This is a genomic window from Mangrovicoccus ximenensis (assembly GCF_003056725.1).
Taxonomy (GTDB): domain Bacteria; phylum Pseudomonadota; class Alphaproteobacteria; order Rhodobacterales; family Rhodobacteraceae; genus Mangrovicoccus; species Mangrovicoccus ximenensis.
Map to the genome: position 1 here is coordinate 1 of NZ_QBKZ01000016.1, position 55,160 is coordinate 55,160.

Genomic DNA, 55,160 nt, shown 5'->3' on the forward strand with positions numbered 1-55,160 from the left:
GGATGGCAGAGAGCACCTGCGGCGTGCTCGGCCCGGCAGAGCGGTCGCGCATGGACACCGTCAGGCGGAGCTGCCGCGCGTCGGAGTTCGCGCGCTGCGGGTGACGGCGCAAGGGGCTGTCCGCGGACAGCCCCGGGCCGGGGATCAGATCAGGCCTTCGGCCTTCGCCTCCTCGGCGACCTGGTCGAGCGCGCTGCGCAGCCGGGCGAAGATCTGGGCGATGTCGTCCTCGGTGACGATCAGCGGCGGGCAGAGCGCCACGGTGTCATAGACGTTGCGGCAGATCAGGCCGGCGTTCTGGGCGGCCTTGGCGACGCGGGCGCAGAGCGCGCCGGATTTGCCGAAGGGCTGCTTGGTGGCCTTGTCGGCCAGCTCCAGCCCGCCGATCAGCCCGGTGCCGCGCACTTCGCCGACCAGCGGATGATCCGCGAATTCGCGCAGGCCGGCCTGGAAGATCGGCTCCAGACGGGCTGCATTGCCGATCAGGTCGCGCTCCTCGATGATCTTGAGGTTCTCGAGTCCGACGGCGCAGGCGACGGGATGGCCCGAGGCGGTGTAGCCGTGGCCGAAGGTGCCAAGCTGCGCGGTGTGGTCGGCAATGGCGTCGTAGACCTTGTCGTTCACCATGATCGCGGCAAGCGGCATGTAGGAGGAGGTCAGCTGCTTCGAGGTCACCAGGATGTCGGGCATGAAGCCGTATTTCTGGCAGCCGAAGGGCGTGCCGAGACGGCCGAAGCCGTTGATGACCTCGTCCGACACCAGCAGGATGTCGTATTTCGCGCAGATCTCCGCGACGCCCGGCCAGTAGCCTTCCGGCGGCGTGATCACACCGCCGGCGCCCATGCAGGGCTCGCCGATGAAGGCGGCAATGGTCTCTGGGCCTTCCGCCAGGATCGTGTCTTCCAGTTCCTTCAGCAGCCGCTGGGTGAACTCGGCCTCGGTCTCGCCTTCGGCGCCGAACTTCCAGAAATGCGGGCAGGTCAGGTGGGTGACCGGGATCGCCGGCAGGTCGAAATCCTTGTGGTTCGCCGGCAGGCCGGTCAGCGAGCCGGAGGCGACGGTGATGCCGTGATAGGCCTTGTTGCGGGCAAGGAATTTCTTCTTGGCAGGCCGCCCCAGCGCGTTGTTCATGAACCACACCATCTTGATGACGGTGTCATTGGCCTCGGAGCCGGAATTGGTGAAGAAGGCGCGGTTCAGCCCCTCGGGAGTCATCTCGGCGAGCTTCTCGGCGAGGCGGATCGCCGGCTCGTTCGCCTTGTGGGCGAAGGAGTGGTAGTAGGGCAGGGCGTCCATCTGGGCGACGGCGGCGTCGCGCAGCCGCGGCTCGGAGAAGCCCACGGCCACCGACCAGAGCCCGGCGAGACCCTCGATGTATTCCTTGCCCTCGCTGTCATAGACCCGGACGCCGTCGCCCTTGGCGATGATCAGCGGACCCTGCTCTTCGTGCAGGCGGGCATTGGTATAGGGGTGGATCGAATGGGCGATGTCGGACGCGTGGAGCGAGTTCGGGATCTGGTTCATCGGAGACTCCAAGGGAAGCGGCGCCGGGGCGCGGTCGGCGCCCGGCGGAAACTGTCGACAGCAGGTCAACCAGATCGCCGGGGCAATGCATAGGGCCAGCGGGCGGCGGCGATCAGGCCAGATCCGCCCGCCGCGGATCAGCGGCCGAGCAGGCCTTCCATGACGCTTTCCAGCGAGGTGGTCAGGTCCTCGGAGAGATAGCCGCCCTCCTGGATCAGCACGGTCGGGTAGCCGGCGGCGGCGATCTTCCTGCCGGCCTCGCGGAAGCCGTCCCAGCTGACCTTCATGCCCGCGAGCGGGTCGTTTTCATGCGCGTCGAGCCCGAGCGACACCACCAGCGCGCCGGGGGCGAACTCCGCGATCCGCTCCAGCGCGCGGTCGATCGCGGCCAGCCAGGCCTCGTCGGTCGTGGTCCGCGGCAGCGGGATGTTGAGGTTGAAGCCCTCGCCGTCGCCCTCGCCGGTCTCATGCGCATAGCCGACGAAGAACGGATAGTAGGTCGCCGGATCGGCATGGACCGAGACGGTCTGCACGTCTGCGCGGCCGTAGAACACGCCCTGCGTGCCGTTGCCGTGATGGACATCAATGTCGAGCGTGGCGACCTTGGCGTGCTGCGTGCGCATCCGCTCCACCGCGATGGCGGCGACATTCATCAGGCAGTGCCCGGCCACGGTATCGGCGGTCGAGTGGTGCCCCGGCGGACGGGTCAGCGCATAGGCCATCTTCTCGCCTGCCAGCACCGCATCGGCCGCCGCAACGGCACAATCGGCCGCCCGGCGCGTCGCCGTCCAGGAATGCGGTCCGATCGGCGCCGAGGTGTCGCCGAGGTGCCAGCCTGCCCGGCCGACGATGCTGTCCTTGGGATAGGTGCTGGTTGCTTTCTGCGCGAAGACATTCGGCACCACTTCCGGCCCGCAATTCGGCAGCTTCTGCCATTCCTCCCAGGCATGTTCGAGGAAATCCAGCAATTCGGGCGTGTGGACCGCTTCCAGCGCGGCGCGCGGGGCCTCTGCGGGGCTTTCGGTCGCCAGCCCCAGCTTGCCGAGCGCGGCCAGCAGGAGCTTTGCGCGATCCGCCTGTTCGGCATTGTGCAGGAGCTTGCCATGGGTCAGGCGGAACTGGGGATCATGCGCATCGGTTTCGGGCGCGTAGAAGCACTTCATGGTCTGGTCACTCTTCAAGCGTTCGGAATTGCTGGGTGACGAGGCGCCGGGCCTCGCCGATATGGTATTCGATCGCGTCTTTCGCGGCGGTCTCGTCGCGGGCGCGCAGGGCCTCGAGGATCGGCAGATGGGTGTCGGCGATCCAGCGAGGGTCGCCGTAGAGCCGCCCGATCACCATGACGCAAAGCTCGGTCTCCTTCGCCAGCTGGTCGAAGATCGCGGAGAAGCGCGGATTGCCGGAGGCGGCGATCATCCGGCGGTGGAATTCCATGTCCGCCTCCATCTGGGTCAGCATGTCGACCTCGGGCGTGGAGACGCCGCGCAGCGTTTCGATCTGCGCCGCCAGCCCGTCGATCGCCGCTTCGGGCGCCTCGCGGACCACGCGCAAGGCGGCGGCGGTCTCGATCACGATCCTGAGCTCGTAGAGATCGTCCAGCTCCTGCGCGGAAATCTTGCGCACGAAGAAGCCGCGGTTCGGCTGGTAGGCCACCAGCCCCGAGCTTTCCAGGAGCCGCGCCGCCTCGCGCACGGGGGCGCGGCTGGTGCCCAGATCCCGGGCGATCACCGATTCCGACAGCCGCGATCCGGGCTTCAGCTTGCCGCGGATGATCGCTTCGCCCAGCAGGTTCGCCACCCGGTCGACCAGTCCGTCGCGTCCGAGCGGCGCAAATTGCGAGGGAGAATCGGGTTTGTCCATCGGTGTGGTCACTTTCGAGGCAATATGGGGCGAGGCTAACTGTCTTCATGTCGACTGTCGACAATTTCTTGACACAGATCAAGGACGGCGCTCTTTTCAACCCCAGACAAAGGAGACGCCCGATGCCCGACGGCCAGACCGACCCCACCGCCGCCCTGCGCCGAGACCTTGCCGCCGCCTACCGGCTGATCGCGCTCATGGGGATGGATGACGGGATCTACACCCATATCTCCGCCCGCCTGCCCGACGGTCCGGGCGGCCAGAAGCGGTTCCTGCTCAACCCCTATGGCCTGCGCTTCGACGAGGTGACGGCCGGAAATCTGGTGACGGTCGACGAAACCGGCTCGGTGATCGACGATCCCTACGGCGCCGGGGTGAATGCCGCGGGCTTCACCATTCATTCCGCCGTCCACATGGCGCGCCATGACGCGGTCTGCGTGCTGCACACCCATACGGTGGCGGGCGTCGCGGTCAGCTCGGTCAAGGAGGGGCTGCTGTCCCTCAACCAGTGGTCCGCGCAGTTCCACGGCCGGATCGCGTTCCATGACTACGAAGGCATCGCGCTGGATCTGGCCGAGCGGGAACGCATCGTCGCCGATCTGGGCGACCGCGACGTGATGCTGCTGAGGAATCACGGCACGCTGCTTCTCGGCCGGTCCGTGGCCGAAGCGGTGAAATACGCGGTCAACCTGGAGCGCTCCTGCAAGGCGCAGGTCGCGGCGCTGTCGATGGGGCTGACCCCGGTGGTGCTGCCCGATGACGTGGCCGAGCACACTGCCCGCCAATACGCGCGGATGTATGACAAGATGGAACTGGAAGGCGCGCCCGATCCGGAATGGACGGCGATCCTCCGCAAGGTCGAAACGGCCTGCCCCGGCTACGCCGGCTGACCCCGACCCCGGACAAACCGGGGCGGCAACCTCAAGCAACAGGGAAACCCATGAAACATCTCAAGGCAACGACCTTCCTCATCGCCGCCGCCTTCGCGGGCCAGGCCCTCGCCCAGGAAGCCGGCGGGCGTCTCGACATCGTGGTCCAGCCCGAACCGCCGGGGCTGATGCTGGGGCTGGTGCAGAACGGCCCGACCCAGCTGGTTGCGGGCGACATCTACGAAGGCCTGCTGCGCTACACCACCGATCTGGAGCCCGAGCCGGGCCTCGCCAAGTCCTGGGGGATCTCCGAGGACGGGCTGACCTACACCTTCCACCTGAACGAAGGCGTGAAATGGCATGACGGCGAGGATTTCACCGCCGAGGACGTGGTGTTTTCCGCGGATGTCTTCCTGCGCGAGACCCATGCCCGCCTGCGCGCCTCGCTGGCCTATGTCGACACGATCACCGCGCCCGACGACCTGACGGTGGTGTTCCAGCTGAAGGAGCCCTTCGGCCCGTTCATCTCGGTCTTCGAGGTCGGCACCATGCCGATGATCCCGAAGCATATCTACGAGGGCACCGACTACGCCACCAACGAGATGAACGCGACGCCGATCGGCACCGGTCCGTTCAAGTTCGACAAATGGGAGAAGGGCAGCTTCATCCATCTGGTCAAGAACGAGGACTACTATGTCGAGGGCCTGCCCCATCTCGACGAGGTCTATTACCGGGTGATCCCGGATGCCGCCTCGCGCGCGGTCGCCTTCGAAACGGGCGAGGTCGACGTGCTGCCGGGCGGCTCGGTGGAGAACTGGGATGTCGCGCGGCTGACCGGGATGGACGGGGTCTGCTCGACCGGCTCGGGCTGGGAATTCTTCGCGCCGCTCGCCTGGATGTGGCTCAACAACCGCGAGGGACCGACCTCGGACGTGCGTTTCCGCCAGGCGATCATGTACGCGATGGACCGCGAATTCGTCCGCGACGTGGTTTGGAACGGCTTCGGCAAGGTGCCGACCGGCCCGGTCGCCTCGGCCACCAACTTCTACTCGGACGACGTCACGCCCTATCCGCACGACCCCGACAAGGCGAAGGCGCTGCTCGACGAGATGGGCTATTCGGGCGAAACCGTCCGCCTGCTGCCGCTGCCCTATGGCGAGACCTGGCAACGCTGGGCCGAAGCCGTGCGCCAGAACCTTTCCGAGGTCGGCATCAATGTCGAGATCGACTCCACCGACGTGGCCGGCTGGAACGAGAAGACGTCCCAGTGGGACTACGACATGGCCTTCACCTATCTCTACCAGTACGGCGATCCGGCGCTCGGCGTGTCGCGCAACTACACCGCCGACCGCATCCAGAAGGGCAGCCCCTGGAACAACGTGGAAGGCTACGAGAATTCCGAGCTCGACGCGAAATGGGCCGCGGCCGCGACCATGACCGACGCCGCCGAGCGCCAGGCAGCCTATGACGAGATCCAGAGGGAAATCGTCGATGACGTGCCGGTCGCGTGGCTGCTGGAGCTGGAATTCCCGACCATCTACCGCTGCAACGTCCACGACCTCGTGACGACCGGCATCGGCCTGAATGACGGCATCCGCAACGCCTGGATCGAACAGTAACGTCGCCGCCGGTCCCTGCGGGGGCCGGCCTTCCGACCGGAGGACTCCCTCATGGCCGTGCTCGTGCCCGTGCTGGGGCGGCTTGCCAAGGCGCTGCTGACGCTCCTTGCCATTGCCGTCCTGAACTTCTTCCTCATCCATGCCGCACCGGGCGATCCGGCGGTCGTGCTGGCCGGCGAGGCCGGGGCCGCCGACGAACAGATGATCGCCCAGCTGCGCGAGCGCTTCGGCCTCGACCAGCCCTTCCATGTCCAGCTCGGCAGCTATGTCTGGAACATCGTCCAGCTCGATTTCGGCTATTCCTTCCGCCAGGGCGCCCCGGTGCTCGACCTGATCCTCGACCGGCTGCCCGCGACGCTGATCCTGACGCTGACCGCCTTCGTCATCTCGCTGACGCTGGGCATCATCCTCGGCGTCGCCGCCTCGGCGCGGGTCGGCAAGGCCTCGGACAGCCTGCTGACCACGCTGGCGCTGCTGTTCTACGCGACGCCGCTCTACTGGGCCGCGCTGATGGCGGTGCTGGTCTTCTCGGTCGAGCTCGGCTGGCTGCCCGGCTTCGGCTATGAAACCGTCGGCGCCAACTACACCGGTCTCGCGCGGGTCTGGGACGTGATCAAGCACCTGATCCTGCCCGCCTCGACGCTCGGCCTTTTCTTCATGGCGGTCTACATGCGGATGACGCGGGCCTCGATGCTGGAAGTCAGCCAGATGGATTTCGTCAAGACCGCGCGCGCGAAGGGCCTCAGCGGTCCGGTGATCCGCCGCCGCCACATCCTGCGCAACGCGATCCTGCCCGTCGTCACGCTGGCCGGGCTTCAGGCCGGGCAGCTGGTCGGAGGCGCCGTGCTGACCGAGACGGTCTTTGCCTGGCCCGGCATCGGGCGGCTGATGTTCGAGAGCCTCGCCGCGCGCGACTACAACACCATCCTCGGCGTCTTCCTCGTCTCGGCCGCCATGGTCATCGTCTTCAACATCCTGACCGACCTCGTCTACCGGCTGGTCGATCCCCGCATCGGAGCCCGCGCATGATCCGCCGTTTCGCCTCCAACAAGGGCGCGGTGATCGGCGTCCTGATCCTCCTGCTCGTCATCGGCCTCGCGCTGACCGCCGACCTCCTGTTCCCGCGCGGCCCCTGGGCGATGGTGCAGCGGCCCTTCCTCGTGCCCTTCACGATGGACGGCTTCCCGTTGGGCACCGACACGCTGGGCCGTGACGTGGCCGCCGGCCTCGTCCATGGCGCGCGGGTCTCGCTTCTGGTCGGGCTCGTCTCCACGGTCGTGGCGCTGGCGATCGGCGTGCCGCTCGGCGCCATCGCGGGCTTCTACGGCGGCTGGGCGGACGAGGGCGCGATGCGCTTCACCGAGTTCTTCCAGACCATCCCGAACTTTGCCCTCGCCATCGTGCTGGTGGCGATCCTCGAACCGACGCTGACCTCGATCACGCTGGCCATCGCCATCGTCTCCTGGCCGCCGGTCGCCCGGCTGGTCCGGGCCGAGGTGATGGCGGTGAAGAGCCGCGAATATGTCGATGCCGCGCGGCTTGCGGGCCTGTCGAAGGCGCGCATCCTGACCACCGAGGTGCTGCCGAACACCGTCTCGCCGATCATCGTCATGGCCTCGCTGATGGTCGCCACCGCGATCCTGCTGGAAAGCTCGCTGAGCTTCCTCGGCCTCGGCGATCCGAACGCGATGAGCTGGGGCTACATGATCGGCGCGGCGCGCACCGTGATCCGCTCGGCCTGGTGGCTGAGCTTCTTCCCGGGCGTCGCGATCCTCGTCACCGTGCTGGCGCTGAACCTGATCGGCGAGGGGCTGAACGACGCGCTGAACCCGCATCTGAGCCGGAAGGGAACCGCATGAGGACCGTGCTTTCGATCGAGGACCTGTCCATCGCCCTGCCGAAGGGCGCCGACCGTCCCCATGCCGTCGGCGGCATCTCGATGACCATCCGGGAAGGAGAGATCCTCTGCGTCGTCGGCGAAAGCGGCTCCGGCAAGTCGATGACCGCCAATGCCCTGATGGGCCTCTTGCCGCCGGGCGTCGCCGTCGATGGCGGCCGCGCGGTCTTCGACGGCCAGGACGTGCTCGCGCTGCCGGAAACCGAGCGGCAGAGCCTGCGCGGGTCGCGCATCGCGATGATCTTCCAGGAGCCGATGACTGCGCTCAACCCGCTGATGCGGATCGGCGAGCAGATCGCCGAGGTCTTCGCCGCCCATGGCATGTACACCCAGACCGAGCGGGACAAGCGCGCGCTGGCGCTGATCACCGAGGTCGGGCTGCCCGATCCGGCGAAGATCGTGCGGGCCTATCCGTTCCAGCTCTCGGGCGGGCAGCGGCAGCGGGCGATGATCGCCATGGCGCTTGCGCTGGAGCCGGAGCTCCTGATCGCCGACGAGCCGACCACCGCGCTCGACGTCACCACCCAGGCGCAGATCCTCGAGCTGATCCTCGACCTGCGGAAACGCCGGGGCATGGGGGTGATGTTCATCACCCATGATTTCGGCGTGGTGGCCGAGATCGCCGACAAGGTGATCGTCATGGAGAAGGGCATCGCGGTCGAGCAGGGCAGCGCCGCCGCCGTCCTGCAGACGCCGCAGCATCCCTATACGCAGCGCCTGCTCGACGCCATCCCGACCGGCCGCCTGCCCGAGGCGCGCCGGCTGGAGGAGGCGCCTGTGCTGGAGGTGAAGGGGCTCAGGAAGGTCTACCGCACCGGCGGCGGCTTCTTCCGCGAGGCGCGCGAGGTGCGCGCCGTCGATGACGTGTCGCTGAGCATCGCCCGCGGCGAGGTGCTGGGGCTGGTCGGCGAGAGCGGCTCGGGCAAGTCGACGCTGGGCCGCGCGGTCGTCCGCCTGGTCACGCCCGATGCCGGGCAGGTGCTGGTCGGCGGCACGGATCTGGCGGCACTCAGCGAAGAGGAGCTGAGGAAGAGCCGCAACAAGGTGCAGATGGTCTTCCAGGACCCCTATGCCTCGCTGAACCCGCGCCACCGCATCCTGCGCGCGCTGACCGCCGGACCCATCGCCATGGGCAAGCCGAAGGCTGCGGCCGAGGCGAAGGCGCGCGAGCTGCTGGAGATCGTCGGCCTCGGCGCCGAAGCCGCCGGGCGCTATCCGCACGAATTCTCCGGCGGCCAGCGCCAGCGGATCGGCATCGCCCGCGCGCTCGCGATGGAACCCGAGCTGATCGTCGCGGACGAAGCCGTCTCGGCGCTCGATGTCTCGATCCAGGCGCAGGTGCTCGACCTGCTGCGCGACCTCAGGTCGCGTCTCGGCCTCTCGATCCTCTTCATCACCCATGATCTGCGGGTCGCGGCGCAGCTCTGCGACCGGATCGCGGTGATGCAGAAGGGGCGGCTGGTCGAGATCGGTGCGGTCCACGACATTTTCCTTTCGCCGCAAGAGGCTTATACGCGGGACTTGCTGGCTGCCGTGCCGGGCGCGGACTGGGCCGGAGAGAACAGGGCAAGGGAACTCGCATGATCGGCGTGGTAAACAGTATCGGTTTCGACATCCTCGACTTTCACGGGGAGGCTTTCGCGAAATACGCGCCGGAGCTGGTTTTGCTGCGTCCCGAAGAGGTCGCCGACCCGGCGGCAGTCGAGTTCGTGCTGACCTTCCGCCCGCCGGATGACTGCTTCGCGCCCTATCCCAACCTCAAGGCGGCGATTTCCTCGGCTGCGGGGGTGGACGGCATCCTCGCCTGTCCCTCGCTGCCCCAAGGCCTGCCGGTGATGCGGGTCGAGGATCCGGACCAGGCGCGGCAGATGGCCGGGTTCGCGGTGTTCCACGTGCTCTGGCACCACCGCCGGATGGACCTGCATCTGGAGGACCAGGCGGCGGAGCGCTGGAACCGCCCGGCCCATGGCCGCAGCCCGGAAAACCGCCGGATCGGCATCATGGGCTACGGCAACATGGGCCGCGCCATCGCGGCGGCGCTCGCGGGGCTCGGCTATCCGGTGGGCGTGCTGGCGCGGCGGCCGATCGCCGCCGGCCGCGACCCTGCCGCCGGGCTGTCCGGCGCAGCCCGCGGTGCAGCCGAGGAAGACCGCCAATACCGATCGCGAGGAGCTGGTCGCGGCGATGGAACAGGCGGGCTGGGTCCAGGCGAAGGCGGCGCGGATCCTCGGCATGACGCCGCGCCAGATCGCCTATGCGCTGAAGAAGCACGGCATCGAAGTCCAGAAATTCTGACGTCTTTCCGCGGGGACTCTCCGCCCCGCAGTCAGGTCGAGCGCCCCGGCATCCGCCCGGGGCGCTCTTCCTTTGCAACCGCCCTGCATCCCCCCTCGCCACCACGCGGTTGCAGCTTGCAACCGCCTCTGTCCCGGCTGTCGCAATGCCGACGCATTGTTCCCTATGCGACACCGTGATCCCGGAGAAAGTGGCGCCTTTCCAAGACGTTGTCCCTTGGCACGCTTCCTGCTGCATCTGCCTCAGGTTCAAATTGAGAGGATGCGCGAAGATGAATGCCAACGTGATCTCGCTCGACGGGCTGAAAGTGGCCAGCCGGGACGACCTGACCAAAGCCATCGAGTCCAAGGGCTGCGAAAGCTCCTCTTGCGGATCCTCGGACGCCCCCGAAGACATGGATCCGGGGACCTGGGAAAAGGTGAAGGACCATCCCTGCTATTCGGAAGAAGCGCATCACTATTTCGCCCGCATGCATGTCGCCGTCGCACCGGCCTGCAACATCCAGTGCAACTATTGCAACCGCAAGTATGACTGCGCCAATGAAAGCCGCCCGGGCGTCGTCTCGGAACGCCTGACGCCGGAACAGGCCGCGCGCAAGGTGATCGCGGTGGCCAACGAGATCCCGCAGCTGTCCGTCCTCGGCATCGCCGGACCGGGCGACTCCGCCTATGACTGGCGCAAGACCAAGGAGACCTTCCAGCGCGTCCAGGCGCAGCTGCCGGACATCAAGCTCTGCCTCTCGACCAACGGCCTCGCCCTGCCCGACCATGTCGACGAGCTCTTGGACATGAACATCGACCACGTGACCTTGACGATCAACATGATCGACCCGGAGATCGGCACCAAGATCTATCCCTGGATTTTCTGGCAGAAGAAGCGCCGCACCGGGCTGGAGGCCGCGCAGATCCTGCATGAACGCCAGATGCAGAGCCTCGACCTGCTGCACGAGCGCGGCATCCTGGTGAAGGTCAATTCGGTGATGATCCCCGGGATCAATGACGAGCACCTGATGGAGGTGAACGCCGAGGTGAAGCGCCGCGGCGCCTTCCTGCACAACATCATGCCGCTGATTTCGGCGCCCGAACACGGCACCGTCTTCGGCCTGAACGGCCAGCGCGGCCCGTCCGCCAAGGAACTGAAGAAGCTGCAGGATGCCTGCGCGGGCGGCGCCAACCTGATGAAGCACTGCCGCCAGTGCCGCGCCGACGCGGTGGGGCTCCTCGGCGAGGACCGCGGCCAGGAATTCACCATGGATCTGGTGCCCGAGGAAGTGACCTATGATGCCTCGAAGCGCGACGCCTATCGCGACTGGGTGGCCGAAGAGCGCGGCGAGCGCCGGGCCGCGGCCGAGGAAGCCAGGGCGGAAACGCAGGCCGCAGTGAACCCCGATGCCGAGCCCATGCTGATCGCCGTGGCGACCAAGGGCGGCGGCCGCATCAACCAGCATTTCGGCCATGCCACCGAATTCCAGGTCTTCGAGGTCGACAATGACGGCGTGCGCTTCGTCACCCACCGCCGCTGCGACAACTACTGCGTCGGCGGCTATGGCGAAGAGGACAAGCTGGAGCTGGTGATCAAGACGCTCGAGGGCATCGACACGATCCTCGTCGCCAAGATCGGCGGCTGCCCGAAGGACGACCTGGCCGCGGCAGGCATCGAAGCGATCGAGGATTACGCCTACGACTACATCGAGACCGCCGTTTCCGCCGTCTACCGCGCCAAGAACGGCCTGCCGGCCGCCGAAGCCGAAATCGCCTGACCCCAACGCCAGCACGAAGGAGCAAGCCCATGGCCCTGAAGATCGTCGTCGAGAACTGCACCGTCTGCGGCGCATGCGAATTCGAATGCCCCAACGCGGCCATCCGGTTCGAAAGCGACACCTACATCATCGACCCCGCGCTCTGCACCGAGTGCGAGGGCCACGCGGAGAACCCGCAATGCGCCGAAGTCTGCCCGGTGCCCGACACCTGCGTGGCGGCCTGAGCAATGACGGACGGACCTCCCCCTGTCGATTGGCAGGGGGATCCCCTCGATTGCAGCGCCTGCCGCTTCGGCCACCTGCCCGACCAGGGCAAGTGCGGCCTCGGCTGGGCCTGCGTGCACGACCGCTATGCCAAGCGGATCGAGAGGTTCTTCCTCATCAATCCCGGGCTGGCGGATGACTGCCTCGGCATGCCGTATTTCGAGACGCGGATGAACGCGGCGCGGGTGGCCTCGGTGTTCCGGCTGGCGCGGCTGCTGAGCGATCCCGATCCGGGCGTGCGGGCGATGGCGGTGCTGCGCCTGCCGGTCAGCCATGCCCAGCGGCGGATCAGGGACGAGGACCGCCGGGTGCGGATCGCGGTGGCCCACCGCCTGCCGGTGGAGGAACTGCTGCCGATGCTCGGCGATCCGGACAGCTATGTCCGCTCGATCGCGATGCGGCGCGCCGAGCCGGGGATGCTGCCGGTGGCGATCCATGACGCCGATCCGGAAATCCGGCGCATCGTCGCCCGGCGGATCGGCGCGGGCTGGCTCGACCGGTTCCGCAATGACCCAGACCCGCTGGTGCGCCGCGAGGCGGCCGGACGGCGGCCGGGCCCCTTCGTGGAGGACGGCGACCTCCGCGTCCGCCATGCCGTGGCCGAGCGCGGCGGCATGGAAGACGTCACCCGCCTTCTCGGCGATCCCGAGGAGGTGATCCGCGAAACCGCCGCTTTGCGGCTGCAACAGCTGAAGGAGGGCGCCGATGTCGACGGATGACCGCGAGATCGAGGTCTATCGGGACCCGAAATACATGCCCGGGGACAAGGTCGTCTCGAAGAAGAACATCAAGAATGACGGCACGATGTTCGGCAAGGAAATCAACGAGACCGTCGTGAGGAAGGGCGATGTGGGCTATGTCCGCGACATCGGCGTCTTCCTGCAGCAGTTCTACATCTACGCGGTCGATTTCATGGACCGCGGATCCATCGTCGGCATGCGCGAACGCGAGCTCGTGCCGTTCACCATCGAGGAGCCCGCCGAATGAAGGTCATGGTCAGGAACACCCCCAAGGGGCTGGAAGTCTACGTCCCGAAAAAGGACCTGGAGGAGCTGGTCGTCGAACGCGAGCATGACGCGATCTGGGGCGGCTGGGTGAAGCTGGCCAATGGCTGGCGGCTGCAGATGCCGGCCTATGACGCCCCGCCCTCCCTGCCCGCAACCATCGAGGCGAGGAAGCTCGCCGAAGCCGAGGACTGATCCGATGAGCGACATGGACATCCTGCAGGCCGCGCTGGCCGAGGTCGAGGCCGGGACCCGCATCCCCTATCTGGGCGCCGGGGTCTCGGCCCTGTCGAACGGCAGCGCGCCGAAATCTCCCGCCGAGCTCTGCGCCGTGATCGAGGCCCAGGTCCGCGTGCCGAAGCGCGCCCGGGGCAACCTGTGGTCGGCCGCGCAATATGTCGAGAGCCGCAAGTTCCGCGCGACGCTGGCCGATATCGTCACCCGTGCCTTCGACGGCGACGAAGGCGGCAATCCGGTGCATGGCTGGCTGGCCCGCGTGCGCCCGCCGATGGTGGTCGACACCTGGTACGATGACGGGCTCTTGAAGGCGCATGAGGGCGGCAGCTGGGGCTGGGTCCAGGGCTGGTCGCGCAACGGCGAGTGGATCGAGATCTGGACCAAGGCCTTCGCCCCCGACGGCACCGAGCTGGAGGCGCCGGACCCCTCCTGGGACACCCTGGTCTACAAGCCGCACGGGATGGCGCGGAAGGGATCGAGCTTCCTGCTGTCGGACAGCGACTATGTCGAGGTGCTGACCGAGATCGACATCCAGACGCCGATCCCCCAAGAGGTCCGCGCCCGCCGCACCGGCCGCGGCTTCCTGTTCCTCGGCTGCCGCTTCGATGACCAGATGCTGCGGATTTTCGCCCGCCAGATCGCCAAGCGCTCGGGCGGCAATCACGTCGCCGTGATAGAGGGCGAGATTTCGCGGATGGAACGGAAATTCCTTGATGAACTCGGCATCCTGAGGGTGAACCTGCCGGTCTCGGCCGTGCTCGGGGCGCTGGCCCCGGAACCGGCCTGAGCGGCCCCGGAGGGATGGAGTCCGCGTTCGCCCCCGAAGCTCCCGAGAGGGAGGCGGACGTGACGGGCTGGGCAGAGCGGCATCCCCTCTGCCCGGCCCATGTCGATTGCGCGGCCGCGGTGGCGCTGAAGGTGCTCGACGGGAAATGCCGGATGCCGCCGCGCGAGGCCGCGGTCATGATGGCGCTCTATGACGCGGTCCGGCATCTGCCGGGCGACAAGCTCGGGCAAGACAGCCACGCGATGATCGCCCGCGCCCGCGCCACCGCGACGGAAGACGTGCGCATGGATGTCTACGAGGCGCGGGTCCTGGCAGAGACACGAATTTCGCGCCCGGTGATGAAGGCCTTCAAGGCCATGCTGCGCGAGGCGGGGATCCTGCCGCCGAAGCCCGGCAGCGGCGGAGTGACGCCTGCCATTCCGGACAATCCAAGGTAGTGTCGGCGGGAAGGCGCGCCCTGCGCCATGTCCGAAAGGCGACCGCATGACCGTCCCGGCCGGGAAACGCAACTACAGGCAGGACATCGAGGAGCTGATCTCGCTGGCCGCCGAGCATGAGTGGGACGCGCTGGCAGGGCTCTGCCGCCGCCATCTCGAGGCGCTGGCCGAAGATGGCGGGACGGCCACGCATCCGGGCTACCTGCGCTGGCTGCGCGAAAGCGCCGAACAGACCGGCATCGGCCATCGCGCCCTGGCGCCCCTGGCCGCGCGCATCGGCGATGCCGGCACCGAACGGCAGGCCTTCCGCGAGGCGCATGGCGACCGGCTCAGCCGCGGCACCTATGTCAGCCTCGGCTGCGAATGCCAGCCTTGGGTGATCCTGAACCGCTGGGGCTTCCGCGACTCGCTGCGCGATCTCAACCCGCTCTGCCTCGGCCTGCACCGGATGCCGGGCCTTCTGGACATCCTGGAAAGCGATTTCGGCCTCTATGCCCGGCCCGGCAGCATTTCCACCCGGCCGCATCACGCCAGCGAGGAACCGCTGATCGTCGATGACGGGCTCGGCGTCACCTGGAACCACCATCGCGGCGAGAGCTGGACCGGCGGCGGCTTCGCGCGGTTCCGGACGCTTCTGGACAGGCAGGCCGAGGCGTTCCGCGCCTCGAGCCGCCGTCCCGGCGCCGTCCATGTCATGAGCCGCTGGGTCGCCTTCCATCCCGAGCGCAGCGGCGCCGAGTTGAACCGGTTGCTGAAGGTCCTCGCCGGTGCCGGGGCGGAGCGGCCGAGGCTGGTGCTTCTGGATTTCGAGACGGACAAGCTCTCCCCCGGCATCCACCGGCTTTCGGACGAGGTGCAGGTCGTCAGCCGCCCCTATCCCGACGGCTATCTCTGGCCGGGCATCCATGCCTGCAATTCGCCCGAAGGCGTGGCCTGGGAATATTCCGTGGTCTCGGATCTGGCGGAGCTTCTGGCCTGAGCACCCGCCGGGCGCCTGTCCCGGCGGGGCAATCGGCAGATCAGTATTTCGACGGCACGTAGAGCTCGGGCGGCAGCACGGAGCGTTCGTATTCCGGGTTGTACTTGCGCTCGGGCAGCGCGATTTCCTCATGCGGCACCGGCTCGTAGGGGATCATCGACAGCAGGTGGTCGATGCAGTTGAGCCGCGCGCGCTTCTTGTCGTTGCCCGGCACGATGTACCATGGCGCCTCGGGGATGTTGGTGCGCGCCAGCATCTCTTCCTTGGCCAGCGTGTAGTTCTCCCAGCGCACCCGCGACTGCAGGTCCATCGGCGACAGCTTCCACTGCTTCAGCGGATCGTGGATCCGCATCAGGAAGCGCATCTGCTGCTCCTCGTCGGTGATCGAGAACCAGTACTTCACCACGCGGATGCCGGAGCGCACCAGCATGCGCTCGAATTCCGGAACGTCCTCGAAGAACTGCTCGACCTGGTCCTCGGAGGCGAAGCCCATCACCCGCTCGACGCCCGCGCGGTTGTACCAGCTGCGGTCGAAGAGCACGATCTCGCCCGCGGCCGGCAGATGCGGCACGTAGCGCTGGAAGTACCACTGGCTCTTCTCGCGCTCGCTGGGCGCCGGCAGCGCCACGACGCGGCAGACCCGCGGATTCAGCCGCTGGGTGATGCGCTTGATCACGCCGCCCTTGCCGGCGCTGTCGCGGCCCTCGAACAGCACCACGACCTTTTCGCCGGTATGCTGCACCCAGTCATGCATCTTGATCAGTTCGGACTGCAGGAACAGCAGCTTGCGGAAATAGTCCTTGCGCTCGAGGCTCGGCGGATGGGCCTTCTGGTAGATCTTTCGGATCTCCATCGACAGAGCCGGTTCGGACATCTCCAGCTCGTAATCCTCGTCTAGGGTGTCGGCGAGCTCCGCTTCCAGCCAGTCCATCTGCCGCGGATCCTTCTGTCCGTCCATCATCCATCCATCTCCGATTGTCCCGCGCGCCGGAGCGTGCGGGGGATTTCCGCGGCCGCTATAGCGCAGGCTGCATGACAGATTTGTGACACCCGGACGGCAGAAAGGCAAAGACCGGAAATTTATCTGCCGCTCCCGCCGCTTCGCGCTGGCCTTCGGTGCCGCCGCCGCGGCAAGAGGGCGGCGACCATGGCGACAGGAGACAGGCGATGGACATCCGGCAGGCAAGCGCGGCGGACGCAGGCGCGATCGCGGAGATCTACAATGACGCGGTGCTGAACACGACGGCAATCTGGAACGACCATGTGACCGATGCCGCCGGCCGCGCCGCCTGGATGGCCGAACGGCAGGGCGCGGGCTATCCGGTGCTGGTCGCCGACGAGGACGGCACGGTGCTGGGCTATGCCACCTACGGACCGTTCCGCCCGCATGACGGCTACCGCCACACGGCCGAACTGTCGATCTATGTGCGCAGCGACCTGCGCGGCCGCGGCACCGGCAGCCGCCTGCTGGAACGCCTCGCCGCCCTCGCGGAGGAGAGCGGCATCCATGTGCTGGTCGGCGGGATCGAGGCCGGAAACGCCGCCTCTCTGGCGCTGCACCGCCGCCACGGCTTCGAGGAAACCGGGCGGCTGCCGCAGGTGGGCACGAAATTCGGCCGCTGGCTCGATCTGGTCTTCATGACCCGCGTTCTGGCGGGCCCGGAGGCGCAGGGCTGACGCCCTGCCCGCTCAGCCCTTCCAGTCGAAGAAGCCGGGACCGGCCTGGGCCAGCAGCCGTTCGGCCAGCGCGCGGCCCAGCCCCGCGGGAAACCAGCAGGCTTCGCCCCGGGCGGCGAGGATGCCGGGCGTTGCCGTGTCCCCCAGCACCTCGGCGACCGCGCCGGGCAGGACTGCGGCGACATGCGGTTCATGCTCCGGCTGGCTCTGCAGCCCGGCATGTTGCTGCGCGATGCGCTCCATCGCGCACGCCGGAACGCCCGGGCGGCAGATACGGGTTGCATGGGCGGCCAGCGCAGTGGCCAGCGCCCTGTGCTGCGGCGCTGCACCGGATTGGTGCAACATGTCGAAGAGCGCGCGGATGGAAGGGTCGGCAAGAAGCCTCGTTGCATGCAGGGCACGATCCAGCCGGCATGGGCAGCAGCCACCGGGACGGCGGCATCGATCAGGGCGGGCGTTTCCCCGGAAGGCGGCTTGGCCACGGCGGGCCTCCTGGATGGCCCGAAAAAGGTTCCGGCCATCGGCATCTGCAATGCGCCGCAGAAAGAGTCCGCATGCCGGCATCTTTTGTCCGCCTGCGCGGAATGCGGGCTTCTCTTCCGCCCCGGCCATCTCTAGCCGGGAAAAGACATGCGCCTGGACGACTGCCCCGACCTTGCCCTGCGCATCGTGATCCTCGCCGCCCCGGTGGAGGGCCGCAACTTCACCATCGGCGATGGTCGTGGCCGCCACCCGGGGCCGCGCAGCATGGGGATGGAGTTGGCCAGCAGCCTGACGCGCGGCGGGCTCCTGCGGGCGTTGGGGCGGGCTGTGCCTGGCGCGCGATCCGGCCGCGATCAGCGTGGCGGAGGCGATCCGCCACAAGGAGAGAGATTTCGCCCCGGCCGAATGCCCGCGCAGCGGACATGCCCGCACGTTCACCGGGCGCTGCCGGCTGGAGGCGCCCTTGCAGGAGGCAATGGCAGCCTGCATCGCGACGCTCGAAGATAGTCCGTCGCCGACACCGCGCTGCGTCCGCCGGATTTCGGTCTCCGGGACTGAGCGCCGGCCGGCATCCGGCGGAGGCGCATGGCCGGACATGCCGCTGGCCGCCCTGCGGACCGTGATTTCCCGGGCGGATGATGCTAGCCTCCCTCCGGAGGCCCGTCCCTCCGGACGGGTCCGGGAGGGGAGTTTACACGAATGCATGTCCGGAAAGCGGGGACCGCCGCGCTGGTCCTGGCACTGTCTCCGGCAGGGGTTTCGGCCCAGGCCGGGTCCGATGCCGATCTGGCCAAGCAGCTGGCCAACCCGGTCGCAAATCTGGTCAGCGTGCCGCTGCAGTTCAATTACGACGGCGATCTCGGCCCCGACGATGACGGGAGCCGCTGGATCATGAATTTCCAGCCGGTGGTTCCGATCGACCTGGGCGCTGACTGGCTGATGATTTCGCGGACGGTGATGCCGCTGACCTGGCAGCAGGATGTCGTCCCCGGCCAGAACATCCAGGTCGGCCTCGGCGACACGGTGCAAAGCCTGTTCTTCTCGCCGAAATCCGGCGGAGCCCTGACCTGGGGCGTCGGGCCGGTCTTCCTGCTGCCGACCGCCACCGAACGCACGCTCGGCACCGAGAAATGGGGGGCAGGCGTGACCGGAGTGGCGCTCTGGCAATCGGGGCCCTGGACGGTCGGCGGCCTGGGAAACCACATCTGGTCGGTGGCCGGCGACGGAGACCGCAGCGACATCGAGCAGAGCTTCCTGCAGCCCTTCGTCAACTACACCACCGCCGCGGCCACCTCCTTCTTCCTGAACACCGAGAGCAGCTATGACTGGGAGGGCGATGCCTGGTCGGTGCCGGTCAATGCCGGCGTCAACCAGCTGGTGACGGTCGGCAGGCAACGCATCCAGATCGGCGGCGGGCTGCGCTACTGGGCGGAGGCGCCCGACAGCGGCCCCGAAGGCTGGGGCGCGCGGCTGAACCTGGTCTTCCTGTTTCCCAAATAGCCGCACGCAGGCGGCATCGGCGGTCCGGCACGGCTGCGGTCCGGACGACGCAAGGCAACACGCCGCAAATCTCCGGGCGCGCCGCCCGCTGCGCCCGGACGGCGGGACGTTCGCCATCCCCGGCGGCGGCGCGGACGGCCGGTCCAGCCGCCAGCCTGATGCCCGGCGACGCCGCGTGCCAAGGCCTTGGGCGATCTCGATGGAGGACTGTCGGCGGGATGGCACCGGCCGTTTCCGGCGGTCCGGCAGGACCGCGCTTCCGGTACCGGGCCGCGCCCCGCCCCAGACCTGCCGAAGGGCGCAGAGCACGGACCAAGGCATGGCGGGGCCGGACCTCCCGGGTTTCCTTGCCTCCCTTGAGCGCGGCCACCTCCGCAAGTGCAGGAGGCATGGCCGGTTCCGGCGGGCGCGGAAGCGCATCGGCCTTCGGAGCGGGGGACCGCGGCGCGCCATGCAGTGCGGCCCTCCTGATATCCGCCGACATCCGTTTCCGATGTCCGGCAAGGCCCGTGCAGCAGCACGGAGACCCCTCGTGCGCCATCCTGGACCGGTGCCGTCCCCAGGGACAGATCGGCAAGTCCGCGCGGCTCCCGGACAAGGCCGAAGTCCGCCATCGGCTCCGCCGGCCTGCGCCAAGCCGCTCCGGTCCTCTTGCGGCCAGGGGGCAAAGCCAGGAAGGCACTTCAGAACCCGGAGCGCCGCGGCGGAAGCGGGCTTTCCAGCAGGCGGAAGCCGGGGCAGGGTCAGAAGGACCGGACGGCAAGACCGTCAAGCGTCACCTGCCGCCCGGGATCTCCGGTTTGCCGGGCGCAGGAAGCGGCGTTTCCCGCCTGAGACAGCCAGGCCGCAGCTGGGCCGGAAGGCCTCGCTCCGGCGGCCATCCTGCAGATCGCGGACCGTGCCGTGACGCGGACCGCCGCGCCCCATGCCGCTTTCGCGATGCGCCGGACATGTCCTTTCAGGTCCCGGCACCCATGGCCGGAGCGCCGGAGGTTCCGGCGGCGGTCAGCCAGCCGAGGAACAGCGCCGCGGCCTGCGGCATCTTCCGCGCCGAGGTGGCGAAATAGGCCGTGCCCAGATCCAGCCGGCCGCCGGGCCATTCGCGCAGGACCCCGTCCGCCACATTGCGCTCGCTGATCGAGCGCCAGCCCAGCATCAACCCGCGCCCGTCCAGAGCGGCCTGTCCAGCCTGGACATAGTTGTTGAAGCTCTGCCCGCCGAGCCGCGGCCGGGCGACCGCGGCGAGCTTCAGGTAGTCTTCCCAGCCCGCCCAATGGCGGTTGAACGGGCTGCGCACATGGATCAGCGGCGCCCGGTCGAGGCCAGTGCCCCCGGCCAGCAGGCGCTCGACCAAAGCGGGCGCGCCGACCGGGCAGACGCTTTCGTCGAAAAGCTTGACCGTCACTCCCTCGCGCCAGCCGCCGGTACCGTAGCGGATCGCCAGGTCGATCCCCGGCGCCAGCTCGGGCAGGTCGGTCGAGGGCGCCTGGACGTTGACGGTGATCTCGGGATGCAGCGCGTAGAAGCCCGGCAGCCGCGGCATCAGCCAGTGGGTGGCCATGCCGATCGTGCAGGCGACCGTGACCTGCTGGCCCTCCTGTCCGGCCAGCGCCCGGATGTCCTCGATCGCCCCGGCGATCTGCCCCAGCCCGTCGCGCACCGCGCGGGCGAGGAGCTCCCCGGGCTCGGTCAGGCTGGCGGGCCGGGTGTGCCGGTCGAGCCGCGCCGCCGCGCGCGCCAGCAGCCGTCCGCGCGCGGCATCAGCGGCGGCCATCGCGATCAGCACCAGCAGCAGTACCGCCGAGAGCGAGGCCAGCGTTTCCAGGCTGCGGGAGTCGAGCACCCGGCCGTAGAGCTGCATCATGTAGAGCGGCGAGGCGAAGAACAGGATGTTCACCATCAGGCTGAAGCCGAGCGCCATGACGGCATGGGCCCGGATCGCCCCCGTGGCGGTCTGGTGTCGGTCGGTATCGGGCATGTCCCCTCCCTTGGCGTTCCGTCGGATCGAAGGGGCCCGCGGCAGCCTCTGCCGCGGGCCGGGAAGATCAGGCCAGCGCGGCCAGATCGTCCGCGTCGGGCATGTCCTGCATCGCGGGCATGTCGGGCATCTCCGGCGCCGGAGCCGCGGCCGGTGCCTCGGCTTGCGCCATCCCCGAGAGTTCCAGCTCGAATTCCGCGTCGAAGCGGGCATCGAACAGGATGTCGAGCAGATCCGCGGTATCGACCGCCGAGAGCTGTCCGTCGCCATCCACCCTCAGGAAGCCATAGTCGCCGTCGTCGATCTCGTCGGAGAAGCCGGCCAGCGTGTAGGTGTTGTCGGCATTGCCCAGCGTGAATTCGTTGTCCTCGTCGGCGACGGCGCCGTTGCCGATCGCGGTCGAATTCATCCCCGTGGCCGAGGCCGCCTCGCCGACCGCCAGCGAGAAATCGCCGCTGGCCTCCGCAAGATGGCCGAGCGCATGCGCCCGCACCCCGCTGGCCTCCGCCTGCCAGCCGAAGGCGGTGGCGGCGGTATTGCTCGCCACGCTTTCGCCGCCGACCGCGGTGGTCGAGGTGCCGGACGCCATGGCAGTGTCGCCGATGGCCAGCGCGTCGGTGCCGCTGGCCGAGGACTGGTTGCCGATGGCCGTGGAGAAGTCGGAGGTGGCATTGGCATCCTCGCCCACGGCCAGGCTGCGCACCCCGTCGGCATTGGCAAGATGGCCGAAGGCCTGGGCCCGTTCCGCCCCGGCGCTGGCCTGCCAGCCGACCGCAGTCGCGCCGGGACCATCGGTCATGCTCTCGCCGCCGAGGCTGGTGGTCGAGTTCCCCATGGCGCTGGCGCTGGCGCCGAGCGGCGGCGCTTGCCCCGCATGACGGGCCGCGGGTGCTGGTGCAGCGCGACTACCATGCCGAGAACCTGCTCTGGCTGCCGGAGCGCGACGGCGCGGCGCGGGTCGGGCTCCTCGATTTCCAGGACGCGGCGGCGGGCCATCCGGCCTATGACCTCGTCTCGCTGCTGGAAGACGCGCGCCGCGACGTGACGCAAGCCACCGTGGCGGCGGCGAAGGCGCATTACCTCGCCTTGACCGGCTTCGACCCGGCGCAGTTCGACCTTGCCTATGCCGCGATGGGCGCGCAGCGCAACCTGCGCATCCTCGGCGTCTTCGCCCGGCTGTCGCTGCATTTCGGCAAGCCCGGCTATGTCGACCTGATCCCGCGGGTCTGGGACCATCTGAGGACCGACCTTGCCCACCCTTCCCTGGCGGAGCTGCGCGGCCTCGTGCAGGCCGCCCTGCCAGACCCGTCCGTTGCCAAGCTGCAGGAGCTGAAGGACCGATGCGGAACCGTCCCGACACTGTGATGCTCTTCGCGGCCGGCTTCGGCACGCGGATGCGCCCGCTGACCGACACGCGGCCGAAACCCTTGATCGAGGTGGCGGGGCAGAGCCTGCTCGACCATGCGCTGGCGCAATGCGCGATCCCGCAGATCACCCGGCGCGCGGTGAATGCGCATTACCTGGGCGGGCAGATCGCGGCGGCGGCGGAAAGCAGGAGGCTCCTGCTTTCGCAGGAGCGGGACAGGATCCTGGACACCGGCGGCGGGCTGAAGGCGGCGCTGCCGCTCATGGGCCATCCCGAGGCGGTCTTCACGATGAATACCGACGCGGTCTGGACCGGGCCGCTGGCGATGGCGACGCTGGCCGATGCCTGGGACCCCGAGCGGATGGACGGGCTGCTGCTCCTCTGCCCGCCGGAGCGCGCGGTGGGACATGCGCTGAACTCGGGCTTCGCCATGGATGACGCAGGGAAGCTGAGCTGGGCGCCGGAGCTGGCCTATACCGGCGCGCAGATCCTCGCGACCCGCGCGGTGGCCGATTGCGCCGACGAGGTGTTTTCGGTGAAGGCCGCCTGGGAGGACGCGATGGCGGCCGGGCGGCTCTTCGGCGTGATCCATCCCGGGATGTGGTGCGATGTCGGCCATCCCGGCGGGATCGCCGAAGCCGAAGCGATGCTGGCCGATGTTTGAGCCCGGCCCCGCCCCCCGCGCCTTCTCGCTGGCGCCGGGACAGGACTTCCCGGCCGCGCTGGCGGCGGGGCTGCGCCAGACGCTGTCGCCGATGGCGAGGCCGGGAAACACCCGGCTGGTCTGGAAGGTGCGGCCGATCCCCAGCGCGGCGATCTCCTCGGGGCGGCGGCCGTCGAGCCGGGTGCCGCCGAAGGCGATGCTGCCCTCCGCGGGCCGGGCGAAGCCGGTGACCGCCTGGATCAGCGTCGATTTTCCGGCGCCGTTCGGGCCGACAATGCCGACGAACTCGCCCGGCTCCACCGTCAGGCTGACCGCATCGACGGCCTTCAGCCCGCCGAAGGCCACGCTGACGCGGTCGAGCACGAGGCCTGCGGATTTCTCGGTCATGTCGAACATCAGTGCACTCCCGCGATGCCCTGCGGCCGGAACCGCAGCGTGAGATAGAGAACGGCGCCGAACAGGATCATCCGGAACTCGGCGGTGTCGCGCAGCGCCTCGGGCAGCACGACCAGCGCGGCCGCTCCGAGGATGGCGCCGGTCAGGTTGCCGAGCCCGCCCAGCACCACGATCGCGATCAGCAGGAAGGACGTGTCCATGCGGAAGCTGTCGGGGCTGATGAAGCGGTGCAGGAAGGCGTAGAGCCCGCCCGCGAGCCCGGCGCAGAGCCCGGCGGCGGCGAAGGCGGTGACCAGATAGCGGCGCACCGGCAGGCCCGCGGCATGGGCGGCGACGCGGTCCTCTCGGATCGCCCGCCAGCTCAGCCCGATCGGCGAGCCGATCAGCCGGCCGAGCGCCAGCACCATGAGGACGAGCAGGCCGAGCGCCAGCCAGTACTGCGCCGCGACCGAGGTCATCGGTACATCGGGCAGGACCGAGAGCGAAGGGCGCGGGATGCCGAAGATGCCGTTCGGCCCGCCGGTCACGCCGGTCCAGTTCAGCATCGCGAGCCACAGCAGCATGCCGACCGCAAGGGTGGCGAGGCCGATGACATGGCCCGTGAGGCCGGAGGTGGCGAGGCCGACGAGGCCGGCGAGCGCCGCGCAGCCGACCGGTGCGGCGGCAGGCGTTGCCGCCTCGTCGCGGCGGGCGGCGAGCGCCTGCCTGAGCTGGTCGAGCTGGCCCTGCAGCGCGGTGATCTGCGTCGCGGCGGCCTCGCTCATCGTCTTGCCGAGCGAACTGGCGACGCCGTCGATCTGGCTGCGCAGGGTCTCGATATCGGCGGCGGAGCGGTCCATCAGCGACTGGGCCGTGGTCTCCAGTCCCGAGAACTTCTCCTGCAGCGCCGCGACAGAGCTGCCGAGATCGCCCATCTGCGGTTCCATCGCGCCGCTGAGCTCGGCGAAACGGGCATCGACCGAGGCCTGCAGGTCGTCGATCCGCCCGGCCAGCGGGTCGGGTTCGGCCCGCGACTCGGCCAGCTTCTCGCTGACGATCGCGGCGATCTCCTCGTTGTCGGGGCCCGAGGGGGCCATCATCGTGCCGACAAGCACGCCGACCACGCCTGCGACGGCGGCGGCAATGGGTACCTTGCTGTCCAAAATCCTTCTCCTCCCTGTTCCGGCGGCGCTCCGGTCCTCCTCCGGCCCGCCGCGGTGGCAAATGGCTTCGCGCGCCCGAGCCTAGCATCGCGGCCCGCCGCGTCACCCGTTTTTTCCGAGACTTTCGGATCATCCGCGGCCGGCCCGGCCGCAGCGGCGGCGCCATTCGCTCGCGATTCGCGACATGCGGCCATTTTGACGCGCCGCGCTGCGCCGCGGCGTGCCGCCCGGCCGCGGCAAGTCACATTTTCTTCGCAAACTGAACAAAACAGCGGCGAAAGACTAAACTATGGTCGTAAAACTTGGGCAAAACTGCTATCGCAAACGCGAAAGAATGTGTTAAGAACTGCGGACCGATCGGAACGAAATTGCCGAAGCGGAGTTAACAAAGCGACCCGGACGACACCGGGTCCCGTGAAAGGGGTAACGCCATGCTGACGAGAGAAGACCTGGAAGCCTTCATCGACGACGCCGACACCGACTTCATGTCGCCGCGCCAAGCCGAGACCGTTTCCGTGCCCGCCGCCCGCCGGCGGACCGCTTTCGTCACGCAGCTTGCCCAGGCCCAGATGGCGATGATGCAGTCCTGGCAGCGCAGCATGCTGCCGCACCGCTTCTGATCCCGGATCAGCCCGCGCCGCGCGGCGCGGGCTTGCCAGCGACATAGACCGCCGCAACGGCCCGGTCGTCGCCCATCATGATCGTGGGGAACAGAGCCTCCCAGAGCGTGTCCGCCTCCTGCGCCCGCTGGCGGATCGCCGGGGTGGAGGCAAGATCCAGAACGATGATGTCGGCCTCCCTGCCGGCCTCCAGATTGCCGATCCTGTCCTGCAGATGCATGGCCCGCGCCGAGCCGCAGGTCGCCAGCCACAGAAGCTGCGCCGGATGCAGCGGCGTGCCGGACAGCTGGCCGACCTCGTAGGCGGCGGCCATGGTGCGCAGCATCGAGAAGCTCGACCCGCCGCCGGTATCCGTCGCCAGTCCGACCGGCTGGCCAGCCACCGCATGTTCGCGCGTCCGGAACAGCCCCGAGCCGATGAAGGTGTTCGAGGTCGGGCAATGGACCAGCGCCGCGCCGGTCTCGGCCAGCCGGGCGATTTCCCGCGCCTCGAGCCAGATCGCATGGCCGTAGAGCGCCCGTTCGCCCAGGAGGCCGAAGCGTTCGTAGGTGTCGAGATAGTCGCGCGCGTCGGGGAAGAGTCCGCGCATCCAGGCGATCTCGTCGGTCTGCTCGCTCAGATGGGTCTGCATCAGGCAGTCCGGATGCTCGGCCCAGAGGCTGCCGAGCGCCTCGAGCTGCTCCGGCGTCGAGGTCGGCGAGAAGCGCGGCGTGATCACGTAGTCCAGCCGCGCCCGGCCGTGCCATTTCCGCAGCAGCGCCTTCGACTGGTCATAGGCGAGGGCAGGGCTGTCGCGCAGCCCCTCGGGGGCATTGCGGTCCATGCAGGTCTTGCCCGCCGCGATCCGCATGCCGCGCGCCTCGGCGGCGGAGAACAGCGCCTCGACGCTTTCGGGATGGATCGTGCAGTAGGAACAGACCGTCGTCGTGCCGTTGGCCAGCACCAGATCCAGATAGCGCCCGGCGACCGCTGCCGCGTAATCCGGATCGCCGAAGCGCAGTTCCTCGGGGAACGTGTAGTCGTTCAGCCAGTCGATCAGCCGCTTGCCCCAGCTCGCGATGATCGCGGTCTGCGGGTAATGCACATGGGCATCGACGAAGCCCGCCATGACCAGCCCGTCGCCATGGTCCGTGACGGCCGCCTGCGGATGCGCCGCGCGCAGATCGTCGGCGGGGCCGATGGCGGCGATCCTGCCATCCTCGACCAGCACCGCGCCGCGGCGCTCGTGGCGCACCGCCTCCGCGGCAGGCGTGGCGAAGGGATCGGCGGTGAAGCTCAGGGTCTGGCCCAGGATCAGTCGTGACATCGGATACTCGCAGCGGTTCCCGGCCACAGTGCCCCGGCGGCCGCTGCGGGAAAAGGGCAAATGCGCTCCGTCCCTTGCGCGCCGCCTGCCGATGCCTATGGTGCCCGCGTCATCCGTGCAGCAAGGGGGCCCCATGACCGAAGACCAGACCAGACCCGAGACCCCCGAAACCGAGGAAGAGACCGCCCAGCAGGCGGAAATCGACCACGAGATCGACGAAGACAGCCACCGGATGGACGAGCGCCGATTCGGCCGGGTCCAGGCGGCCCTGGCGGTCGAGGATGTCGACCGGCTGAACGAATATCTCGACCCGATGCACTCGGCCGACATCGCCGACCTTCTCGAACAGGTCAGCGGCGCCGAGCGGCAGCAGATCCTCGCGCTGGTGCCCGCGCAGATCGACGGCGAGGTGCTGTCGGAACTTGACGAGGGCATCCGCGAGGAAGTGATCGAGACGCTGGCGCCCGAAGCGTTGGCCGAGGCGGTGCGCGACCTCGACACCGACGACGTGGTCGACCTGGTCGAATTCCTCGAGGAGGACCGCCAGAAGGGCATTCTCGACGCGCTCGACGCGACCGACCGCGTCGCGGTGCAGATGGCGCTGACCTATCCGGAATATTCGGCCGGCCGCCTGATGCAGCGCGAATTCGTCGTTGCGCCCGCCGACTGGACGGTGGGCCATGCGATCGACTTCCTGCGCACCGCCGAGGAGCTGCCCGAGCAGTTCTACCATGTCATCCTGGTCGATCCGGCGATGCGCCCGATTGCCTATGTCACGCTCGGCCGCCTCCTGGCCTCGAAGCGCGACGTGGTGCTCGGCGACATCACCGAGGAGACCTTCCGCACCATCGCGGTCGACCTGCCCGAGAAGGACGTCGCCTATGCCTTCAACCAGTACCACCTGATCTCGGCGCCGGTTGTCGACGATTCCGGCCGGCTGGTCGGGGTGATCACCATCGACGACGCCATGATCGTGCTGGAAGAGGAGGCCGAGGAGGACATCCTGCGCCTCGCCGGCGTCTCGGACGAAAGCTCGATCTCCGACGGCGTGGTCGACACGGTGAAGTCGCGCCTGCCCTGGCTCGTGGTGAACCTCGTCACCGCGATCGTCGCCTCGATGGTGATCTCGCTCTTCGAGGAGTCGCTGGCCCAGCTGGTGGCGCTGGCCGTGCTGATGCCGATCATCGCCTCGATGGGCGGCAATGCCGGGACCCAGTCGCTGACCGTGGCGGTGCGGGCGCTCGCCACCAAGGACCTGACGCGCTCGAACCTGATGAGGGTGATCCGCCGCGAAGGCGCGGTGGGGCTGGTCCATGGCGTCGCCTTCGCCGTCATCATGGGCGCGATCGAACTGGTCTGGTTCGGCAATCTCGCCCTGGCCGGGGTGATCGCGCTGGCGATGGTGATCAACCTCTTCGTCGCCGGGCTCTCGGGCATCCTCGTGCCGGTGACGCTGGAGCGGCTGAAGCTCGACCCGGCGCTGGCCTCCGGGACCTTCGTGACGACCGTGACCGACGTGGTGGGCTTCTTCGCCTTCCTCGGCCTCGCAACCTTGGTGCTGCTATGACCCTGACCGAACGCAAGATCGCCATCCGCGCCGAAGCCAAGATCCGCCGCGCGGCGGCGCATGGCATCGTCGATCCCGCCCCGGCGCTGGCGGCGCTCGGCGCGCTGCTGGCGGAATTCGCCGGGCAGGTGGTGGCGGGCTATTCGCCGATCGGCACGGAAATCGACCCGCTGCCTCGGCGCCGTCGGACAGCTCGGCCACCGCCTCGCTGAAGCCGGCCGCGAAGCAGACCGCGCCGCCGCAGCCCATGCGCGACAGCTGCCCCGCCACCTCGACGGTCAGCGCCCGGTTGACGCCGATGAAAGCCGCATCCGGCACGCCCGGCAGGGCGCCGAGATCCGGATAGGCCGGAAGGCCGCCGATCTCGGCCTTCTTCGGATGGACGGGCCAGATCTCGCCCGCGAAACCGGTGCTGCGGCACTGGCGGATGACGGCATCGCACCAGGTGCCGCCGCCGATCACGGCGATGGACCTGGGCGAGAACAGACGGGACAGCGGCTGCATGGCTCAGGCTCCGACCGGGCGGAAGATCTCGCGGCTGATGATGTGCCGCTGGATTTCCGAGGTGCCGTCCCAGATGCGCTCGACCCGCGCATCGCGCCAGAACCGCTCGATCGGCAGCTCGTCCATCAGCCCCATGCCGCCATGGATCTGCAGCGCCGCATCGGTGACGCGGGCCAGCATTTCCGAGGCATAGACCTTGGCCGAGGCGATCTCGCGGTTGGCGGGCAGGCCCTGGTCGAGGCGCCAGGCGGAGGACAGGGTCAGCCAGTCGGCTGCGTCGATCTCGGTGATCATGTCGGCGATCTGGAAGCTGACGCCCTGGAATTTCGCGATCTGCTGGCCGAACTGGCTGCGCCCGGCGGCATAGTCCACGGCATGGTCGAAGACCCGGCGCGCGCGGCCGACCGACATGGTGGCCACCGTGATCCGCGTGGCGTAGAGCCACTCGTTCATCACGTCGAAGCCGCCATCGACCTCGCCCAGCACCTGCGCGTCCGACAGGCGGCAGTTGTCGAAATAGAGGATGCAGTTCTTGTAGCCGCGATGCGAGACCGAGTTGTAGCCGCGCGCCACCTCGAAGCCCGGGGTGCCGCGGTCGACGAGGAAGCAGGTGATCCGCTTCTTCGGGCCGCGTGGCGTCTCGTCGACGCCGGTGGCGACGAAGACGATGAAGAAATCGGCATGGTCGGCGCCCGAGATGAAATGCTTGGAGCCGTTCAGCACCCAGTCGCCGCCGTCGCGGGTGGCGCTGCATTTCATGCCGCGCACGTCCGACCCGGCATCGGGCTCCGTCATCGCCAGCGCATCCATCCGCTCGCCGCGCACCGCGGGCAGCAGGTATTTCCCGATCTGCTCGTCCTTGCAGGCCATCAGGATGTTCTGCGGGCGGCCGAAGAAATGGGTCAGCGCCATCGAGCCGCGGCCGAGCTCGCGCTCGACCAGGGCGAAATCGACATGGCTTAGCCCCGGCCCGCCGACGCTTTCGGGGAAGTTCGAGGCGTAGAAGCCGAGGTCGATGACCTTCTGCTTGATCTCCTGCGCGACCTCGGCGGGAACCTCGCCGGTCCGCTCGACCTCGGCCTCGTGGGGATAGATCTCGTTCTCGACGAAACTGCGCACCGTGGAGACGATCATCTCCTGTTCATCGGTCAGTCCGAAATGCATGGGGGACCCTCTTCCTGGATCATGTGTCTGTGTCTTCTGGCGGTCCGCCGCAGGCAGGCGGGCAGACCTTCCCCCTTTGCCGGGCGCGCCTGCGCCGGCATCGGGGCGGTTCGGGTCGCGCCGCCCCGGGGGGCAGCGCGGACAGTCGGGTCAGGTCCCGCGGCGGGACTTGCGGTGCTGGATCAGCGCGCGGGCGATGACGACCAGGGTGACCACGGCGATCAGCACCACCGAGAGCGCGGCGATCGCCGGATCGACATTGTCGCGCAGCCCCATCCACATTTGCCGCGGCAGGGTGACGGTGTTCACCGAGGTCACGAAGAGCGTGACGCCGATCTCGTCCCACGAGAGCAGGAAGCAGAGGAAGAACGCGCCAATCAGGCCGAAGCGGATGTTGGGCAGGATCACCCCGAAGAGCCGGGTCGCGACGCCCGCGCCCATCGACTGCGCCGCCAGGTCGATGCGGCGGTCGAGCTGCGACAGCGACACCATCACCACCACCACGGCATAGGGCACGATCATCACGACATGGGCGAGGATCACGCCGCCCAGCGTGTCATAGGCGATGATGCCGTTCCACTGGGTCAGCCGGGTGAGGAAGAAGTAGAGCGTCAGCGAGGACACGACGGGCGGCGTCACCATCGGCAGCAGCACGAAGCCGGTCATCAGCCCGCGGAAGCGCGGCCGGAGCATCCAGAGCCCGCAGCAGAAGGCGGTGGCGAGGACGACCGCGATGAGGCTGGCCGCCGTGCCGACCTTGACCGATGTCAGGAAGCTGTCGAGCCAGGCCGGGTCCTCGAACAGGGCACGGTAGTGGCGCAGCGACCAGTTGCCGTCGGGCAGGCTGAGATAGCGCCGCGAGGTGAAGCTGACCGGGACCACCGCGATCAGCGGCATCAGCAGGAACAGCGCGACGAGCCCGGTGATCAGCGTGGCCAGGCGGCCGGGACGCAGCATGGTCATTGCGCGATCCTCCCGTAGCGGCGCATCAGCAGGACGAGGATGCTGCCGACGCCGAGCATCAGGATGACGCTCATCGCGGCGGCAAGGCCCCATTTCGGCGTCTGGAAGATCCACAGGTAGATCAGCTCGGCCACCATCACCGACTGGCCGCCGCCCAGGAGCGCGGGGGTGACGAAGAAGCCCACCGAGAAGACGAAGACCAACAGCGTCGCGCCGAGGATGCCGCTTGCCGTCATCGGCAGGAAGACCTGCCAGAAGATGCGCAGGCGCGAGGCGCCCATGCCCTCGGCGGCGATCAGCGTGCGTTCGTCGAGATTGCGCATCGCGGTGGCCAGAGGAAAGACCGCGAAGGGGATCAGGTAATGCGACATGCCGACGATGATGGCGAATTCGTTGCGGGTCATCTGCAGCGAGGTCTCGATCAGCCCGGCATCCTTCAGCCAGGTGTTCAGGAGGCCCCGGTTCGACAGGAAGGAGAGCCAGCCGAAGGCGCGGCTGAGCACCGAGATCCAGAACGGGATCATGATGCAGAGCTCGACGATGCTGCGGGTCAGCGGGCGGCCGCGCACCCACAGGAGCGTGACGACATAGGCGGCGGCGACCGAGACGGCGGTGACGATCGCGCAGATCCGCAGCGTCCGCCAGATGACGGAGAGGATCAGCGGATCCTCGGCCACCGTGCGGTATTGCGCGAGGCCCGGCACGGGATCGGTGAAGCTGAGCCGCATGATGCCGAGAAACGGCAACAGGTAGCTCAGGCCCAGGAGCAGCAGCACCGGGCAGATCAGAACGAGAAAGGGGCGCATGGAGGGTCCTTGGCTGCGCCTCCGCCCGGCAGGGGCGGAGGCGGCGTTGGCTCGGATCAGGCGGAGATGATCTTCAGGTACTCATCCAGCGCCGCGCTGTAGTTCTCTTCGTACCAGGCCATGTCGAGCGGGATCTGCCTGGCGAAGTTCTCGGGGTCGACCGGGTTGAAGCGGCGGTCCTCTTCGGCGATCAGCGCGTCCGCCGCGGGGTTCGCCGGGCCGTTGCCCAGCAACTCGAACAGCACGGCCTGGCGCGCCGGGTCCTGGGCCATGGCGATGTACTGCATCGCCGCATCCTTGCCGCCGGGGTTGTTCTTGACCACGGTCAGCCCGCCCGGGCCGATGATGCCGCCGTCCCAGGTGAAGGTGATCTCGCCCTCGGTGTCGCGGTGCAGCACGCTGGCGCGGGTGTTCCAGATCAGCGCCATCGACACGTCGCCGTTCAGCAGCAGCGACTGGCTTTCCGCGCCGCCGCCCCAGAACGCGCCGACATGCTCCTTGAAGCCGGCGATCTTGGCATGGGCGCGCTCCAGGTCGAGCGGATAGAGGTCCTCGGGCGCCACGCCGTCGGCCAGCAGCGCCGCTTCCCACATGCCCGCGCCCCATTTGTGCATCGCGCGCTTGCCGGGGAACCGCTCGGTGTCGAAGAAATCCGCCAGAGAGGTCGGGGCTTCGTCGAACATCGTCGCGTCATAGGCGATGACATAGGAGTAGAAATAGGCCGAGGCCGCGTATTCCCAGCCGAAGCCCTCGCGCTGCTTGGCGGGATCGACGACGCTGTAGTCGATCGGCTCGACCATGCCCTGGCGGCCCAGCGTCTGCGCCGAGAAGGGCTCGCAGTCGACCAGATCCCAGGTCGGGCTGCCGCTCTGGTTCTGGGCGATGATGGCGCCTTCGGAGGGGCCCGAGCCGTCATAGCGCACGGTGATGCCGGTGGCTTCGGCGAAGGGCTTGCCGAAGGCCTCGTCCATGGCGGTCAGCGCGTCGCCGCCCCAGTTGACGAGGACCAGGTTTCCGGCCGCCGCATGCGCGCGGGAGCCCAGGCCGATGGCCGAGGTTCCGAGCAGGGCGCCGAGCCCCTGCAGCATGTTGCGGCGGGAAATCTGGCCCTTGGCGAAACGTTCGCCCAGCAGCTCGATGCAGTCTCTCTGGAAATGTCCGTTCATGTCTTTGCCTGTTGCTGGATTTTCGTGTCGGCGGCGCACCGGTCTCGGCGGGCCGGGGGATCGGGGGAGGTCAGAGGAAGAAGCTGTGGCGGGCATCCCAGGCGACGTGCAGCTCGGACCCGGCCGCGAGCTGCGGCAGGAGAGCGTCGTTCTCGACATAGAGCATCAGCTCCTCGCCGCCGCGGGTTTCCAGCATCAGCCGCGATTTCGGGCCCAGATAGACCCGGTCGCGCAGCCGCACCGGAAGCTGGTTGCCGTCGCTGCCGGCAGCCAGGCGCATGTGCTCGGGGCGCATCGCCAGGTGGCCGCCGGTCGGCACCGCGTTGCCGGGCAGAACGATCGGCGTGCCGCAGATGCCGCCGCCCGCGCTGTCGAGCGTCAGGATGTTGATGTCGCCGAGGAATTCCGCGGTGAAGCGGTTGGCGGGCGCCTCGTAGATCTCCTCCGGACGGCCGATCTGCTGGAGCTGGCCGTGGTTGAAGATCGCGATCCGCGAGGACAGCGCCAGCGCCTCTTCCTGGTCGTGGGTGACGAAGACGAAGGTGGTGCCGAGGTCGCGGTGCAGGCGGCGCAGCTCCTCCTGCATCTGGGTGCGCAGGTTGCGGTCGAGCGCCGAGAACGGCTCGTCGAGCAGCAGCACCCGCGGTTCGTAGGCCAGCGCCCGCGCCAGCGCGACGCGCTGCTGCTGGCCGCCCGACAATGCGGCGGGCTTCTTCTTCTCGTGGCCCGAGAGGCCGGTCATCTCGACCATCTCGGCGACCCGGTCGCGGATTGCCGCGCGGGGCCGCTTCTGGACCTTCAGCGGGAAGGCGATGTTCTCGGCCACGGTGAGGTGGGGAAACAGCGCATAGCCCTGGAAGACCATGCCGAAGCCGCGCTCCTTGGCGGGGGTGGCGGTGATGTCGCGCCCCTCGAAAAGGAGCTTCCCCGAGGTCGGGGCGTCATAGCCGCCGATGATCGACAGGAAGGTGGATTTTCCGGAGCCCGACGGTCCGAGGAGCGACAGGAACTCGCCTTCGCCGAGGCTGAGGGACACGCCGCTCAGCGCGCTGAATGTCCCGAATTTCCTGTCGATCGAGCACGCTTCGATCTGCGCTGTGCCGGTCACAATCGCCCCTTTCCATCTGCCCTGTTCGCGTGCCCTGAACGTGAAAGGCGAGCGGAAGATCTGCAAATGAAACCTTTTCGGTCCGGCGGCAAATGAAATTTGTCACCCATCCCCTTCTGGGCGCATATGGTTCATTTCGAGACGTCTTTTCAGCCAGTTATGGAATTCCCGGACCAGCGGATTTTCCAGATTTGCCTCCGGCGTGCACAGATAATAGCCGGTTTCTGTATGCAGGGAGGGCGAAAATGGACGCACGAGCTGCCCGTTTTCCAGTGCCTGCCGCCAGATCACCGTGTCGCCGATGGCGATCCCCTCGCCCGCGAGCACGGCGGTATAGACCACGTTCATGTCGGAATAGCAGATGCCGCGGCGGCCCATCTCGGCGGGCAGCCCGGCGATTTGCAGCCAGTCCTCCCAGTCGGTGAAATCGCCGATATGCAGCAGCGTCGCGTGCTGCAGCGCGCGGATGTCGCCGAAGCCGTTGAACCGCGTCAGGTAGGCCGGGCTGCAGAGCGGGGTGAACTCCACCTTGACCAGCGGCTCGGCGGCGACATGGGCGCGCAGCTCGTGGCCGAAGGTGATGAAGGTGTCGATTTCGGGATTGTCGGTTTCCGCCAAGTTCCGCGCGCTGTGGATGCGCAGCACGATGTCGGGATGGCGTTCGGCGAAATCGCGGATATGCAGGCAGAGCCAGCCCGAGGCGAAGCCCGGCGGGCAGCTGACCGTCAGCGTGCCGCTCAGCCCCTCCTGCGCGGCGCGCACCGAGGAGGCGGCGATCATGCTCAGCGCCCGGCGCACCTCGGCGGCATAGGCCTGGGCGCGCGGCGTGATCTCGGTGGCATTGCCGTAGCGTTCGAGGATCTTGAAGCCGAGGTCGCGCTCGAGCAGGCGCAGCTGGTGGCTGATCGCGCTGCGGGTGACGTTCAGCTCTTCGGCTGCGCGCCAGATGGCCCCGAGACGCGCGACGCTCTCGATCGCGCGCAGGGCCTGGATGGATGGATACCGTCTGATGATCGCCTCCCCGGGTCCGGTTCCTGCCGGATAGGCGATCTTTGCGCGTCTGGCGAGGGGGGCGGCCCGGCCAGGCGCCCCCTGCCCTTGTCAGAACTGCGTGCCGCAGCCCGGCAGCTTCGGCAGCTGCGCGCGCAGGAAGGCGAAATGCCGCTCCGCCATGCCGCGATAGGCCTCCCAGCCATCGGCGGTGTTCTGCGCCACCGCATCCGGCAGCACCGCCAGAGGCTGGCCGGAGGACCGCGCGAGGATCAGCGTCTGTGCTGCCTTCTCGAAGAAGTAGAGGTCCTCGAAGGCCGCCGCGACCGTGTCGCCGACGATGGTCACGCCATGGTTGCCCATCACCAGGACCGACTTGTCCCCGAGCGCTGCCGCCAGCCGCTCGCCCTCTTCCTCGGCATCGGCGATCCCGCCGAAATCGAGATCATAGGCGGTGCGCCCGTGGAAGCGCGCGGTGTTGTTGTCGATCGGCACCAGTGCCGGATCGGCGAGGCAGGCCAGCGCGGTCGCATAGGGCGAATGCGCATGCAGGATCACCCGCGCCTCCGGCAGCTTGCGGTGCATCGTGCCATGCACGCACCAGGCCGAGGCATCCGGCGCGCCGGGGCGGTCGAGCACCCCGGTATCGTCGCTGTCGAGCAACAGCAGGTCGCAGGCCCTGATCGTCGCGAAATGCTGCCATCGCGGGTTCAGCAGGAACCGCTTGCCGTCCTCCGAGACCGCCGCGCTGAAATGGTTGCCGACGGACTCGCTCCATCCCAGCATGTGGCAGATGCGGAAGGCATCGGCCAGATCCTGCCGCAGGGCGGCCAGGCCGGCATCCTCCCCGGCCGTCCGGCAGGGTGCGGCGACATTCATGCCCGGAACCTCCCTTCCGAGACCAGCGCGCGGTAGGTCGAGCGCATCTCGGCGCGATCGGTGTAGCAGCCGCGCAGGTAGCGCTCGCCGCTGGTCGCGGAATAGGCGGCGCGGCCATGCACGATGCGGTGGTTGTCGAAGACCATGCATTCGCCCGCCTTCATCAGGAAGCGCATCATGTATTTCTCTTCCTGCAGCATCTTCCCGAAGCGGCAGAAGGCCGGGTAGTAGTCGTCGAGCAGGTCCTGCGGCAGGTCGATGATGTCGAGCATGTGCTGGCTGATCGTCAGGCCGGAGACTTCGCCGTGCTTGTCGAGTTCGATCACCGTCTGGCGCGAACGCATGTCGTAGGTGTCATGCTCGCAATAGAACGGCACCGCGATTTCCGACAGCAGCCGGAAGCCCTCGGGGTCGCGCTTGCGGAAGTCGTTGGCCACCGCCACCCCGTCGGAATAGAGGCTGCCGCCGCCCTGCACGGTATTCGCGCGGCAATGCAGGAATTGGACGCCCGGTGCATGTTCCTCGGCCGGGGTGTCGGTATGCAGCTCCAGCGCCGCCGAGGTATAGGCGGTGTTGGTCGGCGCGATATGGGTGCGCACGTCGAAATAGTCGCCGAAGAAAGTCGGGCGGACCTGGCCGATCAGGTTGGCGGTGCGGGTCAGCGCCTCGTCGCTGTCGGGCATGCCGGTGACGATGGTGAAGCCCTCGACCAGCATTGCCTCGATCCACTTGGCGCGCAGCCCCGCATCCCCGAGCAGCGTGGCATGGTCGAAGCGCGGCACATCCGGATAGTGGTCGCCGTACCACGCCTTGCGCGGCAGGTCGGAGGGGTCCGGGCGCGGCGCGGCCCCGGCATGCGCCTCGAGCCAGGCCAGCGGGAAGCGGGTGACATGGGCCTCGTCCTGCCAGGCGATCTCCAGCGCATCGCCCGCCAGCTCGGCCGAGACCGCGCGCGGCGCCGCCTCGAGATGGAAGATGTCGAAGCTGCGCTCGCGGGTGGCGCTGTCGAAAGAGGAGGGACAGTTGTCGCGCAGCCAGTAGTAGTTGAAGTAGTGCGGCTGCCCGTCGGCCAGGACGATGTCCAGGCCCTTGTCCTTCAGGATGGCGGCCGTGACCGGATGACTCATGACATTCATGTTGTACCTCAGAAGCTTGTGGCCGTGATCCGGCATGTCCTGAACCGGAAGATTTCACGAGTTCCCCTTGCCGAACAGGCGGGTTACACTGAATGTAAGTTAAGCCAGGAGTTAACTTATGGACCGTCTGCCGCCCCTGCGCCTGCTGGCGACCTTCGAGGCGGTGTCGCGGCACGGATCGATGCGCGACGCGGCGGCGCGGCTCAACGTGACCCAGCCCGCGGTCAGCCAGGCGCTGCGCGCGCTCGAGGACCATGTCGGCACCGCGCTCTTCGACCGCAGGGCCGGGGCTTCGGCCGAGGCGGTCCGGCGGCAGCAGGCCGGTGCTGCGACACCGGCGGGGCGGCGCCGCGGGAACAAGCGCCCGAAGCAAGCGGGAAAAGTCATGCGGAAACCTTCCGCACCGCCCCGGCCGCTCGAACCGAGGGGGTGACCTGACCGGCTGCGCGCAGCGGGCGGCAATGACCGCGAAGCTGGAGTGCATTGTCTCCCACGCTTCCGGGCCCGCCCGAACGAGACCATCCTCGGCCATGGCGCGACTTTCCACGAGTCGCTGGTGGCCATGTCGAACAATCCGTTCTTCACCATGGCGCTGGAACGGGTGAACCGGATGCGCCGCCTGCTGGAATACCGCGCCAAGGTGGACCGCGCCCGGCTGAAGGCGGAATGCGGCGACCATCTGCGGATACTGTCGCTGCTCGAGGCCGAGCGCGTGATCGAGGCCTCGGAACACCTGCGCCGGCATCTGCAGGACGCCCGAGACCGCAAGGCGCCGAAGACAAGGGCTTGGGCCGGAGGCTGACCTGGCCCCGCGCCCCCACCGCCCCCCCCCCCGCAGGCCCGGCTGGAGCGATGCGGCATCCATGATCCGGCTCCTCCGGAATGGTCCCTGACCGCATGAAGCAGTCGCTGCGGGAGCCGGCCCAGTCCACAGCACCCCTCCTTGGACCAAGGCGGAGACCAAGTGCTGAACCAGCACAGGCGGCCGGTGCCTGCCTGTCGGAGCATGATCGCAAGGGGCGACGAATGTCCTGCGCCTGATCGCGGTTGTCGCGGAGCAAGTGTCGGAATTGCCAGCCAGTCCCGCAGGTGGTGATGCAGCTCGGCTTTCCGGCGGTCCTTCAACCCAATCCTTGATTGCATCCATCAAGACGGCGCCACCGTCGCTCCGTCCGTGAACTGGTCTATGTGCTCGACAGCGCGGCCACGGTCAGCGCGGTTGCCTCGAACGGCACCGTCGCCTGGTCGAAATCGCTGGTCCCGCCGGGCGAGCGTCCGGGCGCCGTGGTCGGCGGCGGCCTCGCCGTCGAGGGCGGCACGCTTCTCGTCACCACCGGTTATGGCCGTCTGCATGCGCTTTCCGCCGCCAGCGGCGCGGAAGCCTGGGACAAGAATTTCGGCGCTGCCGTCACCGCCGCGCCGATGGTTGCGGACGGGCTGGTCTACGTCACCTCGCGCGACGGCATGGGCTCGGCGGTCGATCTCGAAACCGGCCGCATCCTGTGGCAGATCGAGGGCAGCACGGCCTCCGCCTCGATGCTGGGCAGCGGCGTTCCGGTTCTGACCGGCAATGCCGTGATCTTCCCCTTCGGCAATGGCGAGCTGACCACCGTGCTGCGCCAGGCCGGGATCAGCCTGTGGAACGGCTCGCTCGCAGGCAGCCGCACCGGCCGCGCCTACGGCGCCTACGGCGAGATTCCGAACAGCCCGGTGGTGTCGAACGGCACCGTCTATGTCGCGACCGAGGCCGGGCGCCTGGCCGCGCTCGATGCCGATAGCGGCGACCGGATCTGGACCTCGCTCGAAGGCGCCACCGGCCCGGTGGTCGCCGCGGGCGGCGCGCTGTTCCTCGTCTCCGACGAAGGCCGGCTGCTGCGGGTCAATGCCTCCGACGGCACCACCGTCTGGGCCGCGACCCTGCCGCTCTTCGAGGCCGAGAAGGTCAAGCGCCGCAAGGATGTCTTCGTGCATTACGGCCCGGTCCTCGCGGGCGGCCGGCTGATCCTCGCCTCGAGCGACGGGCTGCTGCGCGAAATCGATCCGGCGAGCGGCGCATTGCTGCGCGCGACCCAGCTCGGCGCCCCCGCCGCGTCGGCTCCGATCGTCGCGGGCAACACGCTTTACGTGCTGACCCAGGACGGCGTGCTTCGCGCTTTCCGTTGACGGCGGAATGCGCTAAGAGCGGCGCCTGATCCTTCAGGAGGGCCCAAGGTGTTCAAGCTCGCCATCGTCGGCCGCCCCAATGTGGGCAAGTCGACCCTGTTCAACCGTCTCGTCGGCCGGCGCCTGGCGCTGGTCGATGACCAGCCGGGCGTCACCCGCGACCTGCGCGAGGGCGAGGCGCGCCTTGGCGATCTCAAGTTCACCGTGATCGACACGGCGGGCCTCGAAGACGCCACCGATGACAGCCTGCAGGGGCGCATGCGCCGCCTGACCGAGCGCGCCGTCGACATGGCCGATGCCTGCCTCTTCATGATCGACGCCCGCGCGGGCGTCACCGCCAATGACGAGCTCTTCGCCGAGATCCTGCGCCGCCGCGCCAAGACCGTGCTCCTCGCCGCCAACAAGGCCGAGGGCGCCGCCGGGGCCGCAGGCGCGCTGGAGGCCTATTCGCTGGGCCTCGGCGAGCCGCTGCAGATCTCGGGCGAGCATGGCGAAGGCATGGCGGAGCTCTATGCCTTCCTGCAGCCGCTCGTCGAAGAGCATGCCGAGGAACTGGCCGCCGCCGCCGCGGATGCCGTCGAGCACGCGCCCGAAACCGATGTTGACGTGTCCGACGAGGATGGCGAGGTCTTCCCGGACTACGACCCGAAGAAGCCGCTGCAGGTTGCCGTGGTCGGCCGCCCCAATGCGGGCAAGTCGACGCTGATCAACCAGCTTCTGGGCGAGGACCGGCTGCTGACCGGTCCCGAGGCCGGGATCACCCGCGACTCGATCTCGGTGCAGGTCGACTGGGACGGCCGTCCGGTGCGGATCTTCGACACGGCGGGCATGCGCAAGAAGGCCAAGGTGCAGGACCGGCTGGAGAAGATGTCGGTCAGCGACGGGCTGCGCGCGGTACGCTTCGCCGAAGTTGTGGTCGTGCTCCTCGACGTGGAAATCCCGTTCGAGCAGCAGGACCTGCGCATCGCCGACCTGGCCGAGCGCGAAGGCCGCGCGGTGGTGATCGGGATCAACAAATGGGATCTCGAAGAGCACCGCCAGGACAAGCTGATCGAGCTGAAGACCGCCTTTGAGCGCCTGCTGCCGCAGCTGCGCGGTGCGCCGCTGGTGACGCTTTCCGCGAAGACCGGTCGCGGCATGGACCGGCTGCGCGAAGCGATCGAGCGCGCCCACATGACCTGGAACCGCCGCATCCCGACCGCGCAGCTGAACCGCTGGCTGACCGCGATGCTGGAGGCCCACCCGCCGCCCGCGCCGGGCGGCCGCCGCATCAAGCTGCGCTACATGACCCAGGCCAAGACCCGGCCGCCGGGCTTCGTGGTGATGTGCTCGCATCCCGACAAGCTGCCCGATGCCTACAAGCGCTATCTGGTGAACGGGCTGCGCCAGGATTTCGACATGCCGGGCACGCCGATCCGGCTGTGGTTCCGCGGGCAGGGGGATTCGAACCCCTACAAGGGACGCAAGAAATCCACGCCCTCGCGGCTGAACAAGCACCTGAAGAAGTAAGCCCTGTCCGGCCCCGGAGTTCATCCGGGGCCTCTCCGTTTCCATGGCGACCACGCTGCGGATTGGCGCCGCCCCTGGCGCCGGTACGGGCGTTAACCACGATTTCACCACCTCCGGCCTTTCATGGCTCCGGGCGGCCGCGACGCCGCGCCGGACGGAGACGGACAGAGATGGCAAGGACCGGAGAGCTCTACCTTCACGAGGCGATGGAATACGTGCTGATGCGCGCGGGCGAGCCGCTGGACAGCAACCGCATCGCCGAAGAGATCAACGCGCAGGCGCTGTTCACGCGGCGGATGCTCGACGAAAAGCCGCTGCAATGGTGGCAAGTCGAACTCGACGCAAGAAAATTCCCGATGAAGTTCCGCCTCGACGGCCGGGTGGTCTGGCTGCGCCCGCCGGACGGCCCGGGCCGCGCTATCTTGCCTAGAACAGGCGCAGGGATGTCCTGCGTTCCGGTACCGGCAGCATCGGAACCGGGGCGATCCTCCCGGCTTTGAATGGCCGCTGACGGCATCGTCCCTGCCACGGAAAGCCGCAACGCCCCAGTCCCGGTCCCGGCGGTTTTCAAGGTTCTTGCGGCCGACGTCCATGTGCAGGCTGCGCATTCTCCCGGCCGGACCATGGAGCCGCCCCAGTCTGCTTCCCCGGCGAGCGCGCCGCCGAGCCGGAGACCAGGGACGCAATGGGCGGGGCTTTGCGGGGACTCGGGGTCTGCCGGAGCGGGGCGGCCATGCGCCGCCGGTCCGGGAAGGCCCGGCGGAGCGCGCTGCAGGGGACCGGGCGGTGCCCGGGGGCACTTTCGCCGCGCCGTCCTGGAACGCCTTCATGGCGCATGGCCCGGCGCTCTGGGCCGCCTTCCGCGAAGAACTGGCGGCGCTCCTGGCCGAAGGGGCGGCGCAGCAGGCCGAGGTGGCGCCGCATCTGGTGCCGCTGGCCGACGCCGCGCTGCACATGCCGTTCTCGGTGACGGAATACACCGATTTCTATGCTGCCAAGAACCATGCCTTCAATGTCGGCACCATGTTCCGCGGGCCGGAAAACGCGCTGCCGCCGAACTGGCTGTCGATCCCGATCGGCTATAACGGCCGGGCCTCCTCGGTCGTCATCTCGGGCAGCGAAGTGCGCCGTCCCTGGGGCCAGCTCAAGGCGCCCGATGCCGAGCTGCCGCGCTTCGCGCCCTCGGAGCGCTTCGACATCGAGCTGGAGATGGGCTGCATCGTCGGCCAGCCTTCGACAGGCCCGGTCACCGTCGCCGAGGCCGAGGCGATGATCTTCGGCTACGTGCTGATGAACGACTGGTCTGCGCGCGACATCCAGGCCTGGGAATACATGCCCCTGGGCCCGTTCCAGTCGAAGGCCACCGCCACCACGATCAGCCCCTGGATCGTCACTCCGGCCGCGCTGGAGCCGTTCCGCGTCCCGACGCCGCCGCGCGAGCGCGAGCTGCTGCCCTATCTCGACGAGCCGCGCCCGGGGCTTTTCGACATCGATCTGGAGGTCGGGCTGACCCCGGAGGGCGGCACCGAGACGGTGCTGAGCCGCACCAACTACCGCGAGATGTACTATTCCGCAGCCCAGCAGCTGGCGCATCACACGACCTCGGGCTGTCCGATGCGGGTCGGCGACATGCTGGGCTCGGGCACGATCTCGGGGGCCTCGAAGGACAGCCGCGGCAGCCTCCTCGAGATGAGCTGGGGCGGCAAGGAGCCGGTCGCGCTGCCCGACGGCAGCAGCCGCAGCTTCGTCGCCGACAACGACACGCTGGTGCTGCGCGGCGCCGCGAAGGGCGACGGCTTCACGATCGGCTTCGGCGAGGCCGCGGGCAAGGTCCTGCCCGCGCTCGAGGATCCCTACGCCCGCTGAGCCGCCGGTCCGGCCCCGTCAGGAGCGGGGCCGGGTCTTCTGCGGGTCGTAATGCGGGAAGGGCGCGACGGTCGCGGCATAGCGCTTCATGTGGCCGTCGAGCTGGCCGATCTCGACCTGGGTGCCGGGTTCCGAACAGGCAATGTCGAGCCGGGCCAGCGCGATCCACTTGCCGCTGCGGGGGCTGCGCATCGCCGAGCAAATCTCGCCCACCTGCGCGCGGCCGATGCGGATGCAGTCGCCATGCGCCACCGCGTTCTGGCCCTCGATCTCCAGCCCGGCGAATTTCCGCGACGGGTGCTCCTTGCGGCGCAGCAGCGCCTCGCGCCCGACGAAATCCGCGGTCTTCGATTTCAGCGGCACGGTGAAGCCGATCCCCGCCTCGAACGGGTCGGTCTGGTCGGAGAAGTCGTAGCCCGCGAAAACCAGCCCAGCCTCGATCCGCACCAGGTCGAGCCCCGCGAGCCCCATCGGCTTCATCCCGAGCGGCCGTCCGGCGTCCCAGATCGCGTCGAACACCGCCTTGCCGTCCCGCGGATGGCAGAACACCTCGTAGCCGAGCTCGCCCGTGTAGCCGGTGCGCGAGATCACCACCGGCACGCCCTCGGGTCCGCCGAGCCGGGCCGGGGCGAAGCGGAACCATTCCAGATCGGCGAGCGCCGGGCGGTGCGGCGCGGTCCAGAAGACCGAGGCGACCAGGTCCCGCGACTTCGGCCCCTGCACGGCCAGATTGTGCATCTGGTCGGTCGAGGAGCGGATCATCACGTCGAGCCCGAGCCGCGCGGCCTCCTCGCGCATCCAGGCGCCGCCCGCATCCGAGCCGCCGATCCAGCGGAAATTATGCGGCCCGAGCCGGAACAGCGTGCCGTCGTCCAGCATCCCGCCATGCGGATGGCACATCGCCGAATAGACGACCTGGCCCTCGGCCAGCTTCTCGACATTGCGCGTCAGCACCCAGTTGAGCAGCGCCTCGGCATCCGGGCCGGTGACCTCGAATTTCCGCAGCGCCGAAAGGTCCATCACCGCGACCGCCTCGCGGCAGGCCCAGTAGCTTTCCACCGCGTCGCATTGCGGGAAGCTCTGCGGCAGCCAGAAGCCGTTATAGTCGGCGAAATCGGCGGTCATCGCGGCAAAGCAGTCATGGAAGGCGCTTTCGCGGGTCATGATCGGGTCCTCGTCGGGGGTGGGGCGCCAGGCGGTGGCGCGGCTGAACCGCTCCGCCGCGCCATAGGTGCGGACATGGATGTCGGTCGGGGTCCAGCCATTGGCGGCGGAGGTGTCGTCCGGGCAGGCCGAGCTGACGCAGACCAGGTCGGTCAGCGCGCGCAGCAGCACGTAATCGCCGGGGCGCGACCAGGGCTCGTCGGCGATCATCACGCCATGCGCGTCGATCGCGGTATTGAAGAAGAAATTCGCCGCCATCCAGCCGGGACGGCCGGGGATGCCGTGCCCGGCCAGCGCGGCGTTGAAATTGTCAGAGCAATTGGCATGGCCGGGATAGCCGATATCGTCGTAATACTTGGCGTTGCAGGCCAGCGCGAAGGCATCGTGGCGGCCGCAGGTGTCCTGCACCACCTCGATGAGCGGCGTCAGGTCATGGTCGAAATATTTCCCGTGCAGGCCGGGCATCGGATAGCCGTGGCCCTGGATGGTTCGGGTGGTGGTGACGTCGAGCGGGCGGAAGATGCCGCGATCGATCTTGCGTGCATCGAAGCACTGGAAATCGGTGCATTGGCGGCCGTCGACATCGAGGATCTGGATGAACTCGCCCTTGGCGACGCGATAGGCCCGCGCCGTGGCGGAGGCGACGCGCAGATCCTGCAGCGGATCGGCCAGCGGGTCGGGCAGGGCGAAGCTGCCGGTGAGCCGCGGCTCGGCGCGGGTGACGGCGATCCGGATCGGCCTGCGCCGGACCGATCCGGGCCGGCCCGGAAGCGACAGTGCCGCGTCCGCCCGGGGGCTGCGGGAGACCACCTTCCCCTTGGCCACCACCGCCAAGCGCGCGGGCCGAAGCCGGAGCGCATCGACCGGATCAGCGGCATCGAGCACCACCAGCGACGCGGTGCAGCCGGGCGCCAGCCCATAGCCCTCGGCGCCGATCACCTTGGCGCTCTCCCCCGTCACCATGCCGAAACAGGCGCGCATCTCGTCGGGATGGGTCATCTGCGCGACATGCAGCCCCATGAAGGCGACGTCCAGCATGTCCGCCGTGCCGAGCGAGTACCACGGGTCGAGGACGCAATCCTGCCCGAAGGCGACCGGAATGCCCATCGCCCGCAGCTCCTTCACCCGCGTCATCCCCCGCCGCTTCGGGAAAGTGTCATGCCGCCCCTGCAGCACGATGTTGATCAGCGGATTGGGAATGGCGGCCAGCCCGGCCTCGGCCATCAGCGGCAGAAGCTTCGAGACATAGTAGTTGTCCATCGAATGCATCGAGGTCAGGTGAGAGCCGACCACCCGCCCCCCGAGACCCAGACGCTGCGTCTCCATCGCCAGCGTCTCGACATGGCGGCTCATCGGGTCGTCGGTCTCGTCGCAATGCATGTCCACGGGCAGGCCGCGCTCCGCCGCCAGCTCGCAGAGCGCGGTGACGCTGCGCGCGCCCTCGGCCATCGTGCGCTCGAAATGCGGAATGCCGCCGACCACGTCGACGCCCATGTCGAGCGCCCGCACCGTGTTGTCCCAGGCGGTGGGGTCGCGGAACACGCCGTCCTGCGGGAAGGCGACGAGCTGCAGGTCGATATAGGGCTTCACCGCCTCGCGCACCTCGATCATCGCCTGCACGCCCAGAAGCCGGTCGTCGCAGGTATCGACATGGGTGCGGATATGCAGCAGCCCCATCGACACCGCCCAGTCGCAATAGGCCAGCGCGCGCTCCTTCAGCCCCTCGAGCGTCATGATTTCCTTCAGCTCACCCCAGAGGCCGATGCCCTCCAGCAGCGTGCCGGAGGCATTCACCCGCGGCAGGCCGTAGCTGAGCGTGGCGTCCATGTGGAAATGCGGATCGACGAAGGGCGGCGAGACCAGATCGCCGGTGGCGTCGATCACCTCGCCGGCCTCCGACTCCAGCCGCGGCTCGACGGCCGCGATCCGGTCGCCTTGGATGCCGATATCGGCAACGGTTCCATCGGGCAGCGTCCCGCCCTTGACGATCAGGTCGAACATCAGCGTTCCCCCTTGTTGTAGGGTGTCATCAGCGCGGCGGGCACTTCGGCGCGGCGCGACATCAGGATCAGGGCGAGGATCGACAGCAGGTAGGGCATGGCAAGGAACAGCTGGTAGGGCAGCCCGGCGCCCAGCTCGGTCTGCTGCAGCCGCACCTGGAAGGCGTCGAAGCCGGCGAAGAGCAGCGCCCCCAAAAGCGCCCGGCCCGGCATCCAGGCCCCGAAAACGACCAGCGCGATGCAGATCCAGCCCCGCCCGTTGACCATGTCGAAGAAGAAGGAGTTGAAGGCCGAAAGCGTCAGGAAGCTGCCGCCGACCGCCATCAGCCCCGAGCCGACCGCGACCGCGCCCATGCGCAGCCCGTGAACGGGAAGGCCCTGGGCCTCCACTGCCGCCGGGTTCTCGCCAACAGCGCGCAGCGCCAGGCCCAGCGGCGTCCGGTAAAGCACCCAGGCGGTGATCGCCACCGTCGCCAGAGCCGCCCAGGTCAGCACCGTCTGGCTTCCGAGGATGGGCCAGCCGGTCGGCTGGAACGCCTCGATCCGCGGCGGCGAAGACACTTCGGGCAGCGCGACGCGATAGGCGAAATAGGTGGCGGAGGTCGCCAGCAGCGTCAGCCCGATGCCGACCACATGCTGCGACAGGCCGAAGGGCACGGTCAGCGTGCCGTGGATCAGCCCGAACATCACGCCGGTCAGGAAGGCACAGCCGACCCCGGCCCAGAGCGGCAGCCCGGCATAGACCGCGATCCAGCCGGCGAAGGCGCCCGCGACCATGATCCCCTCGATGCCGAGGTTCAGGACGCCGGCCCGCTCGCAGATCAGCTCGCCCATCGTGGCGAAGATCAAGGGCGAGGCGATGCGCAGCACCGCGGCCCAGAAAGTGGCAGACAACAGGATGTCGATCAGGTCCATCTCAGCCCCTCACCACCCGGAACCGGGAGAGCATCAGCGCCAGCACCATGAAGAGGAGCGCGGTCGCCAGCAGGATATCGGCAATGTAGGAAGGCACGCCGGCCGAACGGCTCATGCTGTCCGCGCCGACGAAGATGCCTGCCACGAACAGCGCCGAGACCACGACGCCCAGAGGATTGAGCAGCGCCAGCATCGCGACGACGATGCCGGTATAGCCGAAGCCCGGCGAGATGTCGGCGGTCAGGTTGCCCTTCAGCCCCGCGACCTCGGAAAAGCCGGCCAGCGCCGCCAGCCCGCCGGAGATCAGCGCGGTCTTCGCCAGCACCGCGTTGACCGGCATCCCGGCAAAGCGCGCCGCGCGGGCATTGAGGCCGACGGCGCGCATCTCGAAGCCGAGCGTGGTCCTGGCCTGCACCAGCCAGACGCCGAAGGCGCAGATCAGCGCGAGGCCGAAGCCCCAGTGCAGCCGAAGCCCCTCGACGATCCGCGGCAGCCGCGCCTCTTTCGGCAGCGACGGCGATTTCGGCCAGCCCATGCCCATCGGATCCTTCATCGGCCCCTCCAGGAGGTAGCCGACGAAGAGGAGCACCACGAAGTTGAGGAGCAGCGTCGTCACCACCTCGTCGACGCCGAGCTTCGTCTTCAGGAGCGTCGGGCCAAGCAGCATCGCCGCGCCGGCGATCACCGCGCCAGCGGCCATGGCCGGGATCACCAGCGGGCCCGGCAGGCCCGATTGCGTGCCGATCAGCACGGTGGCGACCGCCCCGAGATAGAGCTGCGCCTCCGCCCCGATGTTCCACAGCTTCGCGCGGAAGGCGACGGCGACCGCGAGCCCGGTGAAGATCAGCGGCGTCGCGCGGTTCAGCGTTTCCAGCCGCGCGAATTTCGTGCCGACCGCGCCATCGACGATCTGGCCAAGAACGGCGGCCGGATTGCCGCCCGCAACAGCCGCGAGCAGAGCGGCGACGACCACGGTCGCAGCCAGCGCTGCTGCCGGATAGCCGAGCCGGCGCGCCAGCGTCGGCGCCTCGACGGGTTCAAGCCGCATGCCGGCCTCCCTGCCCGGCCATCCACAGGCCAAGCTCCTTCACCGTGATCTCCCCCCGCGCGAAGGCAGGCGACAGCTCGCCGTCATGGATCGCGTGGATCACGTCCGACAGCGCGCGGAGTTCGTCGAGATCCTCCGAGATCAGCAGCACCGCCGCGCCGCGCTCCCGCGCCGCCAGCAGCTGGCGGTGAACGTAAGTGACTGCGCCGATATCGAGCCCGCGGGTCGGCTGGTTGGCGAGGATGATCGCCGGACCGGCCTCCAGCACGCGGCCGAGGATCAGTTTCTGCATGTTGCCGCCCGACAAGAGCCGGATCGGCACCGACGGCCCCGGACAGCGCACGTCATAGCCCTCGATGATCGCCTCGGCGCGCTGGCGCGCCCGGCCCCAGTCGAGCCAGCCCTTCCGCGACATCGGCGGGCGGGCGTAATCCTCGAGCATCGCGTTCTCGGTCAGGTCGAAATCGGCGATCGTGCCGGTGGCGTGGCGGTCCTCGGGGATGCGGGCGATGCCCTGCGCCACCGCCTGGCGCGGCGACCAATCCGCAAGCGCGGCGCCCTTCAGCGCGACGCTCCCGCTGTCGGGCACGTCGATAACCCGCTTGACGGGCACGAGGATCTTCATGTGTGTCTCTCACGGCGGCAAATCTGTTCCGGCATGCAAGCATGTTCCGCGCGCTGCCGCGAGGCGTGCAACGGCGAGGGCCTTGATCGGGAATTCCTATGGCCATGGCACAGGGCGGGGACATGGGCAGGTGGCTGTGCGCCAGGACGGCCCCCTGCTGCCATAGCGTAGCCCTATGTAGGGCATAGGGTGCAACGTCCGGTCCGGCGAGGCTCCTCGCCCTCCTCCGGTTGCAGGCATAGCTTCGGCCTGCCGGCGCGGCGGTGCGTCCGGCCGCAATGTCCTGTCGGGGGAATGCCATGGCTGCATCGGACAGATCGCTGCTGGTCGCGATCACACTGAAGGTTCTCTATGTTCTGCTCACCGTGGTCATGCTGTCGCTGGTGCGGGCCATGGACGGCGTGCCGGTCACGCAGGTCATGTTCTTCCGGTGCTTCTTCGCGATCCTGCCCGTCCTCGCCTTTCTCGCCTGGCGGTCCGAACTCAAGGGCATGTTCCGCACGTCACGGCCGCTGGCCCATGCCAGGCGCACCGTGATGGGCGTCACCTGCACCGGGCTGACCTTCGTCGCCGTGCAGAACCTGCCGTTGCCGGAGGCGGTGACGCTGCAATATTCCCAGCCGCTCTTCGTCGTCGCGCTGTCCGCCATCTTCCTTGGCGAGCAGGTCCGGGCCTTCCGCTGGGGGGCGGTTGCCTTCGGCTTTGCCGGGGTCCTGGTGGTCAGCTGGCCGAAGCTGACGCTGCTGGCCGATCCGGGGCAGCTGAGCCATGCGCAGCTGGTCGGCGTCTCGGCGGCGCTGGCCGGATCGGCCGGGGTGGCAACCGTGCTGCTCCTGGTCGGCGACCTCGTGCGGACCGAACGGCCTGCCACGATCACGGCCTGGTCCTGGCTGGTCTCCTCCAGCCTGCTGGCCTTCACGGCATTCGGCGGATGGGTGATGCCGAGCCTGCAGCAAGCGGTGCTGCTGGTGCTGACCGGCATCATCGGCGGGACGATCCAGCTCCTGATGGCCCAGAGCCTCAAATTCGCGCCTGCCTCGGCCACGGCGGCGTTCGAATACACGTCGCTGATCTTCGCGGCCGCAATCGGGTTCTACGTTTTCGGCGACATTCCCGGGCTGAACACGCTGGCCGGCGGGGCCATGGTGATCGCGGCCGGGTTGCTGATCATCTGGCGCGAACGGCGCCGCGGCAAGGCGCGGGCCGCCCGGACCGGGCTCGTTCCGTCCTCCTGAGCCGGGAAGCGGCAGGCGGACGGCCGCCGCCTGCCGGGTGGCTCAGGCCGCGGCCAGGAGCGGGGGAAGGTCGAGCTGGTAGCTGCGGATCGCGTTGCCGGCGAAAAGCGCCAGCTTCTCGCCATCCGAACAGTGCCGCAGCAGGTGCTTGTAGGCGTTGAAGGTCGGAACGTAGCCGGCTGAGCGGCCGTCGGGGGGAAAATTGCTTTCCATCATGCAGCGCCGTGTGCCGAAGGCCTCGATTGCGGTCTCGACATAGGGCGCCCAGGTCTCCGCGAGCTCCTCGTAGCTGACCGGGTCCGGCCGGTCCTCGAAACCGAAGCCCCAGATCGGCATCCCCAGCCCACCGACCTTGCACAGCACGTTGGGGCGCTCGGCCAGCTTGCGCAGGTTGCCGGACCAGCGGCGGAACATGCCGTCCCGTTCGGCCGCGGACATGCCGACCCCGACGGCATTGCCCATGTGGTTGAGAACGATCGTCAGATCGGGGAAGCGGTCGGCCAGTGCGGCGAGCCGCGGCAGGGACGGGTCGTAGATGGCGGCGTCGAAGATCAGGCCGCGTTTCTGGAGCTCGGCCAAGCCGTTGGCGAATTCGGGATGATCGAGCAGCCCGGAAGGCGGCCTGCCGGACATGATGAAACGGAACGGCCGGTCGTCGGGATAGTCGAGCGTGACCTGCCGGATGCCGCGGAACCGGTCGGCTGCGGCGGCCATGCAGGCATCGAGCAGCTCGCCGATGCGGGCGCCGAAGGTCAAGTTCGCATGCCCGATGATCCCGGCATTGACCTTGCATTTGCCGTACTGCCCGGCCGCGGTCATGTCGGCGAGGCCGTTGGCGAATTCGACCTCGCCCAGCGGCCGCATCCAGTCGCTGCCGCTGTGCGGGCGAAGGTCTGGGTCTCGCAATAGACGGAGGCCACCACGTTGTGCCCGCCCTGTGCATCCGCGAGGTAGTCGTCCAGCATGTAGCGGTTGCCGGGCAGGTCGAAGAGATGGAAATGTGAATCGACGATCGGAAGGTCGGGGTCGAGGACGGGGTCGTTCCGTCCCTCGTGGCGCTTGGTTTGCATGTGGAATGGTCCTCCCTCGAATGGTGTTCCGTGCGGTCCCGGGCCGGCCAGCGGCCCGGGACCGGCGGGGGTCAGCCCAGAACGCCGGGCAGCCAAAGGGCAATGGCCGGGAAGCTGATCAGCAGGGCCAGGGTGGCCGCATCGGTGGCCACGAACCACATCGCTCCGCGGAACACGGTGGCCAGCGGCACCTGCCCGCGCAGGGCGGAGCCGATCACGTAGCAGTTCAGCCCCACCGGCGGCGTCACCATCCCGACCTCGAGAAGCTTGATCACGATGATGCCGAACCAGATCATGTCGACATTCGCGGCCTGCAGCAGCGGGAACAGGATCGGCAGCGTCAGCAGCATGATGCCCACGCCCTCGATGAACATGCCGAGGATCAGGTAGATCGCGGCGATCATGATGATCAGCGTGACCTGGTCCGTGGCAAATCCGAGCAAGGCCGAGGAGACCGAACGCGGCACGCCGGTCATGCCCATGAAGCTGGTGAACATGGTGGCGCCGACGGCGATCAGGAAGACGGTGGAGGTCCCCAGCGCGGCCTCGCGCACGGCGCTGCGCAACATCTCCCAGTTCAGCCGCCCGCGCAGCGCGGCGAGGACGAGCGCGATCGAGGCACCGACAGCGCCGGCCTCGGTGGGGGTGATCAGACCGAGGAAGATGCCGCCGAGCACGCCGAGGATCAGCGTCGGCAGCGGCCAGACTTCGCGCAGCGCCTTGCGCTTCTCCTCGGCGGTGGGGGTGTAGGCGATCGGCGGGGCGAGGCGCGGGTTCAGCCTGGCGCGCAGCATGATCATCGCCATGTACATCGCCGCCGACAGCGCGCCCGGCAGGAAGCCCGCCATGAACATCTTGCCGACCGAGACATTGGCGAAGATTGCGTAGACGATCATCAGGATCGAGGGCGGGATCATCGAGCCCAGGGTCCCCGCCGAAGCGATCGTGCCGGTGGCGAGGGCCGGGTCGTAGCCGCGCTTCAGCATCTCGGGCACGGCGATCTTCGACATCGCCGCAGAGGTTGCCACCGACGAGCCGGAGGCCGCCGAGAACATCGCGCAGGCGCCGACGCCGGCGCAGGCAAGCCCGCCCGGCACGCGGCGCAGCACGATCCTGAGCGCCGCGAAGAGCCCGTCGGTCAGCCCGCCATGCGAGGCGACATAGCCCATCAGCAGGAACATCGGCACGGCGCTGAAGCTCCAGTTGGCGATGAAGTCGAACGGGATGGCGCGGGCGATGCCGACCGCGACCTGGAGCCCGAGCGCCGCCCAGAGCCCGCAGAAGGAGACGAGGATCAGCACGATGCCGATGGGCACCCGGAGCGCGATCAGCAGGAGCACGAGGCCGGTGCAGGTATAACCGATTTCAAGCATCGACATGGGTCAGTCCACTCCGTGGTCGGGATCGTGCGGCGCGGCGGGGACAAGCTCGTCCCGGGCCCGCGCGCTGAGGGCGAGGTTCGCGGCATGCACGAGGCAGACCAGCGCCGTGACCGTGAGCGAGATCGGCAGCAGGAAGCGGGCCGGCCAGATATAGACCCGGACCGCGCCCATCACGATTTCCCGGCGTTCGAAGGCGGCCACGGCATCGGGAAAGGTGATCCAGGCAAGTCCGCCATAGCCCGCGGCGCTCAGCAGCAGCGCAAAGCCGGTCACGCCGATTTGCATGCGGCGCGGCATCATCTGGTAGAACAGGTCGACCGCGATCGACTGGCGCGCCATCTCGACGAAGGCCATGGGCAGGACCACGATCGAGAGCATGTAGTAATAGGCGGTGATCTCCAGCGTGCCCTGGAGCGGCATGTTGAGGACGTTCTTCAGGATCACGTCCAGCGTGACATGCAGCATCATCGCGAGCATTGGCAGGGCCGTGACGGTCAGCAGCATCTCCGACAGCCAGGCAAGGGGGGTTCTCTTCATCTCTCCTCCCGAGGTTCGGCCCCCGCAACCGGGGGGTGAAGCGCCGGGCCTCCCTGCCCGCCCGGGCATGCCGGTTCGCTCTGCCCGACAATCCACCATTCCGTGCGCGAGCACCCATCCCGATTGTCCTTTGCGTCGGACAGCTGCCGCCTATGGCTCGGAGAAACCCCGCCCGCAGGCCCGGCTTATCGCCTAATGATTGCAGGTGACGGACGGTCCCGGCGCCGGAGGAGGATGCCGGCCGAGCCGACGATCTGACCCAGGAGGAGACAAGACATGACGGGGTTCAGCACATTCATGGCGGCAGGCGCGCTCGGGCTTGCACTGGCCGGTCCGCTAGCGGCGGAGACCTACCGGATCTCGTATTTCCAGCAGGACGGCGAGACCACCGTGGTGGCCGGACGCTGGTTTGCCGAGCAGATGGCCGAGCGCACCGGCGGCCGCATAGAATTCGATTTCTTCACCGGCAGCGTGCTCTTCCCGCCGAAGGCGCATCTGCAGAGCATCGGCGCGGGCGTCGTCCAGGAAGGATCGCAGAATTCGGGCTACACGCCCTCCGAGCTGCCGCTGTCGAACGCGCTGTCGTCCTACGGCTTCCTGCAGCCGGACCCGACCACCATGGGCGCCGCCTATGCCGACTGGGTGATGCACGACCCGGCCGCTCAGGACGAGTACCTGTCGCAGAATGTCGTGCCGGTGGGAGGGTTCTCGACGCCGAACTACCCGATCATCTGCAACACCCGCCAGCCGGTCACCTCGCTCGAGCAATTCCGCGGCCTCAAGATCCGCTGGCCGGGCGGGGCAAGCGCCAAGCTGACCCAGGATCTGGGCGCGATCCCGGTGAACATCCCCGGCAACGAGATCTACCAGGCGCTGCAGAACGGTTCGATCGACTGTGCCGGCATCCTCGCGGCTTGGCTGAACATCGACAATTCGCTGGAGGAAGTCTCGCGCAGCACCACGGTGCTGGACTGGGTCGGCTCCTACATCTCGCCGGCGCAGAACTGGAACCGGGATTTCTGGACGTCGATCTCGGCCGAGGACCGGGCGCTGGTCTTCGAGCTGGCGGCGCGCACCCAGGCGAAGATCCAGATCCGCTTCAACACCGACAGCCAGAAGGCGCTCGAGACGGCGGCCGCCAAAGGCCATCAGGTGGTCGAGCCCGACGACAGCATCCGCGAGGCGGTCGCGCAATGGGTGGATGACGGCGTCGGCGACATGGCCGGAGTTGCCCGCGACACCTATGGCGTGGCCGATCCCGAGGCGCTCTTCGCGTCCTTCGCTCCCTATGTCGAGAAATGGACCGCGCTGGTCGAGGGCATGGAGGACAGGAACGACGAGGACGCGTTCACCCAGCTCCTGCTCGACAATCTCTACAACGATCTCGATCCGGCGGCCTACGGGACGAAGTGAGCCGCTGCCGCCCGGACCAGACGTCTTGCGGGGCGGGGGGCGGCGACGGCCTCCGCCCTTTCGATGTGGTTTTGGGCAGAAAGCATCCGCTTTCCGGTCCGGATGCCGTGCCGGTGATCTTGTCGTTTACATCATAGGCGGTACCTATAGCATATTTCCGTTGCCTGCCGGGAGGAGACCGCGGGCAACGGGCAGGCCGGGCCAGGGAGGACACAGGGCATGCAGCACAACCAGGGATATCCGATCAAGTTCCGCCAGCTTCTCTATCTGAAGGCGCTGGCGGAGCACGGCTCGATTTCGGCGGCGGCCAGCGCGCTCAACATGGCGCAGCCTTCCCTGTCCGAGACGATCGCCAAGCTGGAGAAGTCGCTCGGCGTGCAACTGGCCGTGCGCGGCGCGCGCGGCATCCAGATGACCGAGGCTGGCGACATGCTGGCCCGCGGCGGCGCCGAGCTCCTGGAGAAGCTCGACGAGCTGGTCACCCAGGTGCGGCACTGCTCCACGGAGCCGAAGGGCAAGGTGTCGGTCGGCATTCCGCCGGGGCTGAGCCTGCTGCTGTCGGTGCCGCTCCTGGAAACCATCTATGCCGAATATCCCGATATCCGCCTGTCGATTTCCGAGGCGGTGACCGGCGACATCCTCGACTGGCTCGATCGCGACCGGCTGAATCTCGGGCTGGTCTACGAGGCCTATGACAACGCCAACTTCAGCTTCGAGCCGCTTCTGGTGGAGGAACTCTTCCTGGTGACCGCGCCGGACAACTGGGAGGGCGAGATCGGCCCCGACGGCGTTGCGCTCGACAGCGTGAGCGCGCGCGACCTGGAACGGCTGCCGCTGATCACCACCGGCTACCATGCCTTCGGGACCCGCGGGCTGCAGGGCAAGGTGGCGCGCTCGCTGGGGATCGAGCTGAACGTGATCGCGACGCTCGACTCGCTGCCGCAGATCGTCGAGATGGTCAGCCGCGCCAGCGCCTATGCGATCCTGCCGCACGGGGCCGTGCACCGCCAGGTCGAGCAGAAGCGCCTGGCGCTGGTGCGGATCAAGGAACCGGTGATCCGGCGCACCGCCTATCTGGCGCGCAAGCGCACCCAGGCCGTGCCGCGCGCCGTCGACATCGTCGAGGAGACGGTGAAGGTGATCCTGCGCGAGCTTGTCGAAAAGTTCGGCATCGAAGGCACATTGCCCTATTCGCCGGAGATCGCTCCGGTTGCGGAGCTTCCGCCGGAGCCGAAACCGGACGCGGCCTGAGCCGCGCCGGGGCAGGGCCTCATTCCGGAGGCAGCC

Annotated in this window: 55 protein-coding genes and 5 pseudogenes (1 of these 60 running past the window's edge); 32 read left to right on the top strand and 28 right to left on the bottom strand. The window is 68.4% G+C overall.

The annotated features are described in order from the left end of the window. Positions 1-144 precede the first annotated feature (144 nt). The 3 genes from C7T91_RS20225 to C7T91_RS20235 all read right to left on the bottom strand — a co-directional run bounded on the left by C7T91_RS20225 (position 145) and on the right by C7T91_RS20235 (position 3,384). Positions 145-1,524 (bottom strand): aspartate aminotransferase family protein, encoded by a 1,380-nt coding sequence (locus tag C7T91_RS20225; RefSeq protein ID WP_108260835.1) that lies wholly within the window; start codon positions 1,522-1,524, stop codon positions 145-147. A 137-nt stretch (positions 1,525-1,661) separates the two neighbouring features. After that, positions 1,662-2,687: a histone deacetylase family protein gene (locus C7T91_RS20230; protein ID WP_108260836.1), complete on the bottom strand. Its 1,026-nt coding sequence runs from the start codon at positions 2,685-2,687 to the stop codon at positions 1,662-1,664. A 7-nt stretch (positions 2,688-2,694) separates the two neighbouring features. Next, a complete protein-coding gene (locus C7T91_RS20235; RefSeq protein ID WP_108260837.1) occupies positions 2,695-3,384 on the bottom strand; it encodes a GntR family transcriptional regulator in 690 nt (229 codons plus the stop codon). Positions 3,385-3,506: 122 nt separating this feature from the next. On the opposite strand from C7T91_RS20235, the gene C7T91_RS20240 reads away from it, so the two are divergent. From C7T91_RS20240 to C7T91_RS20305, 15 genes and pseudogenes are all read left to right on the top strand, one after another. Further along, the gene (locus C7T91_RS20240; RefSeq protein WP_108260838.1) at positions 3,507-4,274 is read left to right on the top strand and encodes a class II aldolase/adducin family protein; all 768 of its coding nucleotides are present in this window, start codon (positions 3,507-3,509) and stop codon (positions 4,272-4,274) included. Between the two features lie 50 nt (positions 4,275-4,324). Continuing rightward, on the top strand, positions 4,325-5,872 hold the full coding sequence (locus C7T91_RS20245; RefSeq protein WP_108260839.1) for an ABC transporter substrate-binding protein: 1,548 nt from the start codon (positions 4,325-4,327) through the stop codon (positions 5,870-5,872). Between the two features lie 51 nt (positions 5,873-5,923). Further along, positions 5,924-6,901 carry an ABC transporter permease gene (locus tag C7T91_RS20250; RefSeq protein ID WP_108260840.1) on the top strand — a complete coding sequence of 326 codons (978 nt, stop codon included), beginning with the start codon at positions 5,924-5,926 and terminating at the stop codon, positions 6,899-6,901. Then, a complete protein-coding gene (locus tag C7T91_RS20255) occupies positions 6,898-7,731 on the top strand; it encodes an ABC transporter permease (protein ID WP_108260841.1) in 834 nt (277 codons plus the stop codon). The genes C7T91_RS20250 and C7T91_RS20255 overlap by 4 nt, the downstream gene beginning before the upstream one ends. Beyond that, the gene (locus C7T91_RS20260) at positions 7,728-9,353 is read left to right on the top strand and encodes an ABC transporter ATP-binding protein (RefSeq protein ID WP_108260842.1); all 1,626 of its coding nucleotides are present in this window, start codon (positions 7,728-7,730) and stop codon (positions 9,351-9,353) included. Before C7T91_RS20255 ends, C7T91_RS20260 begins: the two co-directional genes overlap by 4 nt. Positions 9,354-9,637: 284 nt before the next feature. Next, positions 9,638-9,841 (top strand): annotated as a pseudogene (locus tag C7T91_RS38025) (NAD(P)-dependent oxidoreductase); the annotation flags it as partial. A gap of 112 nt (positions 9,842-9,953) precedes the next feature. After that, complete coding sequence (locus tag C7T91_RS36375; protein WP_407943326.1) at positions 9,954-10,064, top strand: helix-turn-helix domain-containing protein; 111 nt, start codon at positions 9,954-9,956, stop codon at positions 10,062-10,064. Between the two features lie 271 nt (positions 10,065-10,335). Then, positions 10,336-11,823: a nitrogenase cofactor biosynthesis protein NifB gene (gene nifB, locus C7T91_RS20270; RefSeq protein WP_108260844.1), complete on the top strand. Its 1,488-nt coding sequence runs from the start codon at positions 10,336-10,338 to the stop codon at positions 11,821-11,823. A gap of 29 nt (positions 11,824-11,852) precedes the next feature. Next, positions 11,853-12,047, top strand: coding sequence for a 4Fe-4S binding protein (locus C7T91_RS20275; RefSeq protein WP_108260845.1), 195 nt, complete (start codon positions 11,853-11,855; stop codon positions 12,045-12,047). Between the two features lie 3 nt (positions 12,048-12,050). Next, positions 12,051-12,806, top strand: a complete 756-nt coding sequence (locus tag C7T91_RS20280) for a 4Fe4S-binding leucine-rich repeat protein (RefSeq protein ID WP_108260846.1) — start codon at positions 12,051-12,053, stop codon at positions 12,804-12,806. Further along, positions 12,793-13,074, top strand: a complete 282-nt coding sequence (locus tag C7T91_RS20285; RefSeq protein WP_108260847.1) for a nitrogen fixation protein NifZ — start codon at positions 12,793-12,795, stop codon at positions 13,072-13,074. The genes C7T91_RS20280 and C7T91_RS20285 overlap by 14 nt, the downstream gene beginning before the upstream one ends. Continuing rightward, positions 13,071-13,286 carry a putative nitrogen fixation protein NifT gene (gene nifT, locus C7T91_RS20290; protein WP_108260848.1) on the top strand — a complete coding sequence of 72 codons (216 nt, stop codon included), beginning with the start codon at positions 13,071-13,073 and terminating at the stop codon, positions 13,284-13,286. The genes C7T91_RS20285 and nifT overlap by 4 nt, the downstream gene beginning before the upstream one ends. A 4-nt stretch (positions 13,287-13,290) precedes the next feature. Beyond that, positions 13,291-14,115, top strand: a complete 825-nt coding sequence (locus tag C7T91_RS20295; RefSeq protein ID WP_108260849.1) for an SIR2 family NAD-dependent protein deacylase — start codon at positions 13,291-13,293, stop codon at positions 14,113-14,115. Positions 14,116-14,174: 59 nt separating this feature from the next. Continuing rightward, positions 14,175-14,552: a hypothetical protein gene (locus C7T91_RS20300; RefSeq protein WP_108261632.1), complete on the top strand. Its 378-nt coding sequence runs from the start codon at positions 14,175-14,177 to the stop codon at positions 14,550-14,552. 46 nt (positions 14,553-14,598) lie between these two features. Next, entirely contained in the window at positions 14,599-15,531 is a 933-nt protein-coding gene (locus tag C7T91_RS20305) for a hypothetical protein (RefSeq protein WP_108260850.1), read from the top strand. Between the two features lie 40 nt (positions 15,532-15,571). Here C7T91_RS20305 and ppk2 read toward each other — a convergent pair whose 3' ends face one another. Further along, entirely contained in the window at positions 15,572-16,489 is a 918-nt protein-coding gene (gene ppk2, locus C7T91_RS20310) for a polyphosphate kinase 2 (protein ID WP_201742173.1), read from the bottom strand. A gap of 209 nt (positions 16,490-16,698) precedes the next feature. Between ppk2 and C7T91_RS20315 the strand changes: the two genes are divergently transcribed. After that, on the top strand, positions 16,699-17,208 hold the full coding sequence (locus tag C7T91_RS20315) for a GNAT family N-acetyltransferase (protein WP_108260852.1): 510 nt from the start codon (positions 16,699-16,701) through the stop codon (positions 17,206-17,208). Between the two features lie 12 nt (positions 17,209-17,220). Here the strand turns inward: C7T91_RS20315 and C7T91_RS20320 are convergent, their stop codons facing one another. Then, a complete protein-coding gene (locus C7T91_RS20320; protein WP_108260853.1) occupies positions 17,221-17,451 on the bottom strand; it encodes a globin family protein in 231 nt (76 codons plus the stop codon). Positions 17,452-17,490: 39 nt separating this feature from the next. Between C7T91_RS20320 and C7T91_RS31760 the strand changes: the two genes are divergently transcribed. Both C7T91_RS31760 and C7T91_RS36380 read left to right on the top strand, forming a co-directional pair. Then, positions 17,491-17,826 carry a hypothetical protein gene (locus tag C7T91_RS31760; RefSeq protein WP_236638375.1) on the top strand — a complete coding sequence of 112 codons (336 nt, stop codon included), beginning with the start codon at positions 17,491-17,493 and terminating at the stop codon, positions 17,824-17,826. A 564-nt stretch (positions 17,827-18,390) separates the two neighbouring features. Then, a complete protein-coding gene (locus tag C7T91_RS36380) occupies positions 18,391-19,191 on the top strand; it encodes a transporter (protein ID WP_236638376.1) in 801 nt (266 codons plus the stop codon). Positions 19,192-20,149: 958 nt separating this feature from the next. On the opposite strand, the gene C7T91_RS20330 is transcribed toward C7T91_RS36380, so the two are convergent. Further along, on the bottom strand, positions 20,150-21,169 hold the full coding sequence (locus tag C7T91_RS20330; protein ID WP_236638377.1) for a LysR substrate-binding domain-containing protein: 1,020 nt from the start codon (positions 21,167-21,169) through the stop codon (positions 20,150-20,152). Between the two features lie 67 nt (positions 21,170-21,236). Continuing rightward, positions 21,237-21,968: a hypothetical protein gene (locus C7T91_RS38030; protein ID WP_269102269.1), complete on the bottom strand. Its 732-nt coding sequence runs from the start codon at positions 21,966-21,968 to the stop codon at positions 21,237-21,239. A gap of 8 nt (positions 21,969-21,976) precedes the next feature. Here C7T91_RS38030 and C7T91_RS38035 point away from each other — a divergent pair. Then, positions 21,977-22,534 (top strand): annotated as a pseudogene (locus C7T91_RS38035) (phosphotransferase); the annotation flags it as partial. Continuing rightward, positions 22,510-23,199 (top strand): nucleotidyltransferase family protein, encoded by a 690-nt coding sequence (locus tag C7T91_RS20340; protein ID WP_108260855.1) that lies wholly within the window; start codon positions 22,510-22,512, stop codon positions 23,197-23,199. The pseudogene C7T91_RS38035 and the gene C7T91_RS20340, both read left to right, overlap by 25 nt. 123 nt (positions 23,200-23,322) lie before the next feature. Here the strand turns inward: C7T91_RS20340 and C7T91_RS39740 are convergent. Together C7T91_RS39740 and C7T91_RS20350 are read right to left on the bottom strand one after the other, a co-directional pair. Further along, positions 23,323-23,595 (bottom strand): annotated as a pseudogene (locus C7T91_RS39740) (ATP-binding cassette domain-containing protein); the annotation flags it as partial. Next, positions 23,595-24,737 carry an ABC transporter permease subunit gene (locus C7T91_RS20350; protein WP_108260856.1) on the bottom strand — a complete coding sequence of 381 codons (1,143 nt, stop codon included), beginning with the start codon at positions 24,735-24,737 and terminating at the stop codon, positions 23,595-23,597. The pseudogene C7T91_RS39740 and the gene C7T91_RS20350, both read right to left, overlap by 1 nt. Positions 24,738-25,168: 431 nt before the next feature. On the opposite strand from C7T91_RS20350, the gene C7T91_RS20355 reads away from it, so the two are divergent. Then, positions 25,169-25,357, top strand: coding sequence for a hypothetical protein (locus C7T91_RS20355; RefSeq protein ID WP_108260857.1), 189 nt, complete (start codon positions 25,169-25,171; stop codon positions 25,355-25,357). Positions 25,358-25,364: 7 nt separating this feature from the next. Here the strand turns inward: C7T91_RS20355 and guaD are convergent, their stop codons facing one another. Then, on the bottom strand, positions 25,365-26,663 hold the full coding sequence (gene guaD, locus C7T91_RS20360) for a guanine deaminase (protein WP_108261638.1): 1,299 nt from the start codon (positions 26,661-26,663) through the stop codon (positions 25,365-25,367). 133 nt (positions 26,664-26,796) lie between these two features. Between guaD and mgtE the strand changes: the two genes are divergently transcribed. After that, positions 26,797-28,230 (top strand): magnesium transporter, encoded by a 1,434-nt coding sequence (gene mgtE / locus C7T91_RS20365; RefSeq protein ID WP_108260858.1) that lies wholly within the window; start codon positions 26,797-26,799, stop codon positions 28,228-28,230. Continuing rightward, positions 28,227-28,442, top strand: coding sequence for a hypothetical protein (locus tag C7T91_RS33700; protein WP_201742234.1), 216 nt, complete (start codon positions 28,227-28,229; stop codon positions 28,440-28,442). The genes mgtE and C7T91_RS33700 overlap by 4 nt, the downstream gene beginning before the upstream one ends. Here C7T91_RS33700 and C7T91_RS20370 read toward each other — a convergent pair. The 9 genes and pseudogenes from C7T91_RS20370 to C7T91_RS20410 form a co-directional block, all read right to left on the bottom strand. Further along, a pseudogene (locus C7T91_RS20370) lies at positions 28,396-28,734 on the bottom strand (CoA-binding protein); the annotation flags it as partial. The gene C7T91_RS33700 and the pseudogene C7T91_RS20370 sit on opposite strands and share 47 nt — an antisense overlap. Positions 28,735-28,737: 3 nt before the next feature. Next, positions 28,738-29,898, bottom strand: a complete 1,161-nt coding sequence (locus C7T91_RS20375) for an acyl-CoA dehydrogenase family protein (RefSeq protein WP_108260859.1) — start codon at positions 29,896-29,898, stop codon at positions 28,738-28,740. A gap of 150 nt (positions 29,899-30,048) precedes the next feature. Beyond that, on the bottom strand, positions 30,049-30,861 hold the full coding sequence (locus tag C7T91_RS20380) for an ABC transporter permease (RefSeq protein ID WP_108260860.1): 813 nt from the start codon (positions 30,859-30,861) through the stop codon (positions 30,049-30,051). After that, complete coding sequence (locus C7T91_RS20385; RefSeq protein ID WP_108260861.1) at positions 30,858-31,667, bottom strand: ABC transporter permease; 810 nt, start codon at positions 31,665-31,667, stop codon at positions 30,858-30,860. The genes C7T91_RS20380 and C7T91_RS20385 overlap by 4 nt, the downstream gene beginning before the upstream one ends. A gap of 56 nt (positions 31,668-31,723) precedes the next feature. After that, positions 31,724-32,833, bottom strand: coding sequence for an ABC transporter substrate-binding protein (locus C7T91_RS20390; RefSeq protein ID WP_108260862.1), 1,110 nt, complete (start codon positions 32,831-32,833; stop codon positions 31,724-31,726). A 70-nt stretch (positions 32,834-32,903) separates the two neighbouring features. Continuing rightward, complete coding sequence (locus tag C7T91_RS20395) at positions 32,904-33,941, bottom strand: ABC transporter ATP-binding protein (protein ID WP_236638378.1); 1,038 nt, start codon at positions 33,939-33,941, stop codon at positions 32,904-32,906. Positions 33,942-34,043: 102 nt separating this feature from the next. Beyond that, on the bottom strand, positions 34,044-34,991 hold the full coding sequence (locus tag C7T91_RS20400; protein WP_330848878.1) for a LysR substrate-binding domain-containing protein: 948 nt from the start codon (positions 34,989-34,991) through the stop codon (positions 34,044-34,046). A gap of 51 nt (positions 34,992-35,042) precedes the next feature. Further along, complete coding sequence (locus tag C7T91_RS20405; RefSeq protein WP_108260864.1) at positions 35,043-35,810, bottom strand: class II aldolase/adducin family protein; 768 nt, start codon at positions 35,808-35,810, stop codon at positions 35,043-35,045. Then, the gene (locus C7T91_RS20410; RefSeq protein ID WP_236638379.1) at positions 35,807-36,982 is read right to left on the bottom strand and encodes a TauD/TfdA family dioxygenase; all 1,176 of its coding nucleotides are present in this window, start codon (positions 36,980-36,982) and stop codon (positions 35,807-35,809) included. The genes C7T91_RS20405 and C7T91_RS20410 overlap by 4 nt, the downstream gene beginning before the upstream one ends. A gap of 82 nt (positions 36,983-37,064) precedes the next feature. Between C7T91_RS20410 and C7T91_RS36395 the strand changes: the two genes are divergently transcribed. The 6 genes from C7T91_RS36395 (at position 37,065) to fahA (ending at position 42,484) form a co-directional block, all read left to right on the top strand. Further along, positions 37,065-37,379 (top strand): helix-turn-helix domain-containing protein, encoded by a 315-nt coding sequence (locus tag C7T91_RS36395; protein WP_236638380.1) that lies wholly within the window; start codon positions 37,065-37,067, stop codon positions 37,377-37,379. A 45-nt stretch (positions 37,380-37,424) separates the two neighbouring features. Further along, positions 37,425-37,748 (top strand): FCD domain-containing protein, encoded by a 324-nt coding sequence (locus C7T91_RS20420; protein ID WP_201742175.1) that lies wholly within the window; start codon positions 37,425-37,427, stop codon positions 37,746-37,748. A gap of 386 nt (positions 37,749-38,134) precedes the next feature. Further along, positions 38,135-39,109, top strand: coding sequence for an outer membrane protein assembly factor BamB family protein (locus tag C7T91_RS20425; protein ID WP_161556022.1), 975 nt, complete (start codon positions 38,135-38,137; stop codon positions 39,107-39,109). A gap of 48 nt (positions 39,110-39,157) precedes the next feature. Beyond that, complete coding sequence (der, locus tag C7T91_RS20430; protein WP_108260866.1) at positions 39,158-40,618, top strand: ribosome biogenesis GTPase Der; 1,461 nt, start codon at positions 39,158-39,160, stop codon at positions 40,616-40,618. 170 nt (positions 40,619-40,788) lie between these two features. Continuing rightward, complete coding sequence (locus tag C7T91_RS20435; RefSeq protein WP_108260867.1) at positions 40,789-41,118, top strand: hypothetical protein; 330 nt, start codon at positions 40,789-40,791, stop codon at positions 41,116-41,118. Positions 41,119-41,404: 286 nt separating this feature from the next. Next, positions 41,405-42,484: a fumarylacetoacetase gene (gene fahA, locus C7T91_RS20440; protein WP_269102271.1), complete on the top strand. Its 1,080-nt coding sequence runs from the start codon at positions 41,405-41,407 to the stop codon at positions 42,482-42,484. A gap of 18 nt (positions 42,485-42,502) precedes the next feature. On the opposite strand, the gene C7T91_RS20445 is transcribed toward fahA, so the two are convergent. From C7T91_RS20445 to C7T91_RS20460, 4 genes and pseudogenes are all read right to left on the bottom strand, one after another. Next, entirely contained in the window at positions 42,503-45,649 is a 3,147-nt protein-coding gene (locus C7T91_RS20445; RefSeq protein ID WP_108260869.1) for a cytosine deaminase, read from the bottom strand. Next, a complete protein-coding gene (locus C7T91_RS20450) occupies positions 45,649-46,563 on the bottom strand; it encodes an ABC transporter permease (RefSeq protein WP_108260870.1) in 915 nt (304 codons plus the stop codon). The genes C7T91_RS20445 and C7T91_RS20450 overlap by 1 nt, the downstream gene beginning before the upstream one ends. A gap of 1 nt (position 46,564) precedes the next feature. Beyond that, positions 46,565-47,611: an ABC transporter permease gene (locus C7T91_RS20455; protein ID WP_108260871.1), complete on the bottom strand. Its 1,047-nt coding sequence runs from the start codon at positions 47,609-47,611 to the stop codon at positions 46,565-46,567. Beyond that, positions 47,601-48,179: pseudogene (locus tag C7T91_RS20460) on the bottom strand (ABC transporter ATP-binding protein); the annotation flags it as partial. The pseudogene C7T91_RS20460 and the gene C7T91_RS20455, both read right to left, overlap by 11 nt. 356 nt (positions 48,180-48,535) lie before the next feature. On the opposite strand from C7T91_RS20460, the gene C7T91_RS20465 reads away from it, so the two are divergent. After that, complete coding sequence (locus tag C7T91_RS20465; protein ID WP_108260872.1) at positions 48,536-49,471, top strand: DMT family transporter; 936 nt, start codon at positions 48,536-48,538, stop codon at positions 49,469-49,471. A gap of 42 nt (positions 49,472-49,513) precedes the next feature. On the opposite strand, the gene C7T91_RS20470 is transcribed toward C7T91_RS20465, so the two are convergent. The 4 genes from C7T91_RS20470 to C7T91_RS20480 form a co-directional block, all read right to left on the bottom strand. After that, positions 49,514-50,335 (bottom strand): amidohydrolase family protein, encoded by an 822-nt coding sequence (locus C7T91_RS20470; protein ID WP_201742176.1) that lies wholly within the window; start codon positions 50,333-50,335, stop codon positions 49,514-49,516. Further along, positions 50,287-50,541: a hypothetical protein gene (locus C7T91_RS33705; protein WP_201742177.1), complete on the bottom strand. Its 255-nt coding sequence runs from the start codon at positions 50,539-50,541 to the stop codon at positions 50,287-50,289. Before C7T91_RS33705 ends, C7T91_RS20470 begins: the two co-directional genes overlap by 49 nt. Before the next feature lie 71 nt (positions 50,542-50,612). Then, the gene (locus C7T91_RS20475; protein WP_108260873.1) at positions 50,613-51,920 is read right to left on the bottom strand and encodes a TRAP transporter large permease; all 1,308 of its coding nucleotides are present in this window, start codon (positions 51,918-51,920) and stop codon (positions 50,613-50,615) included. Positions 51,921-51,923: 3 nt separating this feature from the next. After that, complete coding sequence (locus C7T91_RS20480) at positions 51,924-52,460, bottom strand: TRAP transporter small permease subunit (protein ID WP_161556023.1); 537 nt, start codon at positions 52,458-52,460, stop codon at positions 51,924-51,926. Between the two features lie 276 nt (positions 52,461-52,736). Between C7T91_RS20480 and C7T91_RS20485 the strand changes: the two genes are divergently transcribed. Both C7T91_RS20485 and C7T91_RS20490 read left to right on the top strand, forming a co-directional pair. Continuing rightward, the gene (locus C7T91_RS20485; protein WP_108260875.1) at positions 52,737-53,873 is read left to right on the top strand and encodes a C4-dicarboxylate TRAP transporter substrate-binding protein; all 1,137 of its coding nucleotides are present in this window, start codon (positions 52,737-52,739) and stop codon (positions 53,871-53,873) included. Positions 53,874-54,092: 219 nt separating this feature from the next. Further along, positions 54,093-55,124 carry a LysR family transcriptional regulator gene (locus C7T91_RS20490; protein WP_108260876.1) on the top strand — a complete coding sequence of 344 codons (1,032 nt, stop codon included), beginning with the start codon at positions 54,093-54,095 and terminating at the stop codon, positions 55,122-55,124. A gap of 19 nt (positions 55,125-55,143) precedes the next feature. Here C7T91_RS20490 and C7T91_RS20495 read toward each other — a convergent pair whose 3' ends face one another. After that, positions 55,144-55,160, bottom strand: the 3' portion of a protein-coding gene (locus C7T91_RS20495; protein ID WP_108260877.1) for a DMT family transporter. 925 nt of this gene lie beyond the right edge of the window; only the last 17 of its 942 coding nucleotides appear in the window; the start codon falls outside the window, past its right edge — the gene reads right to left on this strand; its stop codon occupies positions 55,144-55,146.

Bases quoted from the DNA above. Each gene is read 5' to 3' on its own strand.
- C7T91_RS20225 (WP_108260835.1), bottom strand. From the start codon at position 1,524: ATGAACCAGATCCCGAACTCGCTCCACGCGTCCGACATCGCCCATTCG.
- C7T91_RS20230 (WP_108260836.1), bottom strand. From the start codon at position 2,687: ATGAAGTGCTTCTACGCGCCCGAAACCGATGCGCATGATCCCCAGTTC.
- C7T91_RS20235 (WP_108260837.1), bottom strand. From the start codon at position 3,384: ATGGACAAACCCGATTCTCCCTCGCAATTTGCGCCGCTCGGACGCGAC.
- C7T91_RS20240 (WP_108260838.1), top strand. From the start codon at position 3,507: ATGCCCGACGGCCAGACCGACCCCACCGCCGCCCTGCGCCGAGACCTT.
- C7T91_RS20245 (WP_108260839.1), top strand. From the start codon at position 4,325: ATGAAACATCTCAAGGCAACGACCTTCCTCATCGCCGCCGCCTTCGCG.
- C7T91_RS20250 (WP_108260840.1), top strand. From the start codon at position 5,924: ATGGCCGTGCTCGTGCCCGTGCTGGGGCGGCTTGCCAAGGCGCTGCTG.
- C7T91_RS20255 (WP_108260841.1), top strand. From the start codon at position 6,898: ATGATCCGCCGTTTCGCCTCCAACAAGGGCGCGGTGATCGGCGTCCTG.
- C7T91_RS20260 (WP_108260842.1), top strand. From the start codon at position 7,728: ATGAGGACCGTGCTTTCGATCGAGGACCTGTCCATCGCCCTGCCGAAG.
- C7T91_RS36375 (WP_407943326.1), top strand. From the start codon at position 9,954: ATGGAACAGGCGGGCTGGGTCCAGGCGAAGGCGGCGCGGATCCTCGGC.
- nifB (WP_108260844.1), top strand. From the start codon at position 10,336: ATGAATGCCAACGTGATCTCGCTCGACGGGCTGAAAGTGGCCAGCCGG.
- C7T91_RS20275 (WP_108260845.1), top strand. From the start codon at position 11,853: ATGGCCCTGAAGATCGTCGTCGAGAACTGCACCGTCTGCGGCGCATGC.
- C7T91_RS20280 (WP_108260846.1), top strand. From the start codon at position 12,051: ATGACGGACGGACCTCCCCCTGTCGATTGGCAGGGGGATCCCCTCGAT.
- C7T91_RS20285 (WP_108260847.1), top strand. From the start codon at position 12,793: ATGTCGACGGATGACCGCGAGATCGAGGTCTATCGGGACCCGAAATAC.
- nifT (WP_108260848.1), top strand. From the start codon at position 13,071: ATGAAGGTCATGGTCAGGAACACCCCCAAGGGGCTGGAAGTCTACGTC.
- C7T91_RS20295 (WP_108260849.1), top strand. From the start codon at position 13,291: ATGAGCGACATGGACATCCTGCAGGCCGCGCTGGCCGAGGTCGAGGCC.
- C7T91_RS20305 (WP_108260850.1), top strand. From the start codon at position 14,599: ATGACCGTCCCGGCCGGGAAACGCAACTACAGGCAGGACATCGAGGAG.
- ppk2 (WP_201742173.1), bottom strand. From the start codon at position 16,489: ATGGACGGACAGAAGGATCCGCGGCAGATGGACTGGCTGGAAGCGGAG.
- C7T91_RS20315 (WP_108260852.1), top strand. From the start codon at position 16,699: ATGGACATCCGGCAGGCAAGCGCGGCGGACGCAGGCGCGATCGCGGAG.
- C7T91_RS20320 (WP_108260853.1), bottom strand. From the start codon at position 17,451: ATGGAGCGCATCGCGCAGCAACATGCCGGGCTGCAGAGCCAGCCGGAG.
- C7T91_RS31760 (WP_236638375.1), top strand. From the start codon at position 17,491: ATGGGCGGCCAGCGCAGTGGCCAGCGCCCTGTGCTGCGGCGCTGCACC.
- C7T91_RS36380 (WP_236638376.1), top strand. From the start codon at position 18,391: ATGCATGTCCGGAAAGCGGGGACCGCCGCGCTGGTCCTGGCACTGTCT.
- C7T91_RS20330 (WP_236638377.1), bottom strand. From the start codon at position 21,169: ATGCCCGATACCGACCGACACCAGACCGCCACGGGGGCGATCCGGGCC.
- C7T91_RS38030 (WP_269102269.1), bottom strand. From the start codon at position 21,968: ATGACCGATGGTCCCGGCGCGACTGCGGTCGGCTGGCAGGCCAGCGCC.
- C7T91_RS20340 (WP_108260855.1), top strand. From the start codon at position 22,510: ATGCGGAACCGTCCCGACACTGTGATGCTCTTCGCGGCCGGCTTCGGC.
- C7T91_RS20355 (WP_108260857.1), top strand. From the start codon at position 25,169: ATGCTGACGAGAGAAGACCTGGAAGCCTTCATCGACGACGCCGACACC.
- guaD (WP_108261638.1), bottom strand. From the start codon at position 26,663: ATGTCACGACTGATCCTGGGCCAGACCCTGAGCTTCACCGCCGATCCC.
- mgtE (WP_108260858.1), top strand. From the start codon at position 26,797: ATGACCGAAGACCAGACCAGACCCGAGACCCCCGAAACCGAGGAAGAG.
- C7T91_RS33700 (WP_201742234.1), top strand. From the start codon at position 28,227: ATGACCCTGACCGAACGCAAGATCGCCATCCGCGCCGAAGCCAAGATC.
- C7T91_RS20375 (WP_108260859.1), bottom strand. From the start codon at position 29,898: ATGCATTTCGGACTGACCGATGAACAGGAGATGATCGTCTCCACGGTG.
- C7T91_RS20380 (WP_108260860.1), bottom strand. From the start codon at position 30,861: ATGACCATGCTGCGTCCCGGCCGCCTGGCCACGCTGATCACCGGGCTC.
- C7T91_RS20385 (WP_108260861.1), bottom strand. From the start codon at position 31,667: ATGCGCCCCTTTCTCGTTCTGATCTGCCCGGTGCTGCTGCTCCTGGGC.
- C7T91_RS20390 (WP_108260862.1), bottom strand. From the start codon at position 32,833: ATGAACGGACATTTCCAGAGAGACTGCATCGAGCTGCTGGGCGAACGT.
- C7T91_RS20405 (WP_108260864.1), bottom strand. From the start codon at position 35,810: ATGAATGTCGCCGCACCCTGCCGGACGGCCGGGGAGGATGCCGGCCTG.
- C7T91_RS20410 (WP_236638379.1), bottom strand. From the start codon at position 36,982: ATGCCGGATCACGGCCACAAGCTTCTGAGGTACAACATGAATGTCATG.
- C7T91_RS36395 (WP_236638380.1), top strand. From the start codon at position 37,065: ATGGACCGTCTGCCGCCCCTGCGCCTGCTGGCGACCTTCGAGGCGGTG.
- C7T91_RS20435 (WP_108260867.1), top strand. From the start codon at position 40,789: ATGGCAAGGACCGGAGAGCTCTACCTTCACGAGGCGATGGAATACGTG.
- C7T91_RS20445 (WP_108260869.1), bottom strand. From the start codon at position 45,649: ATGTTCGACCTGATCGTCAAGGGCGGGACGCTGCCCGATGGAACCGTT.
- C7T91_RS20450 (WP_108260870.1), bottom strand. From the start codon at position 46,563: ATGGACCTGATCGACATCCTGTTGTCTGCCACTTTCTGGGCCGCGGTG.
- C7T91_RS20455 (WP_108260871.1), bottom strand. From the start codon at position 47,611: ATGCGGCTTGAACCCGTCGAGGCGCCGACGCTGGCGCGCCGGCTCGGC.
- C7T91_RS20465 (WP_108260872.1), top strand. From the start codon at position 48,536: ATGGCTGCATCGGACAGATCGCTGCTGGTCGCGATCACACTGAAGGTT.
- C7T91_RS20470 (WP_201742176.1), bottom strand. From the start codon at position 50,335: ATGCGGCCGCTGGGCGAGGTCGAATTCGCCAACGGCCTCGCCGACATG.
- C7T91_RS33705 (WP_201742177.1), bottom strand. From the start codon at position 50,541: ATGCAAACCAAGCGCCACGAGGGACGGAACGACCCCGTCCTCGACCCC.
- C7T91_RS20475 (WP_108260873.1), bottom strand. From the start codon at position 51,920: ATGTCGATGCTTGAAATCGGTTATACCTGCACCGGCCTCGTGCTCCTG.
- C7T91_RS20480 (WP_161556023.1), bottom strand. From the start codon at position 52,460: ATGAAGAGAACCCCCCTTGCCTGGCTGTCGGAGATGCTGCTGACCGTC.
- C7T91_RS20485 (WP_108260875.1), top strand. From the start codon at position 52,737: ATGACGGGGTTCAGCACATTCATGGCGGCAGGCGCGCTCGGGCTTGCA.
- C7T91_RS20490 (WP_108260876.1), top strand. From the start codon at position 54,093: ATGCAGCACAACCAGGGATATCCGATCAAGTTCCGCCAGCTTCTCTAT.